Below are 57,671 nucleotides of genomic sequence, written 5' to 3' on the forward strand. Positions count from 1 at the left end.
GCCGGATAACATGCGGATCATGTATCGCGTTGACGGCGCGCGCCATCTGCCAGAGTGGACAGTAGACGCGCTGCCGGGATATCGCTTCGCAAAACCGGTGCGAATCGGCAACGCCGCTTCAACGCAGCACCAACTCGATGTGTACGGCGAGGTACTGGACTGTCTCGATCTGGCATTCCGCGGCGGGGTTCCGGCATCGGAGCAGGAATTCGTCATTGAACAAAAGCTCGTCGAACATCTCGAAACGGTCTGGCAAAACAGAGGGTCCGGGGTCTGGGAATCGCGATCCGAACCACGCCATTACACCTATTCAAAGGTCATGGTATGGGTGGCATTCGACCGCTTTGTGAATCGGCATGCGACGAGTGATCTGATCAGCCGCGATCTGTTGAACCGCATCACGGCGCTGCGCCAGACCGTGCACGATGAGATATGCCGTGAAGGCTGGAACGAGGGGCTTGGTACATTCACGCAACAGTATGGTGCGCAGACACTGGATGCCAGTCTTTTGCTCCTGCCGCTCGTCGGATTTCTTCCGGTCGACGATCCCCGGATGGCCTCGACGATTGCGACGATCGAGCGCGAGCTTTCCGAGGAAGGACTGATTCGTCGCAAGATGCCGGCTGCGGGTGGGCCAGACGAGGGGGTGTTCCTTGCATGCTCATGCTGGATGGCCGAATGCATGAAATTGCAGGGCCGGGATCAGGAAGCTCGGGAGCAGTTCGAACGCCTGCTTGCGGTCGCTAACGACCTGGGCTTGCTCGCTGAGGAGTACAACGTGCCCGGTCGTCACCTGGCTGGCAATTTCCCGCAGGCGTTGACTCACCTTGCCGTCGTCAACACCGCACTTGCCCTCAGTGGACCTACATTACGGCGCGGTGGTCAGGGATCAAGAGAATAAATCTGGCTCGAGCACCCGTTGGCACCTGCGTGCGCCTCTGATGACTGGCACCGTCATTTAATGTCCCTGCAGGCCAATGCCCAGAGGTTTGGATACTGATGCGACCAGTCACCAGAAATGACCATCTGGGCACGTTTGAGGGGGAGTTCACCTGCGCAGACACAATGCCGCAAAAAGACCGTGAGGCGGCGTTTCCGGCGTTCGCCACCGTCACCTTCCCATGGAAGTGCGTCGAGGTTCTGCTGTGCGTCGGGAGAACCACCCAGCAGCACGGGCATGCGGAAATCGAGCGCATAGTCGATGTTCAACGACGGATCAATGCCGCGCTGTGCAAGAAGTTCGTCTTTCATTCGGATCTGAGCGTCAACCGACGGCATCACTTGCGCGATGTGGCCTCGGTGGCAGATTGTCGACATGAGTGTCGCCTGGGAAACGCGCGCGTCGAGCCATACCGGCTGGCCGGCGTATGACGAGGTTGCGCACGGCAACTGCGCTAGAACAAGCAACGCTGCCGCTCTAGCCGCACGGATTATTTGTCGATGGTGATCTGTCAATCCAGGCGCCCTGAGTAGGTTCTCGTTCGCGAACTGCGGCGCGATCCGCAAAGGAAATGACGCATCCGAATTGCACAGTGTAGCTGTCGAGCCCCGCGTTCAAAAACACGCTCGCGGGCTGGCCTGCGTCTACACCGGGTATTTTCATTTGGCCATTGTTCCGGAAGCGGGACTGTCCCCCGTATTTTTTGCAACTACACTGCCCGACTGCGGCAATGCTTTAAGATCGACCCAGTCATACCGGACGCTGTCCTGAACCTGTTTCAGCGTTTGATTGGCTTCGTAATACTTGTCCATTGTCAGCAGTCCGGCCGCCTTGTCTACGTCCGCAACGGTCTGCTTGAGCGGCACAACCGCCATCGTATATGACACGTTGACATCGGCCAGTTTGAGTACCTGCATGGCTGCGCCCGGCTTGCCTTTCTTCAATTGTTCGTTTGCGGATGCGACAGCCTTGGCCTGAGATGGCTTGCCGGCGAACTCATCGGTTACGGTCACATCGGCACCAACCGGCAGCCAGGATACAGGCGTCGTACCTTTTGCGGAACTGGATTGATAGGTGATCGACGGTGGCGTCTTGAGATCTGACTCCGCTTTCATGAATGCGGTGTTGTCTGCCTGCGCGGCTTTCATCGATTGTTGTGCCTTCTTGACCAGCATTGTCGCCTGGTTCGGACGGCCGCTGAAAATGGCAACGCGGGCCTGCTGTATTTCGTCGAACGCCTGGCTGCCCTGAGACGATAGCTTTCCCATGTCTGTCATCGGAGTCGCGGCGGACTGCGCGGCGATCGCGCTTCCCATGCCGCAGACGCAGGATGTGACTGCAGCGGCAACGAGCGCCGTACCTTTTTTCATGCTTAGGCTATACATTTTGCATCTCCTTAAGGGGCGGCGGTGAAGCGCATTCCTGCAGGTGAGCTCGCGCCTTCAGGCGACCACCTGGCGGATCTTTATCGCCGTTGGATAGTCCGTCCGCAAGACGCGGCTGACGATAAAAAAGGTAGGCGGCGTCCCTTAAGCAGCACTTAAATCTCAAAAATGGGCTAGCACTGAATGCGTTGCGCGGCTGGGGCCCTTTGTGGATACAGAAACCGGAAAATCCGAAAACGTCAAGCGCGGCAGTCTATGCCGGGCTTTCAAAGGTCGGATTTGCAATGATCAGGTATGATGGTATATATCACGCAGTGACATATAATGGAACCTGGGTGTTCCTGCTACAGATAGCGGAATTCCAGAAGGAGGTGACGTCACATGTTGTCACGGCGTCAGCGACGCATATCTGTCAGAAATCGGAGGGAAGTCATGGCGATCAACAACGATTTCGAAGTCGTCTATCTCGTGATCGCGTTCGCGTTTCTCGGCGTGATCCTGTTCGGCAGTCTTCTTGTCACGCTTCATCTCGATCGATGGCATCCGAAGCTGATCGGCACCTTCGTTGGAGCGTTGCTGGGCGTCGTACTGATCGAAGCAGTTCCGATGTTCACCTAACCGCTGGGACGGAAGGTGCAACACCCATGACCGTCAGACCTGCTCGTGAGGGAATCGACAGTGACGCCGTTCGACCGGATTCTTCTATGTTATGACGCGACGCCCGAAGGGCAGCGGGCATTACGTTGCGGCGCTGCACTGGCGAAGCAGCTGGATGCAGAGACGCACCTGCTGTCCGTTCTCGATCTGGCATGGTGGCCAGCGGGCTACGATGCTTTTTCTTCCATGAAATTCGACGTCGATGAGAACGCCGCACGGGAAATACTGCAGGACGGTATTGCCAGGCTGCAGTCATGGGGCGTGACCGCGACCGGACATTCTGCGGTGGGAGACGCCGCCGAACAGATTTCAAACCTTGCCAATTCCCTTAAAGCGGATCTGATCGTGATTGGCCATCGCCGCGGGGGATTTGTGACTCGCTGGCTGGCCGGCGGAAGTCATCTGGTGCTGCTGGACCGTGTATCGTGTGGCGTGCTGTTTGAAGTGGTCGACTAGCCACCGGGGCACTCTCTTCTGTCCGGTGCGCTGCCGGGGCAAAACGGGAGCTTCACCTGAAGAGCGGGTGGCAATCAGATCTCAGGCCAGACGAACAGGACATGCTGTCCGCGGACAGGGTCGAGTTCGTCATGCTTCACGGAATGCCATCGGTTGGGGTTCGAGTCGACGTGAAAAGCGCCAACATGCCACCGGGGCAGGACGAATGGTCCTTCCACCACGACTCCTAGCGCACCCAGTCCATAAGCGTCCACCAGTTTGGCTGCGATACCTGTCGAGTAACGGCGGCGTCCGGGCATGTTGTCGTCCGGAAGGGCGGCCCGTTTAATCCACTGGGTGGCCGGCATTGCGCGTGGCGCGGCTGAAGTGAGCCCGTTTTGAGAGGTGGCCTGTGACAGGCTCGTGCAGGCACAGAATAGCGCGAGTGCAGCAGGGACGACCGCTGCGTGAGGGAAGGAAACCCGAGACATATGTTTGGTGAGATCCGTGTTGAAGTCAGCGCCGAAGAGCAGAAGGCGGTCAGCATCAATGCTTTGCACGTCGCACTGGACGGCTTAAACCGTCAGGTTTCCTGGAACCCGTCTGGCGACGCGTGCGACCTTTAGAGGCCCCAGATAATGTCTGCATTCTGTCGGCTCGCTTCACGCATCATGTCGAGCAGCGGCCACGCCCGTTGTGCAAGGCCGCGATGATCTTCGCCTGTCATGTGGCCACGCGCGTCTGGCACGTGATAGAGCGATTCAAGTGCGACATCCGCCTGCGCTTCTTCAGAGATCGCGGTCTCCAGCCGGACAATTGCCCGGGATAGTTCATCGTGCTGAATAACCCCTATCGCCCCCAGATGCTTGCCAATAAGACCCAGCAGATACTGGGCGAGATTCTTGAGCATGATCACGTCGGGTGAGGCCGGTGAACGGAAGGTAACCAGCATGATGAAATCTCCTTGAAGACGCAGGTAGCATCGTGCAGGTAGCAGCCTGCCGAACTGTGGGCTCGCCATCACCACCAGGCGTGCTTGCGCGTGAGACCTCCTGCATGGCTGGAACCGCTTGGCCAGGTAGTGAGCGCCGCCCCATGGACGCTCTGCATGCTGCCAGTCGTGATGCCGGCCTCGATGACTTTGCCTGAGGTTCAGCCAGAGAAGGTCTCACGCCAAGTTTATGTCACATTGTGACTAATGCCAATAGCCTTTCGCTCGTGCTGACTGACGCGCCGAGGGGTTGAGCTCCGCTTCAGCAGGAGCGGGTGCTGATTGTCTGCGTCTTACCGGTTATCGCGGAAAATCGCTGTCCGGACGACCGGGGCCGATTCACTTCCAGCGACGCGGGTGTCGGCGGTGAGCGCTGCCAGAACAGCCGCCACGGTAATGATCTGACTTACCATGGACTACGTGGTGCCCACCGGCATCGCGCCATCCGGATGCGGCCACCCATTCTCTGGGGCCCGTCCATGACGCCGCTCTGGCGCAGCTGCCCGTCTGTTCAGTATCATTCACGGATGAGGCAATACAGCCAGCGAAAGGCGCCTATTCAGGTCACGACGTGACTCAGTTTCAATTCAAGCGACGACACGGGAGAATAAGATCATGGCTTCGAGAAAACGCCCCGGGCCTGACGAACTGACGAAGGAGGAACTGCAGGAGTTATCCGAGTTCCGCTATCAGTTGCGGCGGTTTTTGCATTTCTCGGAAGAAATAGTCCACGCAGAGGGCATAACGCCGCTGCAGTATATGTTGCTTCTCCATATTGGCGGCTTCGCGGGCCGGGATTGGGCGACCGTAGGGGAGCTGGCAGAGCGCCTGCAGGCGTCTCCGCATGGAACAGTGGCTCTCGTTTCCCGTTGTGAGGCGGCCGGCCTCGTGACGCGCAGGCCAAGCGCAGAAGACCGGCGGCAAGTAGAGGTGCACCTGTTAAAGGAGGGCAGGCAGTGTCTGGGAAGACTCGCGCTGCTGCACAAGACCGAAATCCAGTCCTTTGGATGGGCCTTCAAGTCTGACGCCGACACGCCTTGACGCCGCATTCGGGCGGCCATCATTTCTCTGGTAGCAACGAGTTTCCTGCCCTACGCTGTGTATAGATCATTTCTCGCTTCGACGGGGTCAACACATGAGCGATGGACCGGATCAGGCTGAAAGTACATCGACCATCAATCCACGTCACGTCAAGGTATCGGCGGCGCAGCCTCAACAGTCCGCTCAGCAGGACGACGATTCGGTCGCGCCAGTGGGTCTGCGCTGGCTGTGCGTGCCGGCTTTCATTGTGGGTATCGTAACCGGCCTGGGCGCCGTTGTATTTCGCGCGCTGATAGGGCTCGTCCACAATGCGTTCTTTCTCGGAAGATTCTCGTTTATGTACGACGCGAGTCATTTCACTCCGGCGTCACCTTGGGGCGTGTTCGTCATTCTCGTGCCGGTGGTGGGCGGGCTCGCTGTCACGTGGATTGTGAGCACATTTGCACCGGAAGCAAAAGGGCATGGCGTGCCGGAGGTAATGGACGCGATTTACTACAAGCGTGGCGTAATCAGACCCGTGGTTGCTGTCGTGAAGTCGATCGCATCGGCTCGGGCGCGGCCGTCGGGCGTGAAGGCCCGATCATCCAGATCGGCTCGGCGCTCGGCTCAACACTCGGGCAACTGGTCCGCATGACCGCAGGACAGCGCATCACCCTCGTGGCTGCGGGCGCGGGTGCAGGTATTGCCGCGACGTTCAATACGCCGATTGGTGGCGTGCTATTCGCCACCGAACTGATGATGCCGGAGATCAGCGTCAACACGTTTTTACCCGTTGCGCTGGCCACAGGCACGGCGACTTTTCTTGGCCGCCTGTTCTTTGGCGCGGCCCCTGCGTTTTTTGTGCCGGCACAACTGGGCGCGATCTCGAACGAACCAGGTGGCGTTCTAACGCTCGTGCTTTACGCGCTGCTGGGTGCAATCACCGGAGCGGCCGCCGCTCTGCTGATCCGCTCGCTGCATTGGGCGGAAGACGCGTTCGACCGGATACCCGGACGGTACCGGCGCCACGCCCTGGGGATGCTGATTGTCGGGCTGACGATGTACCTGCTTTGGCGTTACGCGGGACACTACTACGTTGAAGGTGTGGGATATGCGACCATTCAGGCAACCCTTTACGGCCAGCTTCAGGGCGGTGGTTTTCTCCTGTTACTCGCCTTATGCAAGACACTGGCGACATCTGTCAGTATTGGATCCGGTTCATCTGGCGGCGTGTTCTCGCCGTCGCTTTTCATTGGTGCTGCACTAGCAGGCCGGTGAAATACCTCGCGGAACGGTCATCCGGGACGCAGGTGTAAACGTTGAACTGATGTCATCAATGAGAGCGAGATGGAACGGATGCGTGGGCCAGATGGTTTTACCGAGTCAATGTTCACCGTGTTGAAGCTGGATGATTTCGTGCCGAAGGACCATCCGTTGCGTCCGATTCGCAGTTGGCTCAATGACGCGCTCAAGCGCATGGACGACGTTTTTGCGCGGATGTACGAAGCTGACGCGAAAGGTGGCCGGCCGAGCATCGCGCCGGAGAAGCTGGTGCGAGCTCTTTTGCTGCAGGTGCTGTACTCAGTTCGTAGCGAGCGCATGCTGGTGGAACAGATTTCCTACAACATGTTGTTCCGCTGGTTCGTCGGCCTGCCGATGGACGGGACCGTGTGGGACCACTCGACGTTCAGCAAGAACCGCGACCGGTTGCTCGAACACGATGTGCTGGTGTTGCTCTTCAACGAGACAGTCGAGACCGCGCGCGAGCGCGGATATCTTTCTGGAGAGCACTTTAGCGTCGACGGCACGTTGATTCAGGCATGGGCCGGGCATAAGAGCTTTGTGCCCAAGGCAAGTCCGGACAAAGACGACACGCCTCCTGACGAACCGCCCGCGCCGAATGACAACTGGCACGGACAGAAGCGCAGTAACGAGACGCACCAATCCACGACGGACGAGCAGGCGCGCCTGTTTCGCAAGAGCAAAGGAACCGGAGCGATGCTCTGTTACATGGGCCACGTGCTGACCGACAACCGGCATGGCCTGGTGGTCAACGCACAGGTGACGCTGGCGACGGGCACCGCCGAGCGCGACGCGGCCGGGCGGATGCTTGCTGATGCCGCAAGTGTTGCACCGGGCGCCATCACGGTCGGGGCGGACAAGAACTACGACACCGCCGGCTTCGTCGGCAGTTGTCGCGCGAATCGTGTCACGCCGCATGTGGCACAAAACGATGGGCGTCCAGGCGGTTCAGCAATTGACGAGCGAACTACGCGTTGGCCGGGTTACGCGGTCAGCCAGCAAAAACGTAAGCGCATTGAGCAGGTGTTCGGATGGGGCAAGACAGTCGGACGAATTCGACAAGCGATGTATCGAGGACTTGAACGCGTAGACCAGCTCTTCGTGTTGACGCAGGTCGGCTACAACCTGACGCGTATGCGCACACTTGCCGGTTGAGGAGCAGGAAGCAATGGATAACACCGATATGGCGAACCCGCGAGCAACGTCGAATGCCCGCAAACGTGTTCCGCGTTTCAAAAATGCGAACCCAGCATCCGTCGTAATGCACCTGAGCGCATCAACGACGGATATTTCAACGGCCTGCTAGGCGCCGCATTTGCGTCCTTCATTGCAATGGCTGTACCGGGCGCTCCCGTCAGCGTGGCGGCCTTCGCAATGGTGGGCATGGGCGCCATGGTGGGCGGTGGGACAGGGGCCGCAATGACGTCGGTCGCGATGATCTTCGAAATGACGCGGGACTACGACATCGTGCTGCCGATGATCATCGCGGTGGCGTTCAGCCTGGGTGCGCGCCGGCTACTTTGCCCTGAGAGTATCTATACGCTCAAGCTCGTACGGCGCGGGCATCCGATTCCCAATGCGTTGCGTGCCAACATGTTTCTGGTTCAGAACGCCGCCCAGGTCATGGAGACCGATGTACTGGTGCTTGATGGGCGAGTGCCTTTTCGTGACCTGATGGCCCACCTTGAAGGACCCGCATTCCGGCATATCGTCGTTACAAGGCAGCAGGAGATCTACGGCGTGTTGCGTATCAATACGGGGTTGCGGCGCGCGGTCAGTCAAAGCGGCTCGGATATCGAACTGGGGACGCTGGCGCAGCGCAATTTCATCGTGGTGCAGGAAAAGGACGTCGCTTTCGGCGTCATCTCCAGACTCTGGAAACAACACGCAGTCATGGCGGTGGTGCTGGGGCAGCGCGACGGGAGCGCGCCAGTTCGCGTGCTCGGTGTTATAGCGAAAGAGCACATTGCGGACGCTGTGGCCGGAAGCATCAGGATTTTCCCAGGGTAAGCCTGGAGCACGCGATGTTCGCGACCGCTTTGCTTTCGTTGACGCAGGCCGCCTTGTGCCTCTGTCGAAGGAGGAAGACCGATGAAACTCGTACACGAAGTAGAGGTGGTGTGCAAACCCGGACGGTCAGTTGAAACTCCCCCACTTATGGTCGCGCAAATTCCCCTACCCTGTGCAGCAGGACTAAGGGTTTTATTTAGCTGGTTTTCGATTTCCGCGCAAGCGTTTCAGCGGCTTCCTTGAGGCGGTAGCTGCGGCCGTCGAATTCAAGCAGGTGGCAGTGATGCATGAGCCGGTCGAGGATCGTGGTGCTCATCGTGTTGTCGCCCAGGTATGCGCCCCAATCCTGCACAACGCGGTTGGACGTGACGACAACGCTTCGATGCAGTTTGTAGCGTTGATGGATCAGCGTTTGCAGCAGTGCGCCAGCGGCGTCGGGGATCGTACGCGACAGGAACAGGTCATCCAGCACGAGCAGATCGCTCTCGAGGATAGCCCGCAGCCGGGCTTCGCGCTGGGCAGTCGGGCTCAGCGCGTAACGGTTAAAGAAGTCGTCGGTCTCAAGATACTGCACCTTGTGGCCTTGCAGGACGGCCTGGTAAGCGACGGCCTTCGCAACGTGCGATTTGCCGGTGCCGGGTTTACCGATGATCAGCGCGTTGTCGCCGGCGGCGATGAACTTCAGCGTGTGCAGTTGGAAGCAGGCCTGGCGAGGCACTTTGGGATTGAAGGCCCAGTCGAATTCGGCGAGCGTGAGTTTCTCTTCGAGGCCGGAGAGCTTGTAGCGGCGTTCGATGAGCCGGGACTGGCGGCGATCCAGTTCGTCCTGCAGGATCAGTGCGAAGGTTTCAAGGAACGGCTGCTGGGAGCCCTGGGCCTGCAACACGCGCGTTTCGAGTGTGTCGCGCACGCCAGACAGGCGGAGCTGTCCGAGAGCCCGTTCGATTTCCGGTAACGTCATGGTCATGCTTGTGTTTCTCCAGTTGGAGGTTGAGGTTCGGCGCCGTGCTGCGCACCGAGGGCAAAGAGTTCGCCGTACTCGGCGGCAGGACGGATCAGCGGGTGATCCTGCGTAAGAGGTAGCTCTAGCTGCGGTGCCTGATCGAGACGCTCGAGTGCCTGTTCGAACAGCCGTTCGACGATCGCGCGCACCTGTTTGTAGCGGTAGACGTGATGACGCAACGCGTGATCGCAGGCCTGCTCGACGAGCCGGGCGGGATACTTCTTCGCCAGACCAACGATGCCCCACATGGCGCGATGGCCGACGCGACCTTCGCTATCGAACATGTGCTGGCACAGCGCCTTTGTTTGTGGCCCGATGTCGCCGGTGCTCGCGAGCAGGAAGGCGCTCTGGCGGGACGGATTGAACGGGCGTTCGTCTTCGGGCAATTCAAGCGAACCGGCCTGCAGGGCGCGAGGATGGGTGCGCAACAACGCCTGCGTACGGCGATCGCGAATCTCGATGGTGGAATCGTATATGCGCACTGAAACGAGACTGCCGATCGGTGCAGGTCGTGCCGCATAGTTGCTGCGATCGATGTTGACGGTGGTATCGTCCCAGACGGTACGCACGACCTCCGTGAAGTAGCGAAAGCCGGTGGTCGGCAACGGCCGCAGATGCGGCCGCTCCTCCTGGAACATGGCCTCGACCTGTCGCCGGGTGCTGCCATGGATGCGTTTGGCCGCCCAGTTTGCCTCCCAGTGCATCAGGAATTCGTTCTGGGCTTCGAGCGACTCGAAACGGCGGCCGGCAAGCGCGGTGCCCTGCGTATGTTGAATCGCGTTCTCGACGGTCCCCTTTCGATTCGGGTCCCGCACACGTGCCGGATCGGCGACGACGCCGTAGTGCTCAAGCATCGCCTCGTAGAGCCGGTTGATCTCGGGTTCGTACAGGTCAGGCGTGATGACGCCCTCCCGGAGGTTGTCGAGCACAACGTAGCTGACCGCTCCCCCAAAGTAACGAAAGGCTTCTTCGTGAAGCTGGGCCCAGACCTGCTTGCTGGAGTTCCAGACCACGCGCCGGAAACTGCGCCGCGAGTACCGTAGGGTCATCACGACTAACCGCGGGCGTCGGTAGCGGCCGGTCTTCGGATCGCGGGTCAGTGCACCTTCGCCATAATCAACTTGAGCTTCTTCGCCGGGGGCGAACGCGAGACGGTCGAACTGCTCGGGATCAATGTGGCGCAAGGCGCGCACGAAACGCTTGACGCTCTCGTAGCTCGCGGTGAATGCGAACTGATCGACCAGATCCTGATAGATCGCCTGCGCGTTGCGCCTCAGGCGGACCTGCTGTTCGATCCATTCGCGATGCGGTTCGCTTGCGGAGCGGGCGAAATTGAACGTTGTGGTTTTGCTGGAACCGTCGGTAGCCGGTGGTCGCGGCGGTGGGGGAGTTTGCGTGACGGCCGTTTCAGCGCCGGTGGTCACCATGGGGGAGTTTGCCGAAGCGGACTTCTCCGACTCGAACATCGCCTGATAGCGACGAATCGTCTTGCGGTCGATGCCCGTGAGCCGCTGGATCTGGCGCTGGCTCTTGTTGCGATCGAGTAATGTGAATACGGTGCTTTGCAGGTGCGGCTTCAAGACGTTCACTCCCTGAACTCCTTCTTGTTCGAAGGAGACGAAGATAGACGTCCTGCAACACCTCTCCCGGCAGCTTTAGTGGCTCAGCCGACGGTCGTCAGGTGGGGGAGTTTGAAGTGACCATACCCGGAGGAATTTGACCGACCGCCGGGGCAAACGCCTCGGCAAGGCACTGCATCTCGACACGTTCCGCCGGGCGCTGGCGGCGCAGTCGGAGACCGGGACAAGGACGGAGTCCGAGTGGGTGATTATCTACCGGACAGCGCAGGGGGTCTGCTGCATGTATCACGGAGTCGCGGTGGAATTTGGAGAGATGCTCGACGTTCAGCTATGGTCGGAAGAAATGGAGGTGGAAACGTATTTCATCGGGCTATAACCGTCACCATGCGAGGCCATCGAAATTCATGGCGGTCACGACAGGGAGCGACAGCCGTTGGCCCCAGCTTCCGTCGCGCTTAAGCTGCATTTAATAAAGCATCACTAATCTCAGTCATCCGATCCCGGATCCCTGTACAGGGGCGGAGTCGTGATTCACGTCAGGGCAGCCCCGCACAGTGCGGGGTAACCTTTCTACGGTCCGGCAGGAATGCCGGGCTTTTTTTTGCCATGCGCCAGCAAAAAATATTTCGACATGGCGCGACGAGCATGGGCTTCCCAAATCATTCGCGCGCCACGGGCTACACAGGGTGGCATAAGTCATCAGTTCTGGAGCGCAGCGCGCTGCGCTGAAGATTGTCTGATCGGGCGAAGCGGTTCCTCCGGAGCGCTGGCGACGTGAAGCGTGTGGGTTGGGAACGCGAATTCGACGCCCGCATCGGAAAATTCCGTCATCAAGGCGAGGTTGATCTTCTGCTGGATATCCATGTAGAGATTAAATGCCGGATCGGTGACGTAATAGACGACTTCGAAGTCCAGCGAGCTTCCCCCAAACTGCTTGAAGTGAGCGCGATCAAAGCGTGTATCGCCCGCATCTTCTACCGCCTGCCTGACCTTGTCGGGTATCGCCCGCAGTTGATCCGGCGTCGCGTCATAGGTCACTCCAAACCCGAAGACGATGCGCCGCTCCGTCATGCGCTTGTAATTGTGGATCGTGTTCTTGAGTAACTCGGTATTGCTGCACACGATTTCCTCGCCGCTCAGGCTGCGGATGCGGGTGGTCTTGAGCCCGATATGCTCGATGCTTCCCGCGATCTCGCCAAACACGATAAAGTCGCCAATCTCAAATGGCTTATCCAGACCGATCGCAAGCGAGGCGAACAGGTCACTCAGGATGCTCTGGACTGCAAGTGCCACGGCCACGCCACCCACGCCAAGGCTGGCGACAAAGGCGGTGATATTGACGCCCATGTTGGCGAGCACAGCGAGCAGCAGGACAGACCATAACAGTCCCCTTAGCATCCAGGACAGCATCGTCGTGATGACGGGATTATGCGCGAAGGCACCCTGCGCCGTAAGCCGTCCGGCTGTCCAGACTGTCACGCCCCGGTTGATCCAGATCGCGACCTGGATCCCTAGCACCAGAAACCAGACGTGATTGACGCGCGTTTCCCACCGGTCGTTCAGCCCGAGAAATCCAGCACCGAAAAGCAACGCCGAGATCAGGATTGTCGCGCTCCGCGTGCTCTTGAGTACCTCCACGATCATGTCGTCGAGTTTCGTCGAGGTCCTTTCAGCCAACGATTCGATACGGCCCGTGACGAAACGCAGAAGCATTGACAGCAGGAAATAGCTGGCCACGACTGCAATCGCTGCGGACAGCCAGGCCGTTGCCGGTACACCCAGAAAGGCGTTCAGATCCAGCCACTTTTTCATTGGAAAACCCCTCTCATCATCGAAATGGATCGGCGTCGCAAATTGTTACAACTGCCTGTCTGGCGGATTACACCTCGAAAAGTTCCTTTGTTTTTTTGCACGCCGCATCCGTCGTCAGTTCTAAGCAGTCCGCGAGTTGTATTGCTGATCCGTTCGGGAGCGGGCCTCAGACTCATGACGAGACCGGCGTGAACGATGTATTGAATCAGGCAGAAGTCGTCGCGCGCAACGAGGGCGCTCGGGAGCCGCTCGACCGTCCCGCTCTGCAAAAGGGAGGTGGGCGATCATGAATTTACGGCACGGCAAGATTGCCTTTGCCGGCAGGAACATGGGTGACGGTAGGCCGACGGCCCGAAGTTCGCCATTTCCGGGCGACGTGATCCAGCGCACCGCCAGTCGGCGCAATCGTGCTTCAAGTGAAGCCCAGGTGCGGCACGCATCGCATGATTCTGCTCGGGCCGACGATTCTGGAACGCAACCGGAAAACAAAAATTCCGCCGGTCAATCAATTGCATCACATAGTGATATATAATGAAACATCTCTTGGGAGTCTGACGGCTCCCATGGCCGGCCTGCGACGAATTCTGGATCCGTCTGCTGCTGCGGTATGTCTCGCTCGGGCGATTTTCGCGACGATCGATTGCGGCAAAGTCTGCGGGGTTCGATCTGCTTCATCGACCGGGAAGGTCTGGCATCTCCTGCCGGCAGAAGGTGCTCGTACTGGTTGCCGGTTCAACAGGTTCGGGGTGGGGGCTACATGAAAGACTCAGCCGTCTACGCTGATTTTGAAATCATCAGTGAAACAACAAAGGAAGAATGCACCGCGGGGTGTGTCTGGGTCGATACGATGGCAAGGCATGCAGTGTCGGGTGAGACCGTGTATGCCTGCGTCGAACCGTTCACTATGTCAGGTCACTCGGGAGTCACGGAGCGCATCGCGCTAGACCGGGCACTAGAGCGTGCGCGCGCTTCGCTGCGTCGCCGGTTAAGCAAACGCTAGCTCATTGCTCGCGAGGCGATAGGGAATGTCCGAGGTCTCGTAAGACCCGAAGGGCACTGTGCTCATGCTACAAAGGATCGAAGCGCATCTAGCGTTTGAGGCAGTAACAAGGGTGGCACGTGCCGTGAGGGGGCGGGTATATGGAATTGTTGTCAGCTCTTCATCGGCTGCCTCGTTGTGCTAGCGGTGTGCTCGATGCGCTTCTGCTCAGGCGCGGGTGCCAGGCGAATGTAGAGTCCCGACAGGAGCAAACCTGGAATATCGATTACCCGACGGCCGGCGGATTTCATTGCATTTACGTGGGAGCGCCTGCTGCGTGGTGCGATGGTCCTTCCTGCACACGATGTCCCTGCGAATTGCCGCGCCACCCGTCTGAAAACGACGTGGCCGCCTACCTGTGCATTTTTCTCGATGAATTACGCAAGCTTCGATAACTCACAAACTGGATGATCGGATTTTCCCGATACCCCTGATGGGCGCAATCATTAGCTGCCAGGTCAACCTGGTCGACTGGACATGCGTGTGACGAAATTCGCTGCGGTTACGATCCTGATGCTTTTTACGTTCTTTATGCTTCTGGCAGCGGCGTCCCGCGCGATGGCCGCGGGCAACGAATGCGGCGAGCTTAAGGGCAATGGAGTGCGCGTAGAAGGAAGTATTCCAGGCAAAGTCCAGGAGGGCGCGTTCCGACTGGTCGACGGGGCACCGGTCGCGCTTTTCGATCATCACGGCCAGCGGGTCTTCGGCTCTCTCTCGATTGTTCCGTTCAGACAGGGTTATGAGGCGGTGTGGACACCCATATCGGGTACGCCCGGTTATCTTCTCGTACTGAACGGCACGGGGAGAGCTTCGCTCATGTCCCGACGGGAGGCGCACTGGACAATCCCGTATCCCCCGGGAACAGTCGTTGGGCCGTTGACGATCACCTGTTCAGGCTTCTCTGGCAAGCCAGCGCGTTGAAGAACCATTCGTGGCGGGGCGGGTGCGTTGAACGCGTTGCTGGACGCGCAGCGACCCAGGACAGATCCGGGCCAGGACCTGCAGCGCACAGTAACCCACACCAAGTCTATTCCTGGGAAGGCGACCACGGGGATATTCGTGGGCCGGGATCCGGGCGTCTGGAACGTCCATTGCGTGAGGGACACCTTTTCAGGTTGCTTTATGACGCACGAGACGCTGGATGTGATTGCGAAGCTGTACGTCGGGCTCTCGGTTGGGTCGGCAGCCTGGGTCCTCGTCGATATATTCCTTCGGGGACGGCGGCAGCACATGAAGATCATGGAGCTTGTCTGGCCACTGACCATGCTTTACTGGGGGCCGGTGGGTCTCATTTTCTACTACCGGTTCGGACGGGCCGGACCGGCGAGCAACCCGGGCCCCAGGGAGAAGCCCATGTGGCAGGCGACGTTTTCCGGCGCGTCGCATTGCGGTGCGGGCTGTGCCTTGGGCGATTTCGTGGGCGACTGGCTGGCGTTTGGCCTGTCGTTCACGCTGTTCGGCTCCGATCTGCTGGGGAAAATTCTGATCGGATTTGTGCTCGCGTATCTCTTCGGGATTGTTTTCCAGTATTTCTCGGTCGCACCGGTGCGTGGCCTGGGCCTGATGGAAGGCATCGTGACCGCGGCAAAAATCGACACGTTTTCGCTTGTCGCTTACGAAGTGGGGATGTTCGCGTGGATGACGTTTCGAGCCGCGCTCTATCCGTATCTGAAGCCAACCGACTGGGCGTACTGGTTGATGATGCAGGTTGCGATGGTGGTTGGCTTCCTGACAACGTATCCCGTCAACTGGTGGCTGATCCGCAAGGGCATCAAGGAAAAGATGTGAATTCGAATTTCGGAAGTCCAGGGCTCATGCGCCCAACGAACCTGCGATGTCTGATCTGGTCTGTGCTTGTCGTCAGATCCTCTCCGGCCTTTTTACTGGCAGTTTTCTTTTCACCTGGACGCCATGCGCCTGCGCTCATTTGTTGACAAGCGAACTCTTCAACGGGCGCACCGGTTATGGCTTCATTACGGTGTTTTCTGGCTCGGTGCGGTAGCGGTCGGACTTGTTGCGGTCGCCTACGCACGGCTCATTGACTTTGGCTACAGTGAATTTCTGCAGTACGCCACTCGATACCGGTGGCTGCCGCTACTCGTCACGCCTGCGGTCAGTGCGATCTGTGTCTGGTTGACGCTGCGCTTCTTCCCCGGCTCTGAAGGTAGCGGTATTCCGCAGGTCATCGCAATCTTGCACGACCGCAGTGGACTCGGCGAGCGTCTTCTCACGCCGGGAATCCTTGTCGGCAAGATCCTGGTCTCGTTTCTCGCCATGCTCGGCGGATTCACCATCGGACGCGAGGGACCGACAATTCATGTTGGCGCGGCGCTGATGTTCAATCTGCGTACGTTTTACCCAAAGCGGTTTCGTGCCATGCGAGGCGGTGCACTGGGGCGCAGACTGGCGTTAGCCGGGGCGGCGGCAGGCCTCTCAGCCGCATTTAACGCACCGCTGGCGGGCGTAGTCTTTGCCATTGAGGAGTTGACCCGCAGCTTCGAGCAGCGCACCAGCGGCGTGCTCATCACGGCGATCATCTTTGCCGGTATCGTTTCGCTAGGCATCCAGGGAAACTACACCTATTTCGGAACGATCGACATCGGAACGGGCTTTCCGGATCTGCTTGCTGTCGCAGTTGTTCTCATTGGCATCGTTGCCGGAAGCGCGGGCGGCATCTTCTGCTGGCTGCTTCTGAATACCCGGCGATGGATGCCGTCCATTGTCCTGGACTGCCGTACCCGTCGCCCGATCCTGTTCGGTGCCGGCTGTGGGCTCGTGATTGCTGCAATCGGCGTGTTCTCCGGTGGGCACACTTTTGGTAGCGGCTACGTCGAAGCGAGGGACATGCTTGATGGACGCGCGCATCTGACGATCATGTATCCGGTACTCAAGATGGCCTCGATGATCGGATCGTATCTGCCCGGTGCGCCGGGCGGGCTTTTTGCACCGTCTCTTGCCATCGGTGCGGGCATCGGCAATGCGCTCCACCTTGTTTTCTCCCAGATGCAACTGCCGATGCTGATTGCGCTAGGCATGGTGGGCTATCTCGCGGCCGTGACGCAAAGTCCAATCACGTCCTTTGTCATCGTGATCGAGATGATTGATGGGCACGCGCTCGTGATTTCATTGATGGCGACTGCGTTGATTGCAAGCCAGGTTTCCCGCCTGTTTGCGCCGCCGTTGTACGAGGCGTTATCGGAGCGCTATGGCAGCGGTGGCGCAAGGCAGGCCTGATTGCGTCAGCCGGTCGATTGCGGAAGTCTGGCCTGGATCGGCTTCCGGACGTCTTTGCCACTGGAGGGCAAGGCGACGGATATTCACACTTCCTCTCAAGTAAGGATCGCCTGACGGATGCCTCACGCCATCGAAGTTGCTGCTACTTGCATTTTCGCGCTTGCTTTAATCCATACCTTCGCCGGCAAGCAGATCCAGAGGCTGGCGACACCGTATCCTGCGCATGCGGGTCTGTTTCACTTCCTCGGCGAAGTGGAGGTGGTTTTCGGATTCTGGGCGCTTGCGCTCTGTGTCGTCATCTGGGTGGTCTCAGGTAAAGGCGCCGTCGTTGATTATCTGGAGGCGCGTGAGTTCACGGAACCCGCATTTGTTTTTGTCATTATGGTCATCGCCGCGAGCAGGCCGGTTCTTCAGGCGGTCACCCGACTGCTGCTGACCGTCGCGCGGTTTATGCCGCTGCGCTCCGAACTGGCGGTAATCTGGCTGTCGCTCAGCATCGTGCCCCTTCTGGGATCCTTTATCACTGAGCCCGCAGCCATGACGCTTGCGGCGCTGCTACTGCGTGACCGCCTTTTCCTGCTCCCTGTCAGGGAGTCATCCAAATACAGTGCGCTCGCGGTACTTTTCGTCAACGTATCGATCGGAGGTACGCTGACAGCTTATGCTGCGCCGCCCGTTCTGATGGTTGCCTCGGCCTGGGGCTGGAATACCGCCTTCATGGCGACGACTTTCGGATGGAAGGCGGCGATCGCCATCGTGGTCAATGCAACGGTGCTGCTAATCGCTATTGCGCGACAGGTTCCGTTGGTTGAGCGCGTGTCTGTCGAATCGATTGAGGAAGAGCCGGTCCCGATAGGCGTAACGCTGACGCATCTGTGCTTTCTCGTCTTCGTCGTTCTGAACGCCCATCATGCGATCATATTTGTAGCGGCCTTTCTGTTTTTTCTGGGATTCACGCAGGCATACGAACGGTATCAGTCAGCTCTGTTATTGCGCGAGAGTCTGCTGGTGGCGTTCTTCCTGAGCGGACTGGTCGTGTTGGGCGGGCTGCAGCAATGGTGGCTTCAGCCGATCGTTCGGTCCATGGACGCGCAGGTGCTCTACATTGGCGCAACCGGTCTGACTGCAATCATGGATAACGCGGCGATCACCTATCTCGGCTCACTGATTGAGGGTTTGTCGCATGAAGCAAAGTATCTGCTGGTCGCGGGTGCAGTGACCGGGGGAGGGCTGACGGTTATTGCCAATGCGCCGAATCCGGCTGGGCTCGCCATCGTTCGTCGGGGGTTCTCCGACGGATCGGTCGGCGCGCTCGGCTTGCTGGCAAGCGCCATTCTTCCGACCGCGACCGCGTGTGTAACGTTCGTATTGCTATAGATGGCCCTGTCCACGCCAATGAGGCCGCAGCAGCCGGACACGATCATTGACGTGGCCGGTGCTGGCACCAGGCGCGATCTGCCTATCCGTGGATCAGGGGTGCGAATTTCCGGGATTTATCAGAAACGAAATAACGTGCCGGTGCCAGACCCCGCACGAAGCGGTGACGGGTACCCACACGTATTTCTGCCGCAGCTTGGCGAACGCATGCACATGCACCATGGCGTCTACGGCGGTAGACTGGTCAGTGCCCCGCGCGCCCGTTAAGGGCAGTACCTTTGCGCGCAGAGCATTCCCTGCTGACACGACGAGCGAATCGTAGCGCGGCGCGGTTCGCACCCACTGGTCGAACGCTGCAATGCAATTGACAACCGATTCACGAACGTGGATGCGTCTGAAGAAGGCATAGTCAGTCAGTGGCGCGGGCGGCGTCTGTGCCTGAGCGCGGTGATAGCTCCAGCAGCACACAATGAGAAAAAAGAAAGCGGTGGTAACCTTCATTGTCGGGCCCGACCGGGGCAGTTGATCCGTTTGGCAACGCGTGTGAGTATACATGCTGCTTCCGTTTGATACTGCACGCGCGTCGCTGCGATCACTTACGATCGTAGTCAGCGTCAATCCGGGGCGCCTTTATTTGCGGGTGTAACGATGCAAAACACGCTTGTTTGCTGTAACACGAGACAGTGGTTAGTTGTCCTGATACTCGCATGCACCGGTCTCGCGGGCTCTGTCAGGTTGACGAGGATGTGGCGTAAGATTGAGCAATGAAGAAAGTAAAATCGCTGTATCACGGTCATCGTTTACCGGCTGCGGTCATCAGCCAGGCAGTTCGCTGGTATTCCCGCTTCCAGTTGAGTTTGCGCGACATTGAGGAACTCCTCTTCGAGCGCGGTGTGAGCGTGACATACGAGACGATCCGGTGCTGGTGCGAATGGAATGAACGGCCCCCGCCAATCGGTGAGGATATCCAGGAGGTGCCTCCCCACTCACAGGCCGACGGTATCGAAGTGCCACAGCAGGAGGATCATAAGGATCTTCCCAGGCAAACCGGAGTGGCGATCATGAAACGTACGATCGTGGGTGTGGATATCGCGAAGAACGTGATGCAGGTTCATTGGGTTGACCCGGACAGCGGCGAGATCGTAAATAAACCCGTTAAAAGAGCGGCATTTCTCGAGTACTTTGCCAATCGCCGTCCCTGTCTGGTCGGCATGGAGTCCTGTGGCGGCTCCCAACATTGGGCCCGGCGGTTGATTGAAATGGGTCATCAGGTGAAGCTGATGCCAGCGAGATTCGTCAAGGCGTTTGTCACCGGTAACAAGAACGATTCGGCCGACGCGCGGGCAATCTGGATGGCCACGCAGATGCCCAGCAAGGAAGTTGCCGTGAAGACCGAAGCGCAGCAGGCCATTCTGGCGCTGCACCGGATGCGGCAACAACTGGTGAAGTTTCGCACGATGCAGATCAACAGCCTGCGGGGCCTGTTGACCGAATACGGCGAGGTGATGGGAACAGGTCGTCCCGCGCTGGACAGGGCTATCGCAGGTGTGCTGGAGAGGCTTTCCGGACGCCTGCCGACAATACTCATCGATACACTTCGCGAACAGTGGAACGGACTGAATACACTGGACCAGCAGATTGCCCAGATCGAGCACCGTTTGCAGGTGTGGATGAAAGAAGACGAGGCAGCCAGGGCGATCGCAGCGATACCCGGCGTGGGCCTTCAACCGCAACAGCAGCGGTCGCGACGATGGGGCATGCGAAGTCGTTCAGGTCCGGCCGCGAGTTCTCTGCCTGGCTTGGTCTTGTACCTGGGCAAACCGGTTCTGGCGGCAAGATTGAGCTATTGGGAATCAGCAAACGCGGCGATACGTATTTGAGGACGCTGCTCATTCACGGCGCCCGTAGCGTGATATTTCACGCGAAAGAATCCGGCGCATGGATCGAGCAGTTGCAAAAGCGCCGACCGCTGAACGTGGTGGTCGTGGCGCTGGCCAACAAGATGGCCCGAACGATCTGGGCGATACTGGCACATCAAAAGCCGTATGAAAAAGGCTACGTGAGCGTGAGGCCGATCCAGACAGTTAGTGTTTTGCGTTAGACAGCTTCGTAACATGGAATGGAACGTCAAGGTTGCGTTGGCATTTGAGTGTGATGACGAAACAGGTCGGACCGGGACTCACCAAGCCTGAGAACTTGTCAGGGACTAATGATCTCGTGGTGTGAATGAGGCGTGAGTCAGCGGATTTCATAGGGGCCCGCAGTGAAGCAGACTGCAAAAAGGCCGAATGTAGAGCTGCAACCCATCCTGTCGATCAAAACACACGAAAGCCTGGCGCAAAGGGGGCCGTTCATGTAGACAAGTTTGGTCAAAGCTTTGCGCACCGGGTAAAAGCGGCGAGACGCCAGCCGGGTAGCACGTGGCACCTCGACGAAATGTTCGTCACGCTGCGTGGCGAACCGTATCTGCTGTGGCGTGCGGTCGACGAGCATGGTACCGAACTCGACATCCTGCTACAAAAGCGGCGCGACAAAGCCGCAGCCAAACGTTTCTTCAAGCATGTGCTGCGCTCCAGCCCTGTGCCGCGCAAGCTCGTCACCGATCAACTGCGCAGCTATCCTGCCGCAAAGGCCGAAATTCCGGAGTTGGTAGGCGTAAAGCACGTGATCGTAAAAGCGGCTGCCCGGCTGAACAACCGGGCGGAGAACAGCCACCAACCGACGCGCGAACGCGAGCGTCGCATGCGCGGCCTTCGCGACCCGAAACGCACACAAAAATTTCTCTCGTGCTTCGGGCCGATACGGCAACACTTTGCACTGAAGCGGCATGTGATAAGCGCCTCACTCTATCGCAAGCGACTCGCGACGCGGTTCGTTGCATGGCGCGAATTCGCCGAACTCGCCCAAAATCCGTCGACTGTCTTCGGACCAGTCGGCACATCTGCCGTAGTGCCGTCTCACTCTCGGTAAGTTGACAGTGCCGTTGAAACACAACCCAGCCGAGAAGCCAGCCGAGTGCAATACCACCAAGCGCTTCCTGGACAAAAAACCACGACACGCTGGCAGCGCTCGGTTCACTCCGGCCGGTTGCGATATCCAGGATGGTGAGAAAAATTACCGCGCCGACACCGTCGTTGAACAGGCTCTCTCCTGTAATGCGGGTTTCCTGATCCTTCGGCGCCCCCGCCTTCTTGATGATGCCTAGCACCGCAATGGGGTCAGTCGGCGAGATCAACGCACCGAACAGCAAAGCGTAAATAAAGCGAAGATCATAACCAAACGAATACGCCGCACACCAGAACAAGGCACCTATAACAAACGTCGAGATGATGGTGCCGAGCGTGGAAAGGATGGTGACGGTCCACTTGACCTTGTACAGATCGGCCAGGTCCACGTGTAACGCTCCTGCGAACAGCAAAAAAGCCAGAAAGCCGTGAAATACCAGGTCGCCGAAATCGATGCTTGGGACGAAACGGGCATACCTGTGAACTTCGACGATGCCGGTTTCCCCCAAGACGACCGGTATGAGGGAGGACACGAGCGCAATTGCCATCAGGCCGATTGTCGGCGGCAGATGGAGAAGGCGGTGATTCAGATAGCCGCCCAACGCTGTCAGGACGATCAGGATTGTCACAGTTTGAAACAAGGTCATAACGGATGGCGCCTGTTAGGGTTTTCGCTGCGGTCTTCCCGGTCGCGGTCGGCACCGACTTCATTCTACCGAGTGCTCGTGATCCCCTGCCATGCAACCGACACACGAGAATCCTGTTTGCCCGACGCGGTTCAAGACAGTAGATTAATTGCCGATAATGCATTGGGGGACGGGTAGAATCTCCAGCGCTGTGTGAGACGGAATCTTAAAAACTCGCCTGGAGTCTGATGATTAGCGCGCGACTTCCGGCCCCGGTCGGCATCGTGCAAATGCAGCCGGCTTTCCCGAAGGGTATTGGGGGTAGGGTGGGAGCAGTAAGGAAAAAGACCAGAGGACCCACGTTCTTCGCCGGTCGTCTGTGGCGTGGCCAGTTGGCGCCACAGACGATGATCGGCGCGGGCATTTTCGTCGCGCTCGTCATGGTCGCGTTGTGCGTGACAGTACTGTACGAGGGACGTCTCGACGCGATGGACCGCGCTCGTGAGACGTCGCGCAACCTGGCGCTGATCGCCGAGCGTGACATTGAGCGGAATTTCGAGCTCTACGCACTGTCCCTGCAGGCCGTCGTCGACGGCATGAATGATCCTGCCGTGCTGACCCTACCACCGCATCTGCGCCGTCAGGTGCTGTTCGATCGGGCCGCGACCGCAAAGTATCTCGGGTCGATGCTGGTGCTGGACGCATCGGGCAACATCGTTGTTGATTCCGTCGGCGACGTGCCACGCCACGGGAACTTCTCGGATCGCAGGTATTTCACCATCCAGCGGGACAATCCGAATGCGGGCCTCTACATCAGCGACCCGTTCAGGTCACGGTTACGGGGCGGCTCGCCCAGTGTTGCCCTGAGCCGGCGCCTTTCGCATCCGGACGGATCATTCGCTGGCATCGTACTGATCGCGATCAACCTCGAGTATTTCCGCCAGCTCTTCGCCGGCTTGTCACTCGGGCCGCACGGCGCAGTGTCCCTGATCGGCCGGGACGGCATCATGCTCATGCGTCAGCCATACGACCTGCGCACGATTGGCCGCGATATCAGCAAGGCCAGCACGTTCCGGCATTTCAGGGCGACACCGGAAGGCAGTTTTTCTGACACTGCCTCGATTGACGGGGTGCGCCGACTGTACTTCTTCAGGAATTTCCCCGATCTTCCGATGATCATCATGGTGGCCGAGGCCGAGCAGGATATATATGCGGCCTGGCGACGACGCGCGATGACGATCGGTTCACTGATGGTCGCGTTCAGTCTCTGTTTCGTCGCGTTGTCGTTCACGCTGGGCGCGCAGTTGCGGCGCCGGATGCGTGCCGAATCGGAACTGAGTCTGCTCGCGAGAACCGACGGCCTGACCGGCCTCAACAACCGCCGTACGCTGGGAGAGATTCTCGATCAGGAATGGCGCCGGTCCCGACGTACGCGCAGCATGTTTTCGCTACTATTCGTCGATATCGACCGGTTCAAGGCCTACAACGACACCTATGGACACCTGGCGGGCGACGATGCGCTCGCCGCAGTGGCACGCTGCATCGGGGATAACATCCGGCGGCCCACAGACAGTGCGGCTCGCTTCGGTGGGGAGGAGTTCGTCGTGGTGCTGCCGGACACTCCGCTCGCGGGCGCCGCGCAGATAGCCGAACAGATCCGCGAGGCTATCAGCGAACTGGCCATTGAACATGCAGGCAGCGAATACGGACGCGTGACCGCTAGCATCGGCATGGCCAGCTGGGCGCCGGAACAGGACGACGATGTAACCGCAGTGATCAAGGCTGCTGATGAAGCGCTATACAATGCCAAGGCCACCGGACGGAACAGGGTTTCGCCGTTCTCCCCTGCGTGAGCAGGCTTCGGCTGGCACCTGCGAGCACCCAATCCAATTATCGCTGTAGGGATCCCTCAAGATTGGGAGGTTCGCGCACAGCAACCGTCGCGGAATATACGGGGTTCGAATGTTGCTGATCGACCCGAGGTACGCACTGCTCGCCCGTTCGGCGAGAGTGTCGATATTTACCCAGAACCGCCTCCACCGAAGCCAGTCATTCTGACTGAACCACTGGGGCAAGCCTGCGGCATTCCCGAAGAGCTCGACCATCACAGTCCTCACATAGAAGTTGTCCTAGGGAGTTTGACGGAATTCGGCGCTATCCTGAAGGCGGTGGCATCAGATTGCGTATGAATGTGGGAGAGGTAGATGGAGCACGCGTATTTCCACATGTTGCATCTGCTCGCTGGGCATCCAATGTGGACGCTTACGGTGATCTTCCTGGCCGCGTTCCTCGAAGCCGTCGCCGTTATAGGTACCATCATCCCCGGTAGCACGGCGATTTTTGTGGCCGGCGCGCTTGTAGGAACCGGAACCCTGGATCTTGGATGGGTGCTTGCATGCACAATTACCGGCGCGGTAGCGGGTGATGGCGTCAGCTACTGGCTTGGTCACCGTTACAAGACCAGAATCTCCTCCTTGCCGCTTTTTCGGACTCACCCGCAGTTGCTCGACGCGGGGCACGTGTTTTTTGCCAGACATGGCGCCAAGAGTGTTGTGCTTGCAAGGTTCATCGGGCCGGTGCGCGCGATTGTCCCCGTGGTCGCGGGAATGGTGGGGATGACGCCGGCGCGTTTCTATGGGATGAACGTCCTTTCGGCGTTACTCTGGGCGCCCGCTTACATCCTGTTGGGCATCATGTTCGGTGCGTCGGTTCAACTGGCGAGTGCAGTATCCTTCCGTCTTGTTGTCACAATCACGCTCGCGGTCTCAATTGTGTGGCTGAGCTTTCGTGGTGCTCGCTTTCTTCTGGCGCATATCAACCGTTGGGGTAGTGCAATGCGCTACGGCCTTCTGAATTGGGCACGTGCTCACACGGCACTGTCAGGCCGCTTCGTCGTGCGAGCCTTGGACCCCGAGCGTCCGGTCGCCGGCTTTATGGTGGTGACATCAGTTGTGGTTCTTTCCTCCGCCTGGGTTTTCTTCGGCGTTCTCGACGAGGTCATTCACGGCAATCCGAAGGTGGGGATTGACGTGTCGGTCTATCACTTTCTCCAGTCAATGCGTACGTCCTGGGGCGATATCATTCTGTTGGGTCTCGCAACGCTGGGGAGCATTGCCACGCTGGGGGCGCTCGCTGTAACAGTGGCGCTCTGGATGATATGGGAGCGCCGTTGGCGCACTCTGGCCTACTGGCTTGGTGCCGTTGCTTTTTCGCAGCTATTGATATTTGCCATTCATCTGGCGATTCGCCGAACTCCGCCAGGCTCGCCGCAGTCCGACGTACATGTGTTTCCGAGTACTCATGTTGCTGCCGCAGTGATCATTTACGGTTTTCTCGCGTTTCTGCTGACGCGCCGGGTGAGTTCATTGGCAGGTGTTTTCGTTGCCACAGTAAGTGCCGTTGTTGTCCTCTTCATTGCGCTGGCGGGGCTTTACTTCGGCCAGTTCTGGTTTTCCGATGCAATCGGCGGCGCTGCGCTTGCGGTAGTATGGGTTTCTGTAGTAGCACTGACTGCCGTGTGGCGGCACCCCAGGGTGCCGCCATCGCGAAGACTCATGCCGGCCCTCATGCTTGGGGTTGTGTGTGTAAGCGTTGCGCTGCAGCTCGACTTTGCCCCGGCGATACCGAGGTCGGGCGGCACGCGGATCCAAACGCTCTTGCTGACGACAGAGTCACAATGGAAGGATTCGCTATCGAAGAAGTTGCCGTGCTATCGCGCAGACATGTCAGGGGACAGGAGAGAGCCAATGACCTTTCAGTGGTCCGCACGCGAAGGCGATATACGAAGCGGACTTCGAAGCAGAACCTGGATCGAAGGCATCGCGGTTTCTGCGCGCAGCCTGCTTTCAGTCGTCTCGCCGGAAGCAGCGGCGATTACGCTTCCGGTACTGCCGAAACTGAACGATGGGGTACCGTCGCCGCTAGTTTTCATTCGTCCAGGCAACGCGCGCGACGAACGTGATGTCCTGCGCTTCTGGCCGAGTGGCTACGCTTTGCGGGATGAGCGCGGCGCTGCGCCCGTACCCATCTGGGTGGGCTCTCTTGACCATGAGCGCCTGGATCGCCAGTCGTGGCCATTTAACATCCTCCGTGCCGAGAGTACGGCGGCGCCCAAGCTGGATGCTGGAGACGAGTGGCCGGAAAGCCGTGGGGTAGAGGTACTGGCGAGACTGGACTGTCGCGGAATTCCGGTGTTGCTCCTCATTTCACGAGCGAACTGAATGTGAGATGGGACGCAACGTTGGTAGGGATCCTTTGCTGGTGCGGCTTCAACAAGTTGAGTCCTCGTTCCCATTCCGGTTTGACGTAACGACATACGAGAGGGCCGGCTATATCGTCTGCTCACGATCTCCAGACGCGCCATCACGTGTCATGAATGCCGGGCTGGCCATTAGTTTGAAGCAACCCGTATCCCCTACGTTGATCTCAGGTTTACCCACATCTATGCAGGGACAGCGCTTGTAAACAGTTTGAGGCGGCGTTAACTTTTGAGGAACCGCCTCAGGAACTACACGTAATTGCCTTCGACCGACAATCAGGAAGACCAGGACGACTGCGCCGACATCGAATTCGGTGCGGCAAATCTGGGCGATGCCCGTCTGACGAGTCGACTCGTTGCGCTGGCACGCCGGCTTGCCAGCACACCAGACTGCTCGTTTCCGCGTTCAATGGACGCCGCTGAACTCAAGGCCGCCTATCGCTTCTTCGATAACGGGCAGGTCGATACCGATGGTGTGCTTGCACCCCACATAGACCAGACGCTCAGGCGCATGACCCAGGTACCCGTTGTGCTCGCCGTACAGGATACGACCGAATTCAACCTCACTCACCTGGGTGCCACCGAAGGGTTGGGCTACGGCACGGGCAACCAGTCGCGCGGCTTCATGTTGCACAGCCTGCTGGGCGTGACACCAGAGGGCCTGCCGTTGGGCGTACTGGGGATGAAGACGTGGGTGCGCCACGACGCAGATCTGGGCCGCAAGGACCTGCGCACAAAGCGCGACTTCCACGACAAGGAAAGCGTTAAATGGGTGGAAGGCCTGAACCATCTGGCAGCCCTGAAGGCACGATGTCCCGATCCACGATACGCGCATGGTCGGCGTAGGCGACCGGGAGAGTGACGTCTATGAAGTGTTCGTGGCCGAGCGGCCTGCTGGTGTGGACTGGCTCATTCGCGCGTCATGGGAGCGTCGCGCAGCACATCCCGAGCGCTATCTCTGGGATACGGTGACGGCGAGCGCACCCCTGGGCGAGATCGGGCTGGAGTTGCCGGGACACCGCAACATGGGCCGGCGCACAGCGCGTCTGACACTACGTTGCACGCAGGTCAGCCTGATTGCACCACCCAGGCCTTCGACCAAAGGCACTGGACGCGCCGCGCTCGGTCCAGTGGATGTATTTGCAATCCACGCACTTGAAACCGATCCGCCGGCGGGCGTTGGGCCTCTCGAATGGATGTTGCTCAGCTCGGTGCCCACACGGACGCTGGGCGACGCACTCGAACGACTCGAATGGTATGCGCGTCGCTGGACGATTGAGTCGTGGCATCGCGTGCTTAAAAGCGGGTGTCGCATTGAGGCTCGCCAGTTCGGTACCCTTGAACGGTTCGTACGCGCGACCGCGCTATTTGCGGTGATTAGCTGGCGCATCATGTACGCCACGTTGCTGGGTCGCGCCGACCCGGATCTATCGTGTGAAGTACTACTTCAGCCTGACGAATGGCGTGCGCTTTACTGCCGTGCGAACCGCACCTCAAAGCCACCAGTTGCAACGCCCTCGCTAGGCGAAGTCGTCCTGTGGATCGCCAAACTCGGCGGCTACCTGAACCGCAAGCATGATCACCCGCCCGGGCCTACCGTTATGTGGCGCGGATTTCTGGTGCTCCACGAAATCACCGAGATGTACCGCATCTTTAGTCAGGACGGGTGATGCTCATCACGAGATGTGGGTAATCCTGAGTACGTTGATAGGGGCGCAGGGCCGGCATCCAACAACCGCTGTCAGCGCGCGACCTGGCCGATCGTGCCGGGAACGCAGGTTGTTCATAGATGCTGTTGCCGTTGCCGATGCGCATGCGGTGCCAATCGGTTCTCGCTTGCCCTCCATGTCAGGCTAGTTGTCGCCTCACCCGAACCGATTGATGTAAAGATGGGGGGGCGGACAGCGAATGGAAGATGAAACGCTATTCAGCGGAAACCCGGGAGTGGGTAATCCAGCAGATGATGCCGCCGTTCAATCGTGCGGTCATCGAGCTGGCGGGGGCGACGGGCATCACCACGGTGACGCTGCGGACCTGGCGGCAGCATGCAAGAGATACAGGGAAATTCATGCCGGGCAATGGCAAAACGGGCGATCAGTGGTCAAGCGCCGGGAAGTTCAGGGCGGTGCTGGAGACGGCGTCGCTCAACGAGATCGAGACCTCACAATACTGCCGCAGTAAAGGCATTTATCCGGAGCAGATCCGGCAGTGGCGCGAGGCGTGCGAGCAGGCCAACGCGGTGCCTGAAACGAAGCCCACGGCGGCCCGGCGCAACGAGGCGAAGGCTGCGCAAAAGCGCATCCGTGAACTGGAGCGCCAGCTCAAACGCGCTGACGCGGCCCGCGCGGAGGCGGCGGCCTTGCTGAATCTGCGAAAAAAAGCCGAAGCGATCTGGGGCAAGGAAGAGGAAGACTGATCAGCCGCCCGGATCGCGATGAAGCCATGCAGCTGATCGATGAAGCCGTACAGCAGGGGGCACGCCGTGCGCGTGCATGCGAGCAGTTGGGACTCAGCGTGCGCAGTGTCCAGCGCTGGCGCCTGTCGCCGCAGGACGGGCGCGCTCAGGTGAAGCGTGCAGCGCCGCCCAACAGGCTGAGTGAGGCAGAACGTCAGGCCGTGCTTGATGCGGCCAACCGTCCGGGCTACGCGAGTCTGACGCCGCACCAGATCGTGCCGAAGCTGGCGGATGAAGGGATTTATCTGGCTTGCGAATCGACGTTCTACCGGATCCTGAAGGCGGCGGGACAGGGCCAGCGCCGGGGCCGCGCGCGAGCCCCGCAACGACGCACGCTTACGACGCATTGTGCCGATGGTCCGAACCAGGTGTGGTGCTGGGATATCACGTGGATGCCGGGCACGGTCAGGGGCCGGTACTTTTACTGGTACATGATGAAGGACATCTACAGCCGCAAACTGGTGATGAACGAGGTGTGGGAGCAGGAGTCGGCTGAGCACGCGAGCGAGTTGCTGAACAAGGGATGTTTGCGTGAAGGTATCGCCGGGCGTCCGCTGGTGCTGCACTCGGATAACGGCAGTGCAATGAAAGGCGCCACGATGCGCGCGGCCATGATCGATCTGGGCGTGCAGCCTTCGTTCAGCCGGCCGCGTGTGAGCAACGACAACGCCTTTGCCGAGTCACTGTTCCGTACGGCCAAGTACTGCCCGTTATGGCCTGAGCAGCCGTTCGACACGCTGGAGGCGGCCCGCGCATGGGTGCAGCGCTTCGTGCAGTGGTACAACGAAGAGCACTGTCACAGCGGCCTGAAGTATGTCAGTCCGGGGCAACGGCATCGCGGCGAAGCCAACGATCTGCTGGCCCGCCGGTGTGCGCTGTACGAAGACGCGCGCAGGCAGAACCCCGCACGCTGGTCAGGTGCCATCCGCAACTGGCACCTGGCAGACTCGGTCTATCTGAACCCGGAGCGAACTCACGCGTCGGCCAAAATGTATAAGCACGCAGCGTAACGGTTCATGCGACAACTACCTTGACACACACCGCTTGCAGAGAAACCTGCAAAATCGACGGCGTCGAGCCCTACCGGTATCTCGTCGCGCTCTTCAAGACGTTATCAGCCACCAACGCGATCGATAGCGATGCCGCCTCGCTACTTTGGAATACCAGAGAGAGACAATTTCAGGGGGCTGGTTGCACTGGTCTGACGCCCACGCTCTATCGTCAAACGGGAAAAATTACCGAACATTACAAAGCATATTATTTGCCATTTCCAGTTGCTGTCGCCCTCGGATAACATTGGGCACCAATCGACCCCGGCGCTCCACCGCTCGACTTGCTGTCGCTAACCTGTTAAACGCTCGATGGTCCTGGTTCAAGCGTCGAAAGTCTCAAGCACGTCAGTGTCACGGAAACTCTCGCGGGAAGAGCCACCTTCGCATCTGTCATATCGAAGCAAATCGATGAAGCATAGTTCCCAACGGATGGACATCCGCCAGAATATCAAGGCAATCCCAAGCCATGTCGGCCAACGCGAGAGGGCTGATCTGCTGCGTCAGGAGCCGGTCACTATCTGGTTCACGGGGCTGTCGGCGTCCGGGAAGTCGACGCTCGCGTACGCGCTGGAGCGTGACTTGGTGACGTGCGGTCATCCGTGTTACGTGCTAGACGGTGACAATGTGAGGCACCGCTTGAATCGCGATCTCGGCTTTTCTGAAGAAGACCGGACCGAAAACATTCGCCGAGTTGCCGAGGTCGCGGCACTCATGAATGACGCGGGCCTGATCGTCATTACCGCGCTGATCTCGCCCAAACGTGCCGATCGTGAAATGGCTCGTGAGATCATCGGCTGCGACCGCTTTCTGGAGGTCTACCTGTCGACACCGCTGCACGAATGCGAAGGCCGGGACCCGAAAGGCCTGTACGCGAAAGCGCGCGACGGACGGATTCAGGCGTTCACTGGTGTTTCGGCTCCTTACGAGCCACCGCACGCTTCAGGACTCGTGCTCGATACCGCGCAAACCGGATTTGACGCGTGTCTGACGCGTGTGAAATCCCTTGTACTGCCGAAAGCGAGACATCGGGAAACGTTTTTGCACGGTCAGTCGGCGGGTCTTTGCAACCCGTAACATCCTCGCTTTACTCCGCTGCTTGATCGTCGTCGTTAGCTACCGCCGAGCAATTTTCCGACCCTATCGTCCCCCCGACGTCGGCGCTCATGTGCGTAGAGGTGAGCCGCGCAGGTGCTTGCTCACCTGGAATTCTTGCCGATCGGACGTTTGCTCTATCGCACACCCGTTTAAGTCTTGCGCAGGTGGCGTATAACAGATTTGCAGCGCGACAATTATCTGCGTCAGTACTGACCACGGTTGGCCCGAGCAATCTTTCGGCGCACCGCCCTGTACCGGGGGCGTGTCATTCCAGCAGTTGTCCGAATAGTCCGGTGGTCTCGTGTACTGCGGCCGGCCTCAGAATTTCCCGCATGGCTTCATGCGTGGTTCGTTTGCAACGGGTCGATTGTGAGCGGAAATTCAGATTGGCAACTTGCCGAATGGGCGCGCGCTGATGTGGTTTGAACTCGGAGCAACCGGGTGTCTCCCGTAGCGCAGCTAGTTGGTTCTCTGACAATCTGAGCACCATCTGGTTGTCGAAGACACCGGCGACCCTCGTTGTGCAAATAGACAAGCCCGGGCATCAAAACATCGAGCGTTCCTTGAAGTCGTCAGATAGACTGGCGACTGCTCGTAAGGAGGCAAACAGGTCGCTGTGATCCTGATTTGGCTTCTGTAGGGCATAAGCCGAATCAATTCCAGTAGCGCGATTGCCTGTGTCGCCAGGCATTCACGTCACGCGCCTTCAATGAACAGCGAACTTCCAACGTTCCAGTTGATTGGTGTGTCGCATGCAAGGCAGCCGATGGACGCGTAATCAAAGCCACTGACGGCCGATACCATATTTGAGGCTTGCTGCGTCCGACTTTTCCTTCGCGCGTGCCGGCGACGGTCAGTGTCAAATTGGTCCCCTCTCGTGACGTATACACGCTCTACTGGATGGGGCACACAGGGCGCTTGAGTTGGACTCCGCATTGGGCGAAAATGTCAGTCTGGTCACGTTGCAACTTGCCAGTGACTTTCAGGTGGGATTCGCAGCGCGCGAACTAGACAGGCTTGCGAGGTGCTCAAATGGCGGAACTCACAGGAGCCCTAATGGGCGTAGCGGCGCTGGCAATCTCCGTTTTTCTGCTTGCTGGCTTCCATTGGCGTGAACATGTCCGCGAGCGGGCTTTCCGTCGGCTGGGCCGTAGCGAGCGGTGGGACGCGTTTCTTCACAGGCGATGAGGTTTGAGCCACGGATAGAACCTGGTTCGACGCCATTCTCCCAGTTCAGACACGCCCCCTTGGTACAGCATACGTGTTGTTATACGCGCTCTCGAAAAGACAGTTGCAGCTTTGCTAGTGCCGCGAGCAAGTCGACATTTGCGCACCTGGCGTCATCTCACTTCGCCACAGTCTGGTTAAAGGCCCCAGATAATGTCTGCATTCTGCCGACGGGCCTCGCGCATCATATCGAGCAGCGGCCATGCCCGCCGTGCAAGTCCACCGCGATCATCGTCCACGTCATAATTGCGACCATTCGGCACATGATAGAGCGATTCGAGCGCGATTTCCGCGTGAGCTTCTTCGGTAATCGCTGCTTCAAGACGAACGATTGCGTGAGGCAATTCGTCATGCTGAATTACGCCGCGTGCACCGAGGTGCTTGCCGATGAGGGTCAGCAGATATTCAGCGAGGTTCCTGAGCATGACAACGTCTGGCGCGGCGGGCGATTGGAAAGTGACCAGCATGATGTAACCTCCTGTATGTGGTCCGGAGCGCTTCGGTGTGCACGAAAGCCGCTTTTGCGCCAAACCGAAGTGTGCCCGCGAAAGCTGGACGGAAGGCCATCAAATGCACCCGGTCGCTGTAGACCGATCTGCGATCGTCCCGGAATTGCCATGCGCGACGGCCAGATGGCGCCGGTGACGTATTACTGAGGGCCTTCCGGATGGCCGGCTACTGTGTGTCGGAGGCGGAACGTGGTGTTTCCACGGGCGCACGCAGTCTTCTAGATTCATGGTGGCGTGCTGCTTCGGGTTGCCCCTGGTCCAAGTCCAGTCATAAGAAGGCCCATCTATATTTTATGTCACATAATGACAGATTCAAGATGAACCTTTTGTAGCCAATGGCGTACCTGATTCGGGCGAGCCGGGCTTGCTGTCAAGATGCGGTGGTACGTCACCATATATCCGTTGAAAATTGCGGTTTCTGACAAAAAAATGATCGACACTTCGAATGCGACATATCCGCCTTTGAATACGCTCAAGTGCGTCGCCGAGAATCTCTGGATCGTCGACGGTCCAATTATCCGGTTTGGCATGCCCTGGCCAAAGATGCCGTTTCCAACCAGAATGACTGTCGTACGGCTGGCAGGTTCGCGTCTCCTCATTCATTCGCCGACACGCCTGACACCCGAACTGAGGGCCGAGATCGAGAGCGTCGACGAGCCGCGATGGATTGTCGGACCAAACCGCCTCCATTATTGGTCAATACCGGAATGGCGAGCTGCATTCCCTGAGGCATTTGTTTATCTGGCGCCGGGCATCAAGGAACAGGCGAGCGATCACATCAGGTTCCATGGCTTGCCGTTGGTTGGTACCGGTAGTTACGAATGGGATACAGAACTGGCGACGCTTCCGATTGTCGGCAGCTATTTGACCGAAGTCGAGTTTTTTCACTACTCGAGTCGAACGCTGATTCTGACCGACCTGATTGAGAATTTCGAGCCACGGAGGCTCGACTCATTCGCCATGCGTATGTTGACACGGCTTGGGGGTGTTCAGGACCCGGACGGACAGATGCCGCGCGACATGCGGCTGACGTTCGTAAAGCAACGGAATGAACTCAGGGTTGCGATTGAGAAAATGATCCAGTGGAATCCCGAGCGGGTCATTCTTGCACATGGCCGCTGGTACGAGAAAGACGGCGTGAACGAGTTGCGGCGTGCATTCCGCTGGTTGCTGGACTAGTGTTTCGTTCCGATTTGCCAGGCCGGGAGCGGATGCCAGCAGCAACGTATCCGCGATACGTCTGCTTGTAGACGGACATGGGCCATCTATGGGGGACGGTTGCGCTTCCGCGACTCATCATAGTGAGCGCGGCCTGCGTCCGGAACGTCCCAATTCTCAACGCTTGCACCCGCCAGCGCGCGCACCCTTGCCTCGTCGCTACCAAATTCCCTTGCCGGGCCCATGAAGACAACCCGCCCGTCATCGAGCACGCACGCGGTATCGGCGATATCGACGGCCGCCCTCACGTTCTGCTCGACGAGAAGCACGGACATACCTTCGCCGCGCATTCCGGCGATGACTTCGAAGACCTCCCGGACAATCAGCGGTGCGAGCCCTTGAGATGGTTCGTCGAGCAACAGAAGTTTGGGGTTGAGCATCAGGGCTCGTGCGATCGCGAGCATTTCCTGCTCACCGCCGGAGAGTTGTCTGCCCCTGCTGGAACGACGCTCTTTCAAGCGGGGAAACAGCGCGTAGACCCGTTCGATTGTCCATGATCCAGGGCGATCGAGTGGCACAAGGAGGTTCTCTTCAACGGTCAACCCGGAAAAGATGCGTCGTCCTTCCGGTACATATCCGACACCCAGTTCGGCGATCCGATAGGGTGGCCATGCGGTCGTGGCGTGATCGAAGATGCGCACAGCACCTTCCCGAGCTCGCGTCAGTCCCATCAGACTGCGCAGGGTCGTCGTCTTGCCGGCGCCATTGCGGCCAAGGAGAGTGACAATCTCCCCCTCACGTACCTGCAGCGACACCGCATGCAGGATGTGGCTTTTTCCGTAGTAAGTCTGTAGTCCTTCGGCATCCAGAACGTTCATACCGCTTTCCCCAGGTAGGCCGTCTGAACGTCCTCATTCGCGGCAATCTCGACAGGCGTACCTTCCGCGAGCACCCGTCCTTCGACAAGTACCATGATGCGTTGGGCCAATTGGAAAATTACCCGCATGTCGTGCTCGATTAGCACCATCGTGAGCGCCTGATCTTTGTGCAGGTTGTGTATCAGTTGCGTGATGTCGTAGGTTTCCTGATCACCCATTCCCGCGGTTGGCTCGTCAAGCAACAGCAGTCGCGGTCTGAGTGCGAGCGACATGATGATCTCTGTGGAGCGCTGGTCGCCCAGGGATAGTTCCCCCACGAGACGGTTTGCCTTGGCGCCAAGTCCGCCCATCGTGATCAGTTCGTCAACCCGATCATGAATTTTCACTGCGGCAGCACGCGAGAGCCACGGACTCAACCGGTAGCCGGATTCAATTTCGACGGGGATGCGTACATTGTCGTGGACCGAGAGTTCCGGAAATACCTCGGTTATCTGGAACGTGCGTGCCATACCCAGTGCCACCCGCCGATGGGGAGGAAGGCTGGTGATGTCATTTCCGTCGAACAGGATACGCCCTGACGTAGGGTGAAAGAATCCACTGATCAGGTTGAAGAAAGTTGTTTTCCCGGCGCCATTGGGGCCGATGACTGCCCTCAGTTCACCTGTCTGGACCTTCATCGATACGTCATTGACGGCGCGCAGGTTGCCGAAGTGACGCGTGACGCCTTCCACCGACAATAAGCTCATGGGTTGGCCTTTCTCCGTATCATGCCGAGCACGCCGCGCGGAAAGAACAGGACAACCAGTACGAACAGCAGACCGATAAACGACATCCAGTTCTCTGTCCGGCTGGAAATGTAGTCCTGCACGACCACAAAAATCGCTGCGCCAACCAGCGGACCCCACAGCGAGCGCATGCCCCCGAGGACCGACATGATGACGAACTCGCCAGATTGGTCCCAGCGCAGGCCATGCGGATCCGAGAAGTTGTTCAGCAATGCGTAGAGCGTGCCTGCCAGACTGACAAAGAAGCAGGAGATGACGAAGGACAGCCAGATATGTTGCTCAATGGGCACACCGAGAAAGCGAGCGCGTCGCTCGTTCTCCCGAATGGCCAGCAACGTGCGTCCAAACGGAGAACGCAGCAGGCCCGCCATAACGGCTACCGAGATCGCGAAACACGCCAGAACGAAGTAATAGAATGCCGTCCCGTTACTGAGGATATCGACCGTCCCAAGCCCCAGATTGATCGGCATGCGATGCCATCCCGAGAGCCCGTCGTCGCCCCCTGTCACTGAGTTCCACCTGAACGCAATGAAATAGAACACCTGCCCGAACGCAATCGTCGCCATGGCGAAGTAAACGCCACGTAGCCTGACAATCAGCGCACCAATAATGGCTGCCGCAATGGTGCCAACGGCTACCCCAACCAGTATCCCGACCGGTGTGCTCGGGACGAGGTATCTGATCGTCATCCCCACACCGTATGCGCCGAGGCCGAAGTAGGCCGCGTGACCGAACGACAGCACGCCTGTAAAGCCGAGCAGGAAATTGAGCGACATGGCCGCTAGCGCCATGACAAGCAGGCGCGTGCCCAACGCGGTATAGCCTCCGATCCAGTTGATCCAGAATGGCATGGTGAGCAGCGCTACCCAGATGACGAGCGCGCGGCGCCATCCATATTGCGTTTCGCTCACTGTATCCTCCCTTCCTCGCCCAACAGCCCGCGCGGACGTACCAGCAGCACGATCCCCATCATGACGTAGATCACCGCTTCGGTCGCTGAAGGGAAAAAGACGGAGGTCACGCTCGATGCAACACCGATCAGGATGCCCCCGAGCAGTGTGCCTGGCAAGCTGCCGAGACCACCAACAATGATGGCCACAAAGCTTGGCATGATCAGCGAGTCGCCGATTGTCGGCTCCAGTCCAAGCATACCCGCGGCGAGAACGCCAGCGAGCCCTGCGAGGAAAATCCCGAGACCAAAGTTCAGGGTCCGGAGCATTCGCACATTGACGCCGAGCACCGACACAGTTTCCAGGTCTGCTGTGCCAGCCCGGATCCGCATGCCAAGCCGGGTCCGGTTGAGAACGAGGAAAAGGCCAGCGACCACTACTACCACCAGCACCACCATAAACAACCGATAGCCGGTCAGAAAGAAGAATGTGGCGCTAAGTGGTGAATTGAGAGACGCGGGTATCTGGTAAGGCAGCGTCTGCGGTCCCCAGATATAGCGCGTACCGTCCTGCAGTATGAAAGCGAGTCCGAATGTCAGGAGCAAGCCGTACAACGGGTCGCGACCGTAAAGTCGGCAGATCAGGAAACGTTCGATCACCACACCGAGCACAGCCGTCAGAAGAGGGGCGAGCAGCAGCGCGATCCAGAATCCTGTATAGGGCATCAGCGTATACGCGAGATACGCGCCGACTGCGAGGAACCCGCCGTGAGCGAAATTGATAACACCGCTCAGGTTGAGGATCAGGGAAAGCCCGAGCGCCATCAGTGCGTAGAATGCGCCGATGATGATCCCATTGAAAACATTAAATAGAATCAACTGTGTCATAGCACCGCCAGGAGCGTTTTCACTGAGTCCGCCCAGCTAGGTTGAGCGGACTGCCTATCGTTGTTCGGCGCGTCGTTTTCAGGCGCAATCGGCGCTTTTGGAGAGCGCCGGTATGCTTCAGCGCTCAGGGATGGGGCCCGTCCATCCAGCGCACGCTCCTGTACTCAAGACCATTTGATGTGGCAACCGGTCTCTTCCACCGGCAATGCCGCATCAACGCCCCTGACAACCTGGTCGACGTGGAAGAGATCATCCGGCTCGGGGCCCTGTGAGACAGCGTGTCCGACATAAAGATCAGGCATCAATTGGTGATCGCCCGCCCGATAGAAGGGGGTGTCCGGCATGAGCCCCACCTCAGGTGGCAACTTGAAGCCCTCGAGCGCCTTCGCCAGCTTGACCGCGTCGAGCGTTTTTTCCTGATTGGCGACGAGCGCAATCGTCCACATTGCGACATAGCCAAACCAGTGGCGGGCGGTCGGTACGCGGCCGGCTTTTTTTCGTATCCCCGCCACAAATTCTGCAACGTGCGGCACTTTGGGCTGATTCCAGTACCACTCGAATACCCATGTGCCGATCCGGGCGTCGGGCGGAAGACCTTCAAGTACTTCGAGTTCCTGCTGTGCACCGGCGATATGGAAATGTTTGTCGAGGCCGAACTGGACGGCCTGCTTGAGCGAGTTGACGGCATCTTCGCCCGCAGTTAGAAAGAGGATGACGTCAGGGTTCGCGGCCTGGGCTTTGATCAGATATGAAGAATAGTCTGTTGTCCCGAGCGGTGCCAACGCCGCTCCAACCTCGGCGCCGCCGAATTTCTTGAGACTAGCCTCGAATCCCTGCTGCAGCGTGTGACCGAATGCGTAGTCTGGGGTAATGAAAAACCACTTCTTGCCATACTTGTCGAACAGGACCTTGGAGACGGAATTGGTTTCCATTCGGGTCGTGTTGCAGACCCGGAAGACATTCCAGTGGCAGTCGGTGCCTGTCACGGCATCGGTGTGTCCGCCGGTGACGATGTGCAGCGTTTTCAGTTCATTCGACACTTGCCCGATCGCCAGCGCCATCGCGGAATTGACGTTGCCCAGCAGAAAGTTCACCTTGTCGCGCTCGATCAGCTTCCGGGCCTTCTGAACGGCGGTGCCGGTGTCGGCGCTTGTTGAGTCTTCAACCAGAAGTTGCACTGGACGCCCAAGGATGCCACCCTTGGCGTTGATCTGTTCCAATGCGTATTCACAGCCGACTTGCTCATTCTTGCCAAGCTCTGCATAGGTTCCAGTAAGCGGGTCGTTGAGCCCGAACTTGATGGGCTCATCGCCACGCGCCTTGATAATGAACGGAGCTGCGACTTGCATGATGCCAGCCGCGGCTGCCGCCTTGAGAACGATCCGGCGCTGCCGGTTTCCGTTAGCTAATCGCTCCATCATTTTGCGTCCCCTTTCTGTGGTCATACACCCCGGCATTTCTGGTTTCCCCCTTCTGTGAGAGGTTCGATCGCAGTTCTTTGCAGAATATGGACCGCCTGCGGGCGAATTTCTGCTTCGCAATTTATGGTTGATCGTACCTTAGTACAACGATATTGTTGGACGAGTATAGAAATGCCAATTCGCACGATCCTGGTTCGATGGTGCTTCAAATATAGGCGATGAGCCGGCTAAATAATTTGGCCTGAGGCCTCCTGCCGCTAGGGGTTTTCACGAGCGCGTGGCGCGGTTGGCGTCGGCCTTTATAGGACACCGGTTCTTTGCCCATTCAGCCCGGAAGTTGCGCAGCGTCGTGGTTCAGATTCGGGTTAACTCTGCTTCGATGCATTACCTGCTGGTCTCGACCGAACATGCAAAAAAGGCTGCTTGCTGCGTTCAGTCATGCGTCTCCATGTTCATCTTCCCCAACCAGTACTCTTGTAGAGGACGCAAACATGTAGCGCGGAACATCAAGGTTTTGCGGTGCCGGTTTGTCCTTGAACACGCGGCCAGCGAGATCGTACGTAGAACCGTGGCAGGGGCACAAAAAGCCACCTGGCCAGTTGTCGGGAAGGTTAGCTTGTGGACCTTCCTGAAAGCGAGGTCGAGGTGTGCAGCCGAGATGCGTACAGACGCCTACGACGACGAGAATGTTCTTATGATCCGTGCGGGACCGGTACTCATTCTTGCAGTAGTCCGGCAGCGGTATCGAAAAGGGATGCTTCGTGGTGGGATCAGCCACCATGGAGTTCGCGGTCACAACGTCTGCCAGCATTTTCTCCGTCCGGTTGACCACAAATATCGGAATGCCGCGCCACGCAATCGTCATCATATCGCCGGGTTGCAACTTGCTGATGTCTGCCGTAACAGGCGCAGCGGCCGCTTTAGCCCTTTCGGACGGAGCGAATGAATCAATAAACGGCACAAGGGTGGCAACGCCTGCAACCCCTCCTGCGATCGATGTTGCTAACAGCCACCTACGGCGGCCATCGTCCATGCGATCCTGCGCGATTTGCGCCATCTCGTACTCCATGCATTCGCGAGTCCATATACGTTTGAGTTCGAATCAGCGAAGTCGTTCTTGACCCTGACGGGAATGTCCATGAAGCCTGGTCGTGAGGCCGATCCACAGCTCTCGATAGCAATACGTCTGGGTGTGCTGTGTTCATGCACACCAACGGATCCGCACTGCGCTACGTACTGAAGACATGGAGTCCGGGTGCGAATTCGCGCGATGCCGGAGAGGGGCATAAAGCAGGGATGCCATTGCAGCCGGTTGTGCGTTTCTGTCCGACGCTATTTGCCGTTATCGCGCCGCGGCCATTCGAAGCTGTCGCCGTGTAAACGTGTTGGTCGCTCGTTACGGTACCTGTCAGCGTTCAGGAGCGCAGGGGAGAAGGACCATATGCGGGTCGGCGATGACGGCACGTAGGTAACATGCGCAAGCTGACCGCGTCGCATTGCCATGCCGTTAGCCAGGATGGTTGAGTTCGCATCCTGGGGGGGCATCATCGCAACATCGACACTGCCTTCCGGACAGGCGTACAAGGCACTGCTTGCAATCGATGTAGCAACTATTGTTAGCCAGACGATCAGACCGTATTTCATCCCGTTGTCCTGTACCGCTTCCATCCCATGCGGCTTCTATCACTGCGTGAACCGCGACTGTCCGGGGGCGGCATGCAAAGCCTCTTCCAGAACCCCTGTTCCGGACTGGTCAAGCGCAGTTGCAGGGAAGTTCCCGCGCACTGCGGCACAAGAAGTCTTTCACTTGAAAGTTTTTTGCGATTTACACTATCTGCATTTATATTAGGTCATGAGGTGACATACTTCCAATACTGAACGTGATCCCAGAGAAAGCAGGCTATGGGCACCAGAAATCGCTCCAGGAATGCCGGCTTGAGCAAGCAGGAACTGGAGGAGCTGTCCGAGTTCCGCTATCAGCTGCGGCGCTTCCTCCATTTTTCCGAGACGATCGTGCATGCGGAGGGAATCACGCCTCTGCAGTACATGTTGCTGCTGCATGTGAAGGGTTTCCCTAACCGTGACTGGGCGACCGTCGGAGAATTGGCCGAACGTCTGCAGGCGTCGCCGCACGGAACCGTTGCGCTCGTGTCCCGATGCGAGGCGGCCGGGTTCGTGACGCGAAAACCCAGTACACACGACCGCCGCCAGGTGGAAGTGCACCTGCTCGCCAAGGGCGAGCGTTGCCTCGCGAAGCTGGCGGTCTTGCACAAGTCGGAGATCCAGTCATTTGGTTGGGCGTTCCGGAATAGCGCGGACTCCGCATGAACATGCCTGCGCGACCAGCCGCGAGATGAGGCAACGAACGAAACTTCCGCGCCCGGCTGTATGGGTCTCCGCGCCCGCAGTCACAGCTGCGTGACACAATTGTCGCGCCGTCTACATCGGCCACATGAAAATCTCATGAGCGTGCGTCGCGTCGGTCACGCTCACTTCACGATGCCTGGTCTTTCCGTTGTAGGTGGCGGTCACACGTTTTGCCGCCCCTGCGGTAGCGACACCAGCATGAACGGGCCGTCTGACCTCGTGCTCAGCAGGTCCTTGCCGTGCGAATCGGAGATGTGCACCGGTCCGTCCGCCAGATAGTCATTTCCGGTATCCGTACTGCCGACAAACTCGAGTACGAGCGGGTACTTGTTCATCACGCTCTTGATCGCCGAAGACTGGTCGCTTCAGATGCCGCCGGACAGGTAGGTAAGGGCACCATCCTCGTGCACTGGCGGAAGACCCGAAGGCGCGGCCAGTACGAACTGGCTGCTAAAAACCGCCAGAACAGCCACGGATGTACGTAGCACTCTCGAGCATGGCTTCATCTCAGCCGCCATCGAATAGATCAAGATTGATAAGACGTTCGGTACGAACGTGCTTACCCCAGATCGAGCGGCACAAACATCTTCTGACGATCATGCAGAACCAGCAACGCAACTGTATTCCGGGCGCCGCTCATTCTCTGGCGGAACTGGGCTGGGTTCGATACCGGTGCATGGTTGACCTGCAGAGCGATATCGCCGGGGAGGATGCCGGCCAGAGCGGCCGGTCCCGCACTCTGTTCGACACGGACCCCGCCGGATACTTCGGCACGGTGTTTTTCATCGGATGTCAGACGGCGCACCATCAGTCCCAACTTGCCCGACATCGCGGCGTCAACGCTGGCCGAAGCTAGCGTGGTGCTGCGGCCGAGCACCACCACGGCGTCATGAGGGCCGTGATCGCGCCAGTATTGAATGTGCGCCGACGTGCCGGGATGCAGGTCCGCCACCGCGGCGGGCAGTTGGAACGAGTCGTTGATGTTGGTGCCGTTGAGTTGCAGGATGATGTCGCCACTTTGCAGGCCGGATCGCGCCGCAGGACCATTGCGGTCCATTGAACTGATGAGTGCCCCGACTGGTTTTCTAAGACGAAAAGACTGCGCCAGGGGCCAGGTGACGTCCTGAATGGTCACGCCAAGATGGCCGTGTTCGGCTCGCCCGTGAAGCTGCAATTGCTGCTCGATCCGCATCGCGGCATTGATCGGAATGGCAAAGGAAATGCCCTCGAACGCCCCCTCCGGCGGTGGCGCGACCAGCGTAATGCCGATGGCTTCGCCGTTCAGATTGAAGAGGGGAGTGCCTTCATCGCCGGTGGTGGCTGTCATATCCGTCTGGATCAGCGGAATATACGTCTCTTGCGGCAGAAGGCGCGCAGTGTTGCTGACGATGCCTGCGGTGACCGTATTTTCGAACCCGTATGGCGCGCCGATTGCGACGACCCATTGCCCGGACTTCATGTCGGACGGTTTGCCGATCTTTACTGTGGGCAGGCCGTTCGCATCGATTTTCAGCAGAGCGATACCGCCCGGCTGATCGATTCCGACAACCGACGCCTTGAATTCACGGCGGTCGGTCAGCCTGACCTTGATATCTTTTGCGTCGGCGACGAGACGGGCATCAGTCAGGATATAGCCGTTCGGCCTTACGATGAAACCCGAGCCGACATTGCTCTGCGTAGCGCCCGCGTCGGGGAGCGGATTGGGCGAAAATTGCCTGAGAAACTGCAGGAAGGGATCGTGTTCGCTCGCGCCCGGCGGCCACAGGGACTCGGCATTGGCGACCTGTTCCTTCGGGACCAAACTGATATTGACCACAGCGGGCCCGTTCTGCTGAACAAGCGCTGAGAATCTGCTGACGAAGCCGTGGACGGTGACCGCCTGTGCCCTTCCGGCGACCGGAGCGAGCGCCACGTCAGGCGCTGGCGACGGCCGGGACAATCCGGCTGTACAACCTGTCGACGTGACCATCATCACGCACGCTGTCACCAGTATGGGCATCCACTGTGCGACTGGCATGATATCTCCCGAAAGTGCGGAGCGTGCCGGTGCGACGCGTCAATGGTACGTCCGGGCGCCAGACCGGTACCTCACAATGCGACATATTCAACATAGGTTGCAAGACTTAAAGGAGTCTTAAATGCATGATTGGATGGACAAGCTGGCGTGACACCGTTTGGTCACACCTGGGCAGCGTGCATGTACACCTGAAATTTTTCACCGACAGAGGCAAGCATGCATGACCTCAGTCAAGGGCGATGCTCACGGTGCACTTCATCTACGCGTTGTCCCTAATCTGCTCGTGGGATTTTTTTGGTCTATGGCTCCGTCCAACCTGCCATGGAGGGATGCCTCCGCGTGCATTCGCAGAGGGTAAGGCGATACTGTCGAGGCAGCCCGGGGAACCAGAAGGGCGCTTCGGCGCAGGAACACATGGGAGTTCGTCATGAGCACAACCTCACTAACCCTGTCAGGGAAATTGCGTCGCGATGCGGGCGTCGTCGGTCTCCTGTTTGCCAGTACCACCAGCATGGTTGGGTCGGGTTGGCTATTCGGCTCGTATCATGCGGCGAAAATCGCCGGTCCTTTGAGCATTGGAAGCTGGGTGCTGGGCGCAATCATCATCATGCTGATTGCGCTTTGCTTTGCCGAACTGGCCGCGCTGTTTCCACGCAGTGGTGCGCTGGTGCACATGAGCCACGCAAGTCACGGCGAGGGCCTGGGACGCATCTGGTGCTGGCTGCTCTTTCTGGCCTATGTGCCGGTGCCGGCGGTCGAAACGGAAGCCATCGTCACCTACGCGAACAACTATCTGCCGTACTTCATCCGGCCCGGCAACGAAGGGCTGTTGACCACCACAGGCTTCATCACGTGCGCGGCACTGTTAGGCGTGACGGCGCTGATGAACCTGATGGTTGTCAGATGGCTGCTCAACGTCAATTCGGCTATCACATGGTGGAAAATCCTCGTGCCCGTGTTGACGATCATCGGGTTGATGACAGCCAGCACACACTGGGGCGTGTTGAGCGCGGCGCCCGGCAGCTACAAGGTTTCCGGCATGTTTACGGCGCTCCCCGCAGCGGGGATCGTGTTTAGCTATCTTGGCTTTCGCACGGCGATCGATCTTGGCGGCGAGACAGCCAATCCGCACCGGAATATTCCGCTCGCGGTGATTGGCTCGGTATTGCTGGCGGCGGCGCTCTACATCATGCTCCAGGTGGCCTTTATCTGGGCGCTCGCGCCGGCCGACCTCGCGCATGGTTGGGCCAATCTGAGCTTCAAGGGCGAGATGGGGCCGTTCGCCGGCCTCGCGGCAACGCTTGGGCTTGGCTGGATGGCGACATTGTTGTACATCGACGCATACCTGTCGCCGGGTGGTACCGGGCTGATGTACGTAACCGGTGGCTCGCGCGTCCTGTTTGCCGCAGGCGAAATGGACGCAGGACCGCGCGTGCTGACGAAGCTCAATCGCAACAAGGTTCCGTGGGTTGCGGTGCTCGTGATGTGGGTAGTCGGTGCGATCTTCCTGTTGCCATTTCCCGCATGGCAACAAATGGTCAGCTACATCACGTCGGTGACGGTGCTCACCTATGGGCTCGGCCCGATCGCCCTGCTTGTGCTGCGCCGCAACCTGCCTGAACTGAAGCGGCCGTTTCGTCTGGCCGGCGCATCGATTATTGCGCCGATTGCTTTCATATGCAGCAATCTCGTGATCTACTGGACCGGCTTCAGGACCAACTCGTTCCTTTTTTCGCTGGTCGCGATCGGTTTCGTAGCCTACGCTGTGTACTACCATCTCATTGCCCGCAAGCCGGCCCGTCAGTTCGGGTGGCGGCAGATTGCGTGGCTGCTGCCGTGGTTTGGCGGTATCTGGGTGCTCTCGTGGCTCGGTAATATTGGTGGCGGGCGTAACGTGATCGGCTTCGGCTGGGACATCCTTCTTGTGTCGGTCTGGAGCGTGGTCGTCATGCTGCTCGCGATGCGCTGCGCGCTGGAACCTGCAGAAACCGCCCTGATGATGCAGCGCATGGATGGTACAAGTTGAGGAAGCCAATATCCGAGGGGGTGGTGCACTCGGAGCGCATGTTGATCAACGTGCGATGCGTTTCCCAGGTGAAACCTTGAAGCTGGCTGAGCCGGAGAAAGTGATCGGAGAGTCGAAACTGTGAATGACAGTGGCCGACCAGTAGTCCCTCTGAGGACAGTACACAATGACGGGTGATTCCCACCGGCCAGATAAGGCAGCAGACGGAACGCACCACGTAAAGGTTGCTCCGCTTCAGCCTCGTGCGGTCGTCCACCTGGATGACGATTCCGTGGTCCCGATCGCAATGTACTGGCTGTCCTTTCTCGCGTTCGTCGTGGGAATCGTCACGGGATTAGGGGCCGTTGTCTTCCGGGGTTTGATCGGACTCGTACACAACACGTTCTTTCTCGGTCATTTTTCGTTTCTGTACGATGCCAGCCACTTCACGCCGGTGGCGCCGTGGGGCGTGTGGGTGATTCTCGTGCCAGTCGTCGGAGGTCTCGGGGTCACCTGGATCGTGAGCACCTTCGCTCCGGAAGCCAAGGGGCACGGCGTACCGGAGGTCATGGATGCGATCTATTACAAGCGCGGCGTGATCCGACCGGTAGTCGCGGTCGTGAAGTCGATTGCGTCGGCGCTGGCGATCGGTTCCGGTGCCGCAGTGGGGCGCGAGGGGCCGATCATCCAGATTGGCTCCGCCCTCGGCTCGACGCTCGGTCAGATCGTGCAGATGACTGCCGGACAACGCATCACGCTCGTGGCCGCTGGGGCGGGCGCAGGCATCGCGGCGACCTTCAACACGCCGATTGGTGGCGTGCTCTTCGCCACTGAACTGATGATGCCGGAGATTAGTGTCAACACGTTCCTGCCGGTAGCGATCGCCACCGGCACCGCGACTTTTATTGGCCGGCTCTTCTTTGGCGCAGCGCCCGCCTTCGTTGTCCCCGCGCAGTTGGGCGCGATTCCAAACCAGCCGGGCAGTGCGTTCACGCTGATTCTGTATGCGCTGCTCGGCGTCGTGGCGGGTGCCGCTGCCGCCCTGCTGATCCGTGCGTTGCATTGGTCCGAAGATGCGTTCGACCGTATACCGGGCCGCTACCAGCGCCACACGGTCGGGATGCTGATTGTCGGGTTGACCATGTTTCTGCTGTTTCGCTATGCAGGGCATTATTACGTCGAAGGCGTTGGTTACTCGACCATTCAGGCCACGCTCTATGGTCAGTTGCAGGGTGGGGCATTCCTGCTGATGCTGGCGTTGTGCAAGACTTTGGCAACGTCGGTCAGTCTGGGGTCGGGCTCGTCGGGCGGGGTATTCTCGCCGTCGCTCTTCATCGGTGCGACGCTTGGCGCGGCGTTTGCATCATTGGTTGCCGTGACGTTGCCTGGGGCTCCAGTCAGCGCGCCGGCGTTTGCGATGGTCGGCATGGGCGCGATGGTAGGCGGCGGCACCGGCGCCGCGATGACTGCAGTCGCGATGATCTTTGAGATGACGCGGGACTACGACATAGTGCTGCCGATGATCATCGCAGTGGCGTTCAGCCTCGGCGCACGCCGCTTGCTGTCGCCCGAAAGCATCTATACGCTCAAGCTCGTGCGGCGCGGTCATCAGATTCCCAATGCGCTTCACGCAAACATGTTTCTTGTGCAGAGCGCGGCTCAGGTGATGGAGACGGACGTTTTCGTGCTCGATGCGCAGGTACCTTTTCGCGACCTGCTTCCGCACTCGGAAGGCCCCGCTTTCCGGCACGTTGTGGTCACGAGGCGGCATGAGATCTACGGAGTACTGCGCATCAACACCGGTTTGCGTCGAGCGGTCAGCCAGAGCGACTCGGAGATTACGCTTGGGGCGCTTGCGCAGCGCAATTTTATTGTCGTGCAGGAGAACGATGTAGCGTTTGGTGTCATCACCCGGCTGCGGAAGCAGCGTGCAGTGATGGCGGTTGTCGTGGGACGACATGAGGGAGGAGGCCCGGCACGCGTGCTCGGCGTGATTGCGAAAGAGCACATTGCGGATGCCGTGGCGAGCAGCATCACGATATTTCCGGGGTAGGGCGCCGGGCGCAATCCTCGGTAGTGGAGCGTCAAGTGAGACTAGGACATGGGCTGGATGCTGCCTGCAAACGCATCGGCAAAGCGCTTCATCTCGATGCCCTGAAAGGCCCGTCGAGCAGAACAGAGGCGGACCCTGAATGGGCGATCGTTTACCGGACGGCGCAAGGGTTCTGCTGCGTCTATCGCGGGGAAGCTATTGATTTTAGCGAGATGCTCGACGTCCAGATCTGGGGCGAAGAGATGGACGTGCAGACTTATTTCATTGGCCTATGAAACAATCCTGTGCAGAGGTATGCAGGGGCGGCAGCATTCGCAGACCCCTTCCTGGGGTGCAGGTTCGGGAGACAAGGCTCTTGCTCTCCCGTTGACGCTATCAGCGATAAACCAGGTCCGCTCGCCGGTTCTGTGCCCATGATGCCTCGTCGTGGCCCAGAGCAACTGCTTTTTCTTTTCCGAAACTCACGGCTTCCAGTTGCGAGTCGGGTACGCCAAGAGTCTCCAGGTCATGGAGCACTGCTTGCGAGCGCCTTTCGCCGAGTGCCAGGTTGTATTCACTCGTCCCGCGTTCGTCCGTGTTGCCCTGAATCAGCACATGACGGTTGGGGTGGCTTCTGAGGTACTGCGCATGGGCTTCAAGGAGTGGTTGATAGTCGCTCTTGACCGTATAGCTGTCGAAATCGAAGTAGATGCTACGCTTCGCGAGCGGTCCGTTCGGGTTGTTGAGTTCATCAACGACCACTGGCGCGACATTGGTTGCCTGGGCTGTCGCGGCGTTGCCCTGGGCCTCGCCGCTCTGATTCAGCTTGGGCCCCGAATGACATCCGGCAAGCATTCCCACGAGCAGTGTAACAATACACAGTCCAGTTCTGGTCATGATGTGTCTCCTCTGATCGGAGGTGGAACCGCGCTTCCTTGGGAATGCTGCTAGGGAAGGTCTTATGTGGACGCCTCCCGGATTGCAAACAGTTTTGCGATGTTGACTGGCAGGTTTAGGCAGCACGCTTATGTCCGGCCCGTTTGCGCAGGTCGTTATTTGCCTGCAGGCCCTAATGGAATTCGCTGGCGAGGTCCTCATCTGCATATCGAACACAATGGTTCATCTTCCCTATCGGGTTTTCCTCGCCCCGGTCCAACCTGTTAGCCATCATGCAGCACGTGCTTGCGCTCCTTGGGGAAGTTGTGAATGTTGTAAATCGATAAACCGAAGCTAGGCGGTAGCGGGCGGCGATGCTTGATATTTCTCCGGTCGCGCCAGCACCGCCCAGATGGTTCTTGCTAACTTGTTGGCGACAGCGGCAACCGCTACGTTAAATGGCCTACGCTTGAGCAAACCATCAACCCAAGCCGATCGTTTGCCTTGGATGATCACCGAGCGGGCACCGTGCATCAATAGCGTGCGTAAATAAGTGTCGCCGCGCTTGCTCAGACCCATCTGCCGGACCCGTCCGCCGGTGCCGGATTGTCGCGGCACGAGCCCCAGCCATGCGGCGAACTCGCGGCCGGATTTGAACGTGCGTACGTCGCCTATAGCTGCGACGGTCGCTGTTGCAGTCAAAAGCCCAACACCAGGGATATCGGCAACCTTCTGACAGTCCGGGTTGTGGCGAAACAGGCTGCCAAGGCGCCGCTCCAGAACGGCCATTTCTCGATCGGTGTCCTGAGCGCGAGCCCATTGTTCCCTCAGGCTGTCGATTAGCATGGCGGGCAAACGTTCAGCGGCGCGTGCAAGCGCGGCGGGGAATGCTTTGCTGAAGGCCCGATAGCTTTCGGGCAACACTTCTCCGAATTCGTACAGCAAGCCACGCAATGCGTTCGTTTGCATGATGCGAAACTTCATCAGTTGAGCTCGCAAACGATGTATCGCCAGAACTGTTTGCTGAGCTTCGCTTTTGACCGCTACGAATCGTGCCTCTGGCTGTTGAGCAGCGGTGCAGATTGCCCGCGCGTCGGCCGCATCAGTTTTGTTCCGCAGTACAAAGGGTCGTACAGAGCGTGCAGATATGAGCTTCGCTTCATGCCCAAGGGCTTGCAATCGTCTCGCCCAGTCGTGGGCACTTCCGCAGGCTTCCATCACGACAATCGAGGGTGCACGTTTCGCAAAGAACTCGAGCACTTGCGCGCGCTTGAGTTTGAATCGTTCAACTTGGCCGCTCTGCGGATCGAGCGCGTGAAGTTGAAATACTTGCTTGGCGATGTCCATCCCGATGATCGTGAGTTTCATTTCAGATTCTCCTTGAAGAACGGTTGACGAGCATCCTCACTTTCGCACATTCGGGCGACCGCGAGTTCTACTTTCCGCACTCGCTTCGCCATCTCCACGACGGCCCGTTTCCGGGGGGAGGCGTCCATACCATCTGCAAAAGTCCTGGCGTTGACGTGTGTGTGGACTATCCTGGAAGAAGGATAGTTAATCAGGGAGAGTCTTGATGGCGCAACTGGGTCTTGGTCTGGATCTGTCAACGAAACGCACGCGTAAGCGGGAATTTCTCGAAGAGATGAGGTGCGTGGTGCCGTGGTCGAAGCTGATTGCGTTGATCGAGCCGCACTACCCGAAGGGTAAGACGGGACGCCCGCCCTTTCCGATTGCCACGATGCTGCAGATCCATTTCATGCAGCAGTGGTTCGGACTGTCGGACCCGGCGATGGAAGAGGCGCTCTATGACATGCCGCTGTACCGCGAGTTTGCGGGACTGGATGGCGGCATGACGCGGTTGCCGGACGAAAGTACGATTCTGCGGTTTCGCCACCTGCTCGAAGCACACGGTCTGGCTGTGCAGATGTTTGCGCTGGTCAATGAGATTCTGATCGACAGGGGATTGATGCTCAAGGCAGGATCAGTCGTTGACGCGACCCTGATTTCAGCACCCACTTCGACGAAGAATACGTCGGGTGAGCGAGACCCGGAAATGCACCAGACACAGAAAGGCCGTAGCTGGTACTTCGGGATGAAAGCGCATATCGGCGTGGACGCGCAGTCGGGCCTGGTTCACACGGTTGTCGGCACAGCGGCCAACATGGCCGACATCAATGAGGCTCAGTCGCTGTTGCATGGCGAAGAAACGGATGTGTACGCTGATGCCGGCTATCAGGGTATTCATAAGCGCTGCGATGAGGATTCAGCGCGCTGGCATGTTGCGATGAGGCCATCCAGACGAAAGCAGCTGGATCTGAATGACCGTCTGGACGCAATATTCGATCAGATTGAGCGTCTTAAAGCTGGAATCCGGGCCAAGGTTGAGCATCCATTCCGCGTGCTGAAGCAGCAGTTTGGCTATACAAAGACCCGATACCGGGGCCTGGCGAAAAACACGGCCCAGATCACAACACTGTTCGCGCTGGGCAACCTGTGGATGGCGTGTAAGCAATTGCTCAAAGCGTAAAACACGAAGGCGTAGATGCCATGTGCGTTGCAAATGCGAGTCGCCCTGGCCGATCAGAATCTGCGATCAAGATCCCTGCATGTTTGCAGTGTAAATGCGCCACGCGCTGCAAACAGCCGACGCACAGAAAACGGGTTGTGCAGATGGTATGGACGCCTCCCCCCGGAAACGGGCCGTCGTGGAGATGGCGAAGCGAGTGCGGAAAGTAGAACTCGCGGTCGCCCGAATGTGCGAAAGTGAGGATGCTCGTCAACCGTTCTTCAAGGAGAATCTGAAATGAAACTCACGATCATCGGGATGGACATCGCCAAGCAAGTATTTCAACTTCACGCGCTCGATCCGCAGAGCGGCCAAGTTGAACGATTCAAACTCAAGCGCGCGCAAGTGCTCGAGTTCTTTGCGAAACGTGCACCCTCGATTGTCGTGATGGAAGCCTGCGGAAGTGCCCACGACTGGGCGAGACGATTGCAAGCCCTTGGGCATGAAGCGAAGCTCATATCTGCACGCTCTGTACGACCCTTTGTACTGCGGAACAAAACTGATGCGGCCGACGCGCGGGCAATCTGCACCGCTGCTCAACAGCCAGAGGCACGATTCGTAGCGGTCAAAAGCGAAGCTCAGCAAACAGTTCTGGCGATACATCGTTTGCGAGCTCAACTGATGAAGTTTCGCATCATGCAAACGAACGCATTGCGTGGCTTGCTGTACGAATTCGGAGAAGTGTTGCCCGAAAGCTATCGGGCCTTCAGCAAAGCATTCCCCGCCGCGCTTGCACGCGCCGCTGAACGTTTGCCCGCCATGCTAATCGACAGCCTGAGGGAACAATGGGCTCGCGCTCAGGACACCGATCGAGAAATGGCCGTTCTGGAGCGGCGCCTTGGCAGCCTGTTTCGCCACAACCCGGACTGTCAGAAGGTTGCCGATATCCCTGGTGTTGGGCTTTTGACTGCAACAGCGACCGTCGCAGCTATAGGCGACGTACGCACGTTCAAATCCGGCCGCGAGTTCGCCGCATGGCTGGGGCTCGTGCCGCGACAATCCGGCACCGGCGGACGGGTCCGGCAGATGGGTCTGAGCAAGCGCGGCGACACTTATTTACGCACGCTATTGATGCACGGTGCCCGCTCGGTGATCATCCAAGGCAAACGATCGGCTTGGGTTGATGGTTTGCTCAAGCGTAGGCCATTTAACGTAGCGGTTGCCGCTGTCGCCAACAAGTTAGCAAGAACCATCTGGGCGGTGCTGGCGCGACCGGAGAAATATCAAGCATCGCCGCCCGCTACCGCCTAGCTTCGGTTTATCGATTTACAACATTCACAACTTCCCCAAGGAGCGCAAGCACGTGCTGCATGATGGCTAACAGGTTGGACCGGGGCGAGGAAAACCCGATAGGGAAGATGAACCATTGTGTTCGATATGCAGATGAGGACCTCGCCAGCGAATTCCATTAGGGCCTGCAGGCAAATAACGACCTGCGCAAACGGGCCGGACATAAGCGTGCTGCCTAAACCTGCCAGTCAACATCGCAAAACTGTTTGCAATCCGGGAGGCGTCCACATAAGACCTTCCCTAGCGATCCAAAGTGCGCGAGGCTTGACGTCACGAACGTCATTGTTCAATTGATATAGAAGGCGTCTCTTCAGATTTCAGATTTCAGGTTTCAGGTTTCAGGTTTCTTTTGGAAAACACCATGGAGAAAGTATTTGTTAATCAACGTGTTTCAACGGACAGATATTTTTCTTTACCAGTATCCAAAGATTCCTGACATTAGTATCTTAAGTTTGTGTTCGGGCGCTGCTTCGGGTTCATTGCGGCAGTTGCCGCAGCGATCGATTATGCCGTCCCTACGTGGCGACGCGTCAATTAACAGGCGCGCCTGCTGCAACTGGCCCAGTCAGCATCTCCTGATCGGACTTCAGGTTCGGCGAGGGGCCAGCCGTCGAGAGCAGGTTGGTCGGCGCTATCCCTCATCAGCTCGGCGTTGAGCGCACTGCGAATCCCGAAGTCCTCGGAGTCGGGAATGCTCAAAGCCGAATCGGATGCGCTCCAGAGCGCGCCTTTCGACGACTCGAGTTCAGGTGTTCTGGAGAGAGTTTCCTGTATCGGCACGTTTTGATCGACCATGTCCGTATTGGCGCTAATGCTCTGGAAAATTGCCGTCAAATCGACCACGATGACGGCAAGCGCGGCGACCAGAAGGCACACGCAGCACCATGACGCGATGCCGGAATGGGGGTGCCTTTCAAGTGAGGTGCTCGTTCTCATCATTACTCCGGGCCGCCAGATGCCCGTGACATTGACCGCCTGACAAACAGGCTCGGGTTGCCGGGCACAGCGTTCGACCTGCCTGATTTTTGCAGCCTTGTATTTCGACATGACTGTAGCCATGCGGGTTCGCCACCATCGAAAGATTTCTGGTGAATGTGCACCGCCCAATCCCGCCTAATGTGTCGATCGACAAAAGGGGCGCTCCGGGTAGGCCGCCGTCTGTCGCTACGATACCGGCTTGCCAAGATCGAAAGGAATCGGAAATATTCGTTTCGACGAGCATGAACTCGATCAAACACCGGGACGTACCTGCTTATTAAGTTTCGCTTAAGGACGGTTGCTTAGAGTGGTTCGAGGCTTCCGCATCGGGCTGGCGGACGCGAACGTCCGGGCGTCCCTTGTTTTGTGGATCGGGACGACCTTTCGGGATCCGGCGTCCTCAGCCGGATCCACTTTTTTTATTGCCGGGAGACTGGCGTGTCGACGATAGAAGCGACCCGCCTGTCTCACAGGCCGCGCCCGCAGCGACTATCACCGGGTGTCGACGCGAGGGGGCGGGACAAGTTGAAATTCATCTCCCTGGTTCGCCTGCGACCTTGCGCACATCCGAACCAACTTCACTGATTCCAGTCGGTGCTATGAAGGAGGACCGTGATGAAGACGATCATGATTGGGGTGTTCGTTGTGGGCCTGGGTCTGTCACAGATCGGGTTCGCACAACCAGCGCTGAAAGTGCAACCTGCAAAAATGAAATGTGAAGATTTTCTGTCGCTGGCCGACAATTACAAACCCGCGTTGCTGTACTGGACGGCCGGCGTTGACCGGATGAACGTGAAAACGAATGACATACTCGTGGTCGACGCAGCAGACCCGGTGGGTTTGGTCGTTGACGAATGCAGGAAAGACCCAGGAACATCTTTCATGGGTAAGGTCCAGCAACTGACCAGGTCGGGACGTCTCAATGTTCTGGAGCATGGCGATCACCGCTAGACTGTTCCTGAGCGTCACCGCCCGTTCGCGGCTTGCTCTGCGAAACCTGGGTTCCTGAACATCCTGGGTTGTGATGTACCAGGGGTCTTGCTCCCGTCGGTAGGTCGCGGACCGAGGTGGAACGCGTGTGCGCGTTAATAAGTGATAATCCGTGACGCCCAAGGTATCGTCGGAGGGAGGCTGAGGTCCACTCCGGGAACGACGGCTTCGTTCGCTGTGGCGCCACGTACTGTCCGGTACGTGTGCTGTTTGACACTGTCAGCGAGGGTAACGTCGCCTCTCAGCAGGTACAACAAATACCCGGGACGAGCAGAGGCTCAAGTCGCCTGCGGCGCAGCCACTGATGCAGGCAGTGAGGTTCAGTCCCGGTGATCCGCAGCCTGACTTTCGTTTTGAACGACCAGTTAAAGAACTTCAGCGCTTTCTTGCCTTGTTCCGGCACGTCCGGTGTTGTATGAAGCAACACGAAAGTTGCGCCGACTGATTACAAACCACTCGTGTTGAGCCCCTCGGGATGTGTGCCGTCTATGATCGATCTTCCTTCTGCGAAACCGGCTTGTTCCGCGGCTTCAGCAGTAAGCAGATCGGCGACGGGATGGACAAAACTTACCCTCTGCGACGACCCGTAGCGAATGTCGGCCCCTGGGCGGGCGACGTAGCCGGCATAACCGAACGGTATGTTCGCCGGGTGAGGCGAATACTCAGGAACGGCGAGGACACGGATCGTAAAGCCGTTGTACTCGTCGAATTGCTCTTTTCCCTCAGCCATATCGGTCTCCGTCGTCATGTGCATGGAACCGCTGCTGCGGGCAAGTTCAGTTCAAGATCCCGTCGCACCAGTGAATAGCCCATGTTTTCGCGCAAGAAATTGCATCAGCTTCGTCAACGAATCGATCAATGTCGCCCGACTCGTGCGTTTCGACCCGGTCTTCATCGCTCCCGGGCCTGCGGGTGATTCTGGCCCTCGCGATATAACCTCCGCCGTCAACGCTTCGCGCGCGGCAATCAATGTGAAACGCTTTGTAATCGAACTGCATAGTCGTTCCCCCAGTATCGTTTTGTCGGATTGGTCGCCGCACACGACGATTTGAAGTATCCCCATGTTTCTTCGACAGATAGCTGCAGGATTGTTTCCATAGCCGTGCGCATGGAAAATGATGAGCAAGGCTTCTTGATCGACATGCGGGTTGCCCCGATCGCTGCGGCCGACATCGTGGATGTTTCTGTCAGGTTCACAAGGCAGTTGCGCCGCCTGCGGGAGAGACCGGGTATCCTCATCATCGACATCGACCGTCATCGCACACTGGCATATTCAGAACAGTCAGGCTCCTCAGCTCGTGTCATCGCAGTGAGATAGACCCATTCCGGTGTCCGCGTGCTCATACGCGCGGCTTACAGGGGGCTCGCTCCAGTTGTTAGTCCGGGGCAGTCAAGTTTCGTATCCTGGCGATGATCTGCGATACATCGGATTTGGAGACAAATGCTCGCGCATAGTGCGTGCCTGGGGTGAGGGCGCGACAACCCGCCTGTCGTCATGACCGGAGCCTGCGTATATGCCGCGTCGTTCGCGAATGCCTGCATGCTAAGGCCTCGCTTCCGAGGTATCAGATCATCCATTTCGAGCTTATGGTACCGGCCCGCACCTTTGCCGCCAGCGCAGGTCAATCTGGCACCGGAAACGGATCGCCGCGAGAGACCATACGGAGATGGCGTTCAAACGCAGGAGCACCGTTCAAGAATACATCCGGATGCAAGCGTCCATGTGAGGTAGACAAATTGAGATATCTTCAGCATGAAGCTCGTTGCAATCTTCGATACTGCGCGTCCTTGATGCGCAGCGAAACGGTATGCCCGAGAAAAACTGTCCTGGTCGATAACGTCGCTGAACCTGATCGTCGTTTCCCCGGCCTCATTGGCGATAGCCACCCGAGAATATGCTGTCGTGACTTTAGCATCAGGCTTTTTTCACGTATGCGCTGCACCATCCCTTTGAATCGACCAGCTTGCCACCATAAATTGGACACGGCCCGGTCGTGGCGCCCGGCTTGCCCTGATAGAGCTGACAATTGGCACACGTCTGGCCGGCCACGTATTTGGGATATTTCGTCTTTTCCACTCTTGTTGCGTCTGTCTTGTAGCCTAGCGCCTGAGCGGTTGGGTCGGTCTCCGAGAGCGCCGTAGCGTCGGCACGCGACTCGCCGGGCTGCAGAGTTGTGGAGGCCAGAGCCGCGGCAGCTATCATGAAGCGGCGACGGGATATTTGCATGCGGATGCTCCTTTCGTGATCCCTGACCAGTTGCCATTTGACACGTCGGCCGGTGCTAAACCTGCACCGTGATGGTGTTGGTGTACTTGCTTTCCATTGTGGCCGTGGGATGTCGTAACCGACCGAATTTTTTCTGCAGAGGTTGAGGTGGTGACGGCGGTAAGGCGCTCCAGGTCACATATTCGGCATCCTGACACGGATAAACGGATTAAGGGGACGGCAACGGATTCGGGAGCCCTCGCGAAGACCGGCCATTGCGTATCGGAGGCGGCTGTGACCTTCCGATAGCCGCATGCAATCCTCGTGAATCATTTGCGTGTTTATGTTGGGACTGCCATGGTCCAGGTTCGATCGCGCGAGAAACCGTTTTTTCAGTTTATGTCATGTCATGACGAATTCAAGGCCACCGGCATGTGGGTGCTCGTAGTGGGTACAATTGGATATCTTGACCGCATTGCGATAAAAACCTGGAGCAGACCTTCTTGTGGTCTGGTTACTGCAGGACTAGTCCGGGTGAATTTGCAAGAGAGATTCGCGCGGGGGCACTCACCCTTCGGGATGCCGCGCTTCTCCGACACTCAAAACAGGTCATCGTGGCGGCCACGGCCATCGACGCAGGAGACGATGGCCGGTTGCCCGGGTCGTGCTGCGTCGCAGTGCGAAAGACGTATTGCATCAGTCTTCCGGGGTGAGTCCGAACGGCTTGCCGGTGCGACGGCGCAATACAGGTCGAAGCAGGGAACCATTATGCTGACACGTTGCAAGCGCCCGCTACGCCCGATGTTGTAATGCTCAGGGCCCTCGCCCAGTATCTGCTGGGTCTGGTAGGCAAGTGGCTCGATACGCGTGGCGTCATCCTCCATGACGAGTTGCCTTGTGCAATCAGCCGTCTCGAAGCGGCGATTTCGGACGATGAAAAAGCGGAGATCGGCCTCGAATCGCTGCAGTATCCCCGCGAACGCCGTCGGGAATCCAGCCGTGGCATTTCGCAGCGGGCCTGGCCGTTTCTTGACATGATGCGCGAAGCCAGCAAATATACTGCCAGACATCATCGGGGGGCTGTAGACACCGTGTTGCGGCGCGAATTGATCCCGGTTGTGTGCGGCACCGCCTACTGAAGGACACCGGAATGAAGCGATGGATTGCATGGTGTGTGTTCGCGGCGGCTCTCGCTTCGTGCGACATCTGCGTACCGGCGTGGGCAGGCGGGCATTCCGGTCTTCTATTACAAGGTGTTAGCTCGGCGTCGTGCGAAGACAGGAACGGCTGTGAGCCGGTCGGGACGTGGGGAG

At 58.5% G+C, this 57,671-nt stretch carries 48 protein-coding genes and 6 pseudogenes (1 of these 54 running past the window's edge); 30 read left to right on the forward strand and 24 right to left on the reverse strand.

Annotation, left to right across the window (positions count from 1 at the left end):
• A protein-coding gene (locus ACUN0E_RS01680; protein WP_445565416.1) for a glycoside hydrolase family 15 protein crosses the window boundary here: on the forward strand, nt 1-901 show its 3' portion. 890 nt of this gene lie to the left of the window's left edge; only the last 901 of its 1,791 coding nucleotides appear in the window; its start codon lies beyond the left edge, outside the window; it ends in the stop codon at nt 899-901.
• 53 nt (nt 902-954) lie between these two features.
• Here the strand turns inward: ACUN0E_RS01680 and ACUN0E_RS01685 are convergent, their stop codons facing one another.
• Both ACUN0E_RS01685 and ACUN0E_RS01690 read right to left on the reverse strand, forming a co-directional pair.
• Entirely contained in the window at nt 955-1,317 is a 363-nt protein-coding gene (locus ACUN0E_RS01685; protein WP_445565417.1) for a hypothetical protein, read from the reverse strand.
• Nucleotides 1,318-1,599: 282 nt separating this feature from the next.
• On the reverse strand, nt 1,600-2,325 hold the full coding sequence (locus ACUN0E_RS01690; protein WP_445565418.1) for a YfdX family protein: 726 nt from the start codon (nt 2,323-2,325) through the stop codon (nt 1,600-1,602).
• Between the two features lie 432 nt (nt 2,326-2,757).
• Here ACUN0E_RS01690 and ACUN0E_RS01695 point away from each other — a divergent pair, with 432 nt between their 5' ends.
• The 3 genes from ACUN0E_RS01695 (at nt 2,758) to ACUN0E_RS01705 (ending at nt 4,043) form a co-directional block, all read left to right on the forward strand.
• Complete coding sequence (locus ACUN0E_RS01695) at nt 2,758-2,943, forward strand: hypothetical protein (RefSeq protein ID WP_445565419.1); 186 nt, start codon at nt 2,758-2,760, stop codon at nt 2,941-2,943.
• Nucleotides 2,944-3,003: 60 nt separating this feature from the next.
• Entirely contained in the window at nt 3,004-3,438 is a 435-nt protein-coding gene (locus tag ACUN0E_RS01700) for a universal stress protein (protein WP_445565420.1), read from the forward strand.
• Nucleotides 3,439-3,908: 470 nt separating this feature from the next.
• On the forward strand, nt 3,909-4,043 hold the full coding sequence (locus ACUN0E_RS01705; protein WP_445565421.1) for a hypothetical protein: 135 nt from the start codon (nt 3,909-3,911) through the stop codon (nt 4,041-4,043).
• Here ACUN0E_RS01705 and ACUN0E_RS01710 read toward each other — a convergent pair.
• Nucleotides 4,040-4,369: a DUF1840 domain-containing protein gene (locus ACUN0E_RS01710; RefSeq protein ID WP_445565422.1), complete on the reverse strand. Its 330-nt coding sequence runs from the start codon at nt 4,367-4,369 to the stop codon at nt 4,040-4,042. The genes ACUN0E_RS01705 and ACUN0E_RS01710 overlap by 4 nt on opposite strands.
• A 654-nt stretch (nt 4,370-5,023) precedes the next feature.
• On the opposite strand from ACUN0E_RS01710, the gene ACUN0E_RS01715 reads away from it, so the two are divergent.
• The 4 genes and pseudogenes from ACUN0E_RS01715 (at nt 5,024) to ACUN0E_RS01730 (ending at nt 8,740) form a co-directional block, all read left to right on the forward strand.
• Complete coding sequence (locus ACUN0E_RS01715; RefSeq protein WP_445565423.1) at nt 5,024-5,449, forward strand: MarR family winged helix-turn-helix transcriptional regulator; 426 nt, start codon at nt 5,024-5,026, stop codon at nt 5,447-5,449.
• Nucleotides 5,450-5,786: 337 nt separating this feature from the next.
• Nucleotides 5,787-6,706 (forward strand): annotated as a pseudogene (locus ACUN0E_RS01720) (chloride channel protein).
• A 78-nt stretch (nt 6,707-6,784) separates the two neighbouring features.
• Entirely contained in the window at nt 6,785-7,885 is a 1,101-nt protein-coding gene (locus ACUN0E_RS01725) for an IS5 family transposase (RefSeq protein ID WP_445570349.1), read from the forward strand.
• A 144-nt stretch (nt 7,886-8,029) separates the two neighbouring features.
• Nucleotides 8,030-8,740: a chloride channel protein gene (locus ACUN0E_RS01730; protein ID WP_445570350.1), complete on the forward strand. Its 711-nt coding sequence runs from the start codon at nt 8,030-8,032 to the stop codon at nt 8,738-8,740.
• 196 nt (nt 8,741-8,936) lie between these two features.
• On the opposite strand, the gene istB is transcribed toward ACUN0E_RS01730, so the two are convergent.
• The gene (istB, locus tag ACUN0E_RS01735; protein ID WP_006397378.1) at nt 8,937-9,707 is read right to left on the reverse strand and encodes an IS21-like element helper ATPase IstB; all 771 of its coding nucleotides are present in this window, start codon (nt 9,705-9,707) and stop codon (nt 8,937-8,939) included.
• A complete protein-coding gene (gene istA / locus ACUN0E_RS01740) occupies nt 9,704-11,368 on the reverse strand; it encodes an IS21 family transposase (RefSeq protein WP_445570351.1) in 1,665 nt (554 codons plus the stop codon). The genes istB and istA overlap by 4 nt, the downstream gene beginning before the upstream one ends.
• 91 nt (nt 11,369-11,459) lie before the next feature.
• Here istA and ACUN0E_RS01745 point away from each other — a divergent pair, with 91 nt between their 5' ends.
• Nucleotides 11,460-11,699, forward strand: coding sequence for a hypothetical protein (locus ACUN0E_RS01745; RefSeq protein ID WP_445565424.1), 240 nt, complete (start codon nt 11,460-11,462; stop codon nt 11,697-11,699).
• A gap of 323 nt (nt 11,700-12,022) precedes the next feature.
• Here ACUN0E_RS01745 and ACUN0E_RS01750 read toward each other — a convergent pair whose 3' ends face one another.
• Nucleotides 12,023-13,135 carry a mechanosensitive ion channel family protein gene (locus ACUN0E_RS01750; protein WP_445565425.1) on the reverse strand — a complete coding sequence of 371 codons (1,113 nt, stop codon included), beginning with the start codon at nt 13,133-13,135 and terminating at the stop codon, nt 12,023-12,025.
• A 1,522-nt stretch (nt 13,136-14,657) separates the two neighbouring features.
• On the opposite strand from ACUN0E_RS01750, the gene ACUN0E_RS01755 reads away from it, so the two are divergent.
• The 4 genes from ACUN0E_RS01755 (at nt 14,658) to ACUN0E_RS01770 (ending at nt 18,785) form a co-directional block, all read left to right on the forward strand.
• Nucleotides 14,658-15,095 (forward strand): hypothetical protein, encoded by a 438-nt coding sequence (locus tag ACUN0E_RS01755; RefSeq protein ID WP_445565426.1) that lies wholly within the window; start codon nt 14,658-14,660, stop codon nt 15,093-15,095.
• 201 nt (nt 15,096-15,296) lie between these two features.
• Nucleotides 15,297-15,962, forward strand: coding sequence for a DUF4396 domain-containing protein (locus ACUN0E_RS01760; RefSeq protein WP_445565427.1), 666 nt, complete (start codon nt 15,297-15,299; stop codon nt 15,960-15,962).
• Between the two features lie 123 nt (nt 15,963-16,085).
• Complete coding sequence (locus tag ACUN0E_RS01765; RefSeq protein ID WP_445570352.1) at nt 16,086-17,408, forward strand: chloride channel protein; 1,323 nt, start codon at nt 16,086-16,088, stop codon at nt 17,406-17,408.
• A 117-nt stretch (nt 17,409-17,525) separates the two neighbouring features.
• On the forward strand, nt 17,526-18,785 hold the full coding sequence (locus tag ACUN0E_RS01770) for a putative Na+/H+ antiporter (protein ID WP_445565428.1): 1,260 nt from the start codon (nt 17,526-17,528) through the stop codon (nt 18,783-18,785).
• A 93-nt stretch (nt 18,786-18,878) separates the two neighbouring features.
• Here ACUN0E_RS01770 and ACUN0E_RS01775 read toward each other — a convergent pair whose 3' ends face one another.
• On the reverse strand, nt 18,879-19,340 hold the full coding sequence (locus ACUN0E_RS01775) for a BspC domain-containing protein (protein WP_445570353.1): 462 nt from the start codon (nt 19,338-19,340) through the stop codon (nt 18,879-18,881).
• A 506-nt stretch (nt 19,341-19,846) separates the two neighbouring features.
• Here ACUN0E_RS01775 and ACUN0E_RS01780 point away from each other — a divergent pair.
• Nucleotides 19,847-20,886: pseudogene (locus ACUN0E_RS01780) on the forward strand (IS110 family transposase).
• Between the two features lie 257 nt (nt 20,887-21,143).
• Nucleotides 21,144-21,755 (forward strand): annotated as a pseudogene (locus tag ACUN0E_RS01785) (IS6 family transposase); the annotation flags it as partial.
• A gap of 28 nt (nt 21,756-21,783) precedes the next feature.
• Here ACUN0E_RS01785 and ACUN0E_RS01790 read toward each other — a convergent pair.
• Nucleotides 21,784-22,437, reverse strand: a pseudogene (locus ACUN0E_RS01790) (cation:proton antiporter domain-containing protein); the annotation flags it as partial.
• Nucleotides 22,438-22,823: 386 nt separating this feature from the next.
• On the opposite strand from ACUN0E_RS01790, the gene ACUN0E_RS01795 reads away from it, so the two are divergent.
• The 6 genes and pseudogenes from ACUN0E_RS01795 (at nt 22,824) to cysC (ending at nt 31,255) form a co-directional block, all read left to right on the forward strand.
• Nucleotides 22,824-24,269: a sensor domain-containing diguanylate cyclase gene (locus ACUN0E_RS01795; protein ID WP_445565429.1), complete on the forward strand. Its 1,446-nt coding sequence runs from the start codon at nt 22,824-22,826 to the stop codon at nt 24,267-24,269.
• A 351-nt stretch (nt 24,270-24,620) separates the two neighbouring features.
• Entirely contained in the window at nt 24,621-26,636 is a 2,016-nt protein-coding gene (locus tag ACUN0E_RS01800) for a VTT domain-containing protein (RefSeq protein WP_445565430.1), read from the forward strand.
• Between the two features lie 297 nt (nt 26,637-26,933).
• Entirely contained in the window at nt 26,934-27,536 is a 603-nt protein-coding gene (locus tag ACUN0E_RS01805; protein WP_445565431.1) for an IS4/Tn5 family transposase DNA-binding protein, read from the forward strand.
• The gene (locus tag ACUN0E_RS01810; RefSeq protein WP_445565432.1) at nt 27,508-28,344 is read left to right on the forward strand and encodes an IS4 family transposase; all 837 of its coding nucleotides are present in this window, start codon (nt 27,508-27,510) and stop codon (nt 28,342-28,344) included. The genes ACUN0E_RS01805 and ACUN0E_RS01810 overlap by 29 nt, the downstream gene beginning before the upstream one ends.
• Nucleotides 28,345-28,589: 245 nt before the next feature.
• Nucleotides 28,590-30,139 (forward strand): annotated as a pseudogene (locus tag ACUN0E_RS01815) (IS3 family transposase).
• Between the two features lie 450 nt (nt 30,140-30,589).
• Entirely contained in the window at nt 30,590-31,255 is a 666-nt protein-coding gene (gene cysC, locus ACUN0E_RS01820) for an adenylyl-sulfate kinase (protein WP_445565433.1), read from the forward strand.
• Between the two features lie 1,385 nt (nt 31,256-32,640).
• Here cysC and ACUN0E_RS01825 read toward each other — a convergent pair.
• A complete protein-coding gene (locus ACUN0E_RS01825; protein WP_121113405.1) occupies nt 32,641-32,970 on the reverse strand; it encodes a DUF1840 domain-containing protein in 330 nt (109 codons plus the stop codon).
• Nucleotides 32,971-33,441: 471 nt separating this feature from the next.
• Here ACUN0E_RS01825 and ACUN0E_RS01830 point away from each other — a divergent pair, with 471 nt between their 5' ends.
• Nucleotides 33,442-34,191 (forward strand): DUF4336 domain-containing protein, encoded by a 750-nt coding sequence (locus ACUN0E_RS01830; protein WP_445565434.1) that lies wholly within the window; start codon nt 33,442-33,444, stop codon nt 34,189-34,191.
• Nucleotides 34,192-34,277: 86 nt separating this feature from the next.
• Here the strand turns inward: ACUN0E_RS01830 and ACUN0E_RS01835 are convergent, their stop codons facing one another.
• From ACUN0E_RS01835 to ACUN0E_RS01865, 7 genes are all read right to left on the reverse strand, one after another.
• Entirely contained in the window at nt 34,278-35,048 is a 771-nt protein-coding gene (locus tag ACUN0E_RS01835) for a branched-chain amino acid ABC transporter ATP-binding protein (RefSeq protein ID WP_121113403.1), read from the reverse strand.
• The gene (locus ACUN0E_RS01840) at nt 35,045-35,794 is read right to left on the reverse strand and encodes an ABC transporter ATP-binding protein (protein WP_121113401.1); all 750 of its coding nucleotides are present in this window, start codon (nt 35,792-35,794) and stop codon (nt 35,045-35,047) included. The genes ACUN0E_RS01835 and ACUN0E_RS01840 overlap by 4 nt, the downstream gene beginning before the upstream one ends.
• On the reverse strand, nt 35,791-36,684 hold the full coding sequence (locus ACUN0E_RS01845) for a branched-chain amino acid ABC transporter permease (protein ID WP_445570354.1): 894 nt from the start codon (nt 36,682-36,684) through the stop codon (nt 35,791-35,793). Before ACUN0E_RS01845 ends, ACUN0E_RS01840 begins: the two co-directional genes overlap by 4 nt.
• Before the next feature lie 56 nt (nt 36,685-36,740).
• On the reverse strand, nt 36,741-37,610 hold the full coding sequence (locus ACUN0E_RS01850) for a branched-chain amino acid ABC transporter permease (RefSeq protein ID WP_445565435.1): 870 nt from the start codon (nt 37,608-37,610) through the stop codon (nt 36,741-36,743).
• A 164-nt stretch (nt 37,611-37,774) separates the two neighbouring features.
• A complete protein-coding gene (locus ACUN0E_RS01855) occupies nt 37,775-39,028 on the reverse strand; it encodes an ABC transporter substrate-binding protein (RefSeq protein WP_121113397.1) in 1,254 nt (417 codons plus the stop codon).
• Nucleotides 39,029-39,467: 439 nt separating this feature from the next.
• The gene (gene petA, locus ACUN0E_RS01860; RefSeq protein ID WP_445565436.1) at nt 39,468-40,088 is read right to left on the reverse strand and encodes a ubiquinol-cytochrome c reductase iron-sulfur subunit; all 621 of its coding nucleotides are present in this window, start codon (nt 40,086-40,088) and stop codon (nt 39,468-39,470) included.
• Between the two features lie 275 nt (nt 40,089-40,363).
• Nucleotides 40,364-40,675, reverse strand: a complete 312-nt coding sequence (locus ACUN0E_RS01865; RefSeq protein WP_133748475.1) for a hypothetical protein — start codon at nt 40,673-40,675, stop codon at nt 40,364-40,366.
• A 258-nt stretch (nt 40,676-40,933) separates the two neighbouring features.
• Between ACUN0E_RS01865 and ACUN0E_RS01870 the strand changes: the two genes are divergently transcribed.
• Nucleotides 40,934-41,359: a MarR family winged helix-turn-helix transcriptional regulator gene (locus tag ACUN0E_RS01870; RefSeq protein ID WP_121113393.1), complete on the forward strand. Its 426-nt coding sequence runs from the start codon at nt 40,934-40,936 to the stop codon at nt 41,357-41,359.
• 200 nt (nt 41,360-41,559) lie between these two features.
• On the opposite strand, the gene ACUN0E_RS01875 is transcribed toward ACUN0E_RS01870, so the two are convergent.
• Nucleotides 41,560-41,733: a hypothetical protein gene (locus tag ACUN0E_RS01875; protein WP_445565437.1), complete on the reverse strand. Its 174-nt coding sequence runs from the start codon at nt 41,731-41,733 to the stop codon at nt 41,560-41,562.
• A gap of 224 nt (nt 41,734-41,957) precedes the next feature.
• On the reverse strand, nt 41,958-43,310 hold the full coding sequence (locus ACUN0E_RS01880) for a trypsin-like peptidase domain-containing protein (RefSeq protein ID WP_445565438.1): 1,353 nt from the start codon (nt 43,308-43,310) through the stop codon (nt 41,958-41,960).
• 532 nt (nt 43,311-43,842) lie between these two features.
• Here ACUN0E_RS01880 and ACUN0E_RS01885 point away from each other — a divergent pair.
• The 3 genes from ACUN0E_RS01885 to ACUN0E_RS01895 all read left to right on the forward strand — a co-directional run bounded on the left by ACUN0E_RS01885 (nt 43,843) and on the right by ACUN0E_RS01895 (nt 47,748).
• A complete protein-coding gene (locus tag ACUN0E_RS01885) occupies nt 43,843-45,441 on the forward strand; it encodes an APC family permease (protein ID WP_445565439.1) in 1,599 nt (532 codons plus the stop codon).
• Nucleotides 45,442-45,712: 271 nt separating this feature from the next.
• Nucleotides 45,713-47,473 (forward strand): chloride channel protein, encoded by a 1,761-nt coding sequence (locus ACUN0E_RS01890; RefSeq protein WP_445565440.1) that lies wholly within the window; start codon nt 45,713-45,715, stop codon nt 47,471-47,473.
• A 35-nt stretch (nt 47,474-47,508) separates the two neighbouring features.
• Entirely contained in the window at nt 47,509-47,748 is a 240-nt protein-coding gene (locus ACUN0E_RS01895; RefSeq protein ID WP_445565441.1) for a hypothetical protein, read from the forward strand.
• A 100-nt stretch (nt 47,749-47,848) separates the two neighbouring features.
• On the opposite strand, the gene pal is transcribed toward ACUN0E_RS01895, so the two are convergent.
• Together pal and ACUN0E_RS01905 are read right to left on the reverse strand one after the other, a co-directional pair.
• Entirely contained in the window at nt 47,849-48,349 is a 501-nt protein-coding gene (gene pal / locus ACUN0E_RS01900) for a peptidoglycan-associated lipoprotein Pal (RefSeq protein WP_445565442.1), read from the reverse strand.
• A 333-nt stretch (nt 48,350-48,682) separates the two neighbouring features.
• Nucleotides 48,683-49,696, reverse strand: a complete 1,014-nt coding sequence (locus ACUN0E_RS01905) for an IS110 family transposase (RefSeq protein WP_445565288.1) — start codon at nt 49,694-49,696, stop codon at nt 48,683-48,685.
• Between the two features lie 205 nt (nt 49,697-49,901).
• Between ACUN0E_RS01905 and ACUN0E_RS01910 the strand changes: the two genes are divergently transcribed.
• Both ACUN0E_RS01910 and ACUN0E_RS01915 read left to right on the forward strand, forming a co-directional pair.
• Nucleotides 49,902-50,855, forward strand: coding sequence for an IS5 family transposase (locus tag ACUN0E_RS01910; RefSeq protein WP_445565443.1), 954 nt, complete (start codon nt 49,902-49,904; stop codon nt 50,853-50,855).
• 276 nt (nt 50,856-51,131) lie between these two features.
• A complete protein-coding gene (locus ACUN0E_RS01915; protein ID WP_445565288.1) occupies nt 51,132-52,145 on the forward strand; it encodes an IS110 family transposase in 1,014 nt (337 codons plus the stop codon).
• Nucleotides 52,146-52,718: 573 nt separating this feature from the next.
• Here the strand turns inward: ACUN0E_RS01915 and ACUN0E_RS01920 are convergent.
• Nucleotides 52,719-53,243: a hypothetical protein gene (locus ACUN0E_RS01920; RefSeq protein WP_445565444.1), complete on the reverse strand. Its 525-nt coding sequence runs from the start codon at nt 53,241-53,243 to the stop codon at nt 52,719-52,721.
• Between the two features lie 534 nt (nt 53,244-53,777).
• On the opposite strand from ACUN0E_RS01920, the gene ACUN0E_RS01925 reads away from it, so the two are divergent.
• Nucleotides 53,778-54,113 carry an HdeA/HdeB family chaperone gene (locus tag ACUN0E_RS01925; RefSeq protein WP_445565445.1) on the forward strand — a complete coding sequence of 112 codons (336 nt, stop codon included), beginning with the start codon at nt 53,778-53,780 and terminating at the stop codon, nt 54,111-54,113.
• 484 nt (nt 54,114-54,597) lie between these two features.
• Here the strand turns inward: ACUN0E_RS01925 and ACUN0E_RS01930 are convergent, their stop codons facing one another.
• The 3 genes from ACUN0E_RS01930 to ACUN0E_RS01940 all read right to left on the reverse strand — a co-directional run bounded on the left by ACUN0E_RS01930 (nt 54,598) and on the right by ACUN0E_RS01940 (nt 56,379).
• Nucleotides 54,598-54,882: a hypothetical protein gene (locus ACUN0E_RS01930; RefSeq protein WP_445565446.1), complete on the reverse strand. Its 285-nt coding sequence runs from the start codon at nt 54,880-54,882 to the stop codon at nt 54,598-54,600.
• A gap of 51 nt (nt 54,883-54,933) precedes the next feature.
• A complete protein-coding gene (locus ACUN0E_RS01935) occupies nt 54,934-55,410 on the reverse strand; it encodes a hypothetical protein (protein WP_445565447.1) in 477 nt (158 codons plus the stop codon).
• Between the two features lie 657 nt (nt 55,411-56,067).
• Nucleotides 56,068-56,379, reverse strand: a complete 312-nt coding sequence (locus tag ACUN0E_RS01940; protein ID WP_133748478.1) for a high-potential iron-sulfur protein — start codon at nt 56,377-56,379, stop codon at nt 56,068-56,070.
• A 788-nt stretch (nt 56,380-57,167) separates the two neighbouring features.
• Between ACUN0E_RS01940 and ACUN0E_RS01945 the strand changes: the two are divergent.
• Nucleotides 57,168-57,444, forward strand: a pseudogene (locus ACUN0E_RS01945) (DUF1840 family protein).
• Nucleotides 57,445-57,671: the final 227 nt, after the last annotated feature.

This window comes from Paraburkholderia sp. D1E (assembly GCF_052682275.1).

Bases quoted from the DNA above. Each gene is read 5' to 3' on its own strand.
- ACUN0E_RS01685 (WP_445565417.1), bottom strand. From the start codon at position 1,317: ATGTCGACAATCTGCCACCGAGGCCACATCGCGCAAGTGATGCCGTCG.
- ACUN0E_RS01690 (WP_445565418.1), bottom strand. From the start codon at position 2,325: ATGTATAGCCTAAGCATGAAAAAAGGTACGGCGCTCGTTGCCGCTGCA.
- ACUN0E_RS01695 (WP_445565419.1), top strand. From the start codon at position 2,758: ATGGCGATCAACAACGATTTCGAAGTCGTCTATCTCGTGATCGCGTTC.
- ACUN0E_RS01705 (WP_445565421.1), top strand. From the start codon at position 3,909: ATGTTTGGTGAGATCCGTGTTGAAGTCAGCGCCGAAGAGCAGAAGGCG.
- ACUN0E_RS01710 (WP_445565422.1), bottom strand. From the start codon at position 4,369: ATGCTGGTTACCTTCCGTTCACCGGCCTCACCCGACGTGATCATGCTC.
- ACUN0E_RS01715 (WP_445565423.1), top strand. From the start codon at position 5,024: ATGGCTTCGAGAAAACGCCCCGGGCCTGACGAACTGACGAAGGAGGAA.
- ACUN0E_RS01725 (WP_445570349.1), top strand. From the start codon at position 6,785: ATGCGTGGGCCAGATGGTTTTACCGAGTCAATGTTCACCGTGTTGAAG.
- istB (WP_006397378.1), bottom strand. From the start codon at position 9,707: ATGACCATGACGTTACCGGAAATCGAACGGGCTCTCGGACAGCTCCGC.
- ACUN0E_RS01750 (WP_445565425.1), bottom strand. From the start codon at position 13,135: ATGAAAAAGTGGCTGGATCTGAACGCCTTTCTGGGTGTACCGGCAACG.
- ACUN0E_RS01760 (WP_445565427.1), top strand. From the start codon at position 15,297: ATGACGCACGAGACGCTGGATGTGATTGCGAAGCTGTACGTCGGGCTC.
- ACUN0E_RS01765 (WP_445570352.1), top strand. From the start codon at position 16,086: ATGCGCCTGCGCTCATTTGTTGACAAGCGAACTCTTCAACGGGCGCAC.
- ACUN0E_RS01770 (WP_445565428.1), top strand. From the start codon at position 17,526: ATGCCTCACGCCATCGAAGTTGCTGCTACTTGCATTTTCGCGCTTGCT.
- ACUN0E_RS01775 (WP_445570353.1), bottom strand. From the start codon at position 19,340: ATGTATACTCACACGCGTTGCCAAACGGATCAACTGCCCCGGTCGGGC.
- ACUN0E_RS01795 (WP_445565429.1), top strand. From the start codon at position 22,824: ATGATCGGCGCGGGCATTTTCGTCGCGCTCGTCATGGTCGCGTTGTGC.
- ACUN0E_RS01800 (WP_445565430.1), top strand. From the start codon at position 24,621: ATGGAGCACGCGTATTTCCACATGTTGCATCTGCTCGCTGGGCATCCA.
- ACUN0E_RS01810 (WP_445565432.1), top strand. From the start codon at position 27,508: ATGGTCGGCGTAGGCGACCGGGAGAGTGACGTCTATGAAGTGTTCGTG.
- cysC (WP_445565433.1), top strand. From the start codon at position 30,590: ATGAAGCATAGTTCCCAACGGATGGACATCCGCCAGAATATCAAGGCA.
- ACUN0E_RS01825 (WP_121113405.1), bottom strand. From the start codon at position 32,970: ATGCTGGTCACTTTCCAATCGCCCGCCGCGCCAGACGTTGTCATGCTC.
- ACUN0E_RS01830 (WP_445565434.1), top strand. From the start codon at position 33,442: ATGATCGACACTTCGAATGCGACATATCCGCCTTTGAATACGCTCAAG.
- ACUN0E_RS01835 (WP_121113403.1), bottom strand. From the start codon at position 35,048: ATGAACGTTCTGGATGCCGAAGGACTACAGACTTACTACGGAAAAAGC.
- ACUN0E_RS01840 (WP_121113401.1), bottom strand. From the start codon at position 35,794: ATGAGCTTATTGTCGGTGGAAGGCGTCACGCGTCACTTCGGCAACCTG.
- ACUN0E_RS01845 (WP_445570354.1), bottom strand. From the start codon at position 36,684: ATGCCATTCTGGATCAACTGGATCGGAGGCTATACCGCGTTGGGCACG.
- ACUN0E_RS01850 (WP_445565435.1), bottom strand. From the start codon at position 37,610: ATGACACAGTTGATTCTATTTAATGTTTTCAATGGGATCATCATCGGC.
- ACUN0E_RS01855 (WP_121113397.1), bottom strand. From the start codon at position 39,028: ATGGAGCGATTAGCTAACGGAAACCGGCAGCGCCGGATCGTTCTCAAG.
- petA (WP_445565436.1), bottom strand. From the start codon at position 40,088: ATGGCGCAAATCGCGCAGGATCGCATGGACGATGGCCGCCGTAGGTGG.
- ACUN0E_RS01865 (WP_133748475.1), bottom strand. From the start codon at position 40,675: ATGAAATACGGTCTGATCGTCTGGCTAACAATAGTTGCTACATCGATT.
- ACUN0E_RS01870 (WP_121113393.1), top strand. From the start codon at position 40,934: ATGGGCACCAGAAATCGCTCCAGGAATGCCGGCTTGAGCAAGCAGGAA.
- ACUN0E_RS01875 (WP_445565437.1), bottom strand. From the start codon at position 41,733: ATGAACAAGTACCCGCTCGTACTCGAGTTTGTCGGCAGTACGGATACC.
- ACUN0E_RS01885 (WP_445565439.1), top strand. From the start codon at position 43,843: ATGAGCACAACCTCACTAACCCTGTCAGGGAAATTGCGTCGCGATGCG.
- pal (WP_445565442.1), bottom strand. From the start codon at position 48,349: ATGACCAGAACTGGACTGTGTATTGTTACACTGCTCGTGGGAATGCTT.
- ACUN0E_RS01905 (WP_445565288.1), bottom strand. From the start codon at position 49,696: ATGAAACTCACGATCATCGGGATGGACATCGCCAAGCAAGTATTTCAA.
- ACUN0E_RS01910 (WP_445565443.1), top strand. From the start codon at position 49,902: ATGGCGCAACTGGGTCTTGGTCTGGATCTGTCAACGAAACGCACGCGT.
- ACUN0E_RS01915 (WP_445565288.1), top strand. From the start codon at position 51,132: ATGAAACTCACGATCATCGGGATGGACATCGCCAAGCAAGTATTTCAA.
- ACUN0E_RS01920 (WP_445565444.1), bottom strand. From the start codon at position 53,243: ATGGCTACAGTCATGTCGAAATACAAGGCTGCAAAAATCAGGCAGGTC.
- ACUN0E_RS01925 (WP_445565445.1), top strand. From the start codon at position 53,778: ATGAAGACGATCATGATTGGGGTGTTCGTTGTGGGCCTGGGTCTGTCA.
- ACUN0E_RS01930 (WP_445565446.1), bottom strand. From the start codon at position 54,882: ATGGCTGAGGGAAAAGAGCAATTCGACGAGTACAACGGCTTTACGATC.
- ACUN0E_RS01935 (WP_445565447.1), bottom strand. From the start codon at position 55,410: ATGACGGTCGATGTCGATGATGAGGATACCCGGTCTCTCCCGCAGGCG.
- ACUN0E_RS01940 (WP_133748478.1), bottom strand. From the start codon at position 56,379: ATGCAAATATCCCGTCGCCGCTTCATGATAGCTGCCGCGGCTCTGGCC.